Here is a 50,732-nt window from a genome sequence, read left to right on the forward strand (position 1 = left end):
CAATAAAAAAGGCCGCTGAGTGAGCGGCCTTTTTATTGTGCGCAGAAAGACTGGCTTACTCTTCCATGGCGCCCATGGCGGTGGTGTTGAAGCCGCCGTCGACGTACATGATTTCACCGCTGATGCCCGAGGCCAGGTCGGAGCAGAGGAAGGCGCCGGCATTGCCGACTTCGTCGATGGTGACGTTGCGGCGCAGCGGGGTTTGCTTCTCGTTGGCGGCGAGCATTTTGCGGAAGCTCTTGATGCCGGAGGCCGCCAGGGTGCGGATCGGGCCGGCCGATACGGCGTTGACGCGGGTGCCTTCTGGGCCGAGGCTGCCGGCCAGGTAACGCACGCCAGCTTCCAGGCTGGCTTTGGCCATGCCCATGACGTTGTAGTTAGGCATGGTGCGCTCGGCGCCCAGGTAGGACAGGGTCAGGAGGCTGCCATTGCGGCCTTTCATCATCTCGCGACCAGCTTTGGCCAGGGCGACGAAGCTGTAGGCGCTGATGTCATGGGCGATGCGGAAGCCTTCGCGGGTGGTGACGTCAGTGAAGTCGCCGTCCAGTTGGTCGCCAGGGGCGAAGCCAACGGAGTGCACGATGCAGTCCAGGCCGTCCCATTTTTTGCTCAGGGCGTCGAATACCGCGGCGATTTCTGCGTCATTGGCGACGTCGCATGGGAAGCACAGGTCGGCGCTAGAACCCCAGCCAGCAGCGAATTCTTCCACGCGGCCTTTGAGCTTTTCGTTCTGGTAGGTGAAGGCCAGTTCGGCACCTTCACGGTGCATAGCTGCCGCAATGCCGGAGGCGATGGACAGTTTGCTGGCGACGCCAACGATCAGTACGCGCTTGCCGCTTAGAAAACCCATGGGTGTGATTCCTCTTCCTGTTTACAAGGATTAACGTGCTGGGGCCATAAAGGCCGCTTCCAGCAATTGCTGTGTATAGATGTTCTGTGGCGCGGCAAAGACACGTTCTGCTGGGCCTTGTTCCACAACCTTACCCTGTTTCATCACCATCACCTGGTGGGCGAGGGCTTTTACCACGGCCAAATCGTGGCTGATAAACAGATAGGTCAGGTTGTATTTAGCTTGCAGATCCCGCAGCAGTTCGACCACTTGCCGCTGCACGGTACGGTCCAGCGCCGAGGTGGGTTCATCCAGCAGGATCAGGGCCGGCTTGAGCACTAAGGCGCGGGCGATAGCGATGCGCTGCCGCTGACCACCGGAGAATTCGTGGGGGTAGCGGTGGCGGGTGTCGGGGTCCAGACCTACCTCTTTAAGCGCAGCGATAATGGCCTGCTCACGTTCCTCTAAAGTGCCCATATTGTGCACTTCAAGGCCCTCGCCAATGATCTGGCTCACCGACATCCGTGGGCTGAGGCTGCCGAAGGGGTCTTGGAAGACCACCTGCATTTGCCGCCGCAGCGGGCGAATCTGATCCTGGTTGAGCTTCTCAATCGCTTGGCCTTGCAGATTGATGCCGCCCTGGCTGGCCTGCAAACGCAGGATGGCCAGACCTAAGGTGGACTTACCCGAGCCGCTTTCGCCGACGATGCCCAAAGTCTGACCTTGGGGCAGGCTGAAGTTAATCCCATCCACCGCTTTGATATGGTCGACGGTGCGCCGCAGCAGGCCTTTTTTGATCGGGAACCACACGCGCAGGTCGTCGATGCTCAGCATCGGCTGGCCAGCGGGCAGATCCACCGGCGCGCCACTGGGCTCGGCGCCGAGCAGTTCGCGGGTGTAGGGGTGCTGCGGGTCGTTGAACAGCGTTTCACATTCGGCCTGCTCAACGATGCGCCCTTGCTGCATCACGCACACGCGATGGGCGATGCGCCGCACCAGATTGAGGTCGTGGCTGATCAGCAGGATGGCCATGCCCAGACGTGCCTGCAGTTCTTTGAGCAGTTCAAGGATCTTCAACTGCACGGTGACGTCCAGCGCCGTGGTCGGCTCGTCGGCAATCAGCAGCTCTGGCTCGTTGGCCAGGGCCATGGCGATCATCACGCGCTGGCGTTGGCCGCCAGACAGCTCATGGGGATAGGCCTTGAGGCGCTTATGCGGCTCAGGGATGCCGACCAGCTCCAGCAGCTCCAGAGTGCGCGCTGTGGCGGCTTTGCCGCGCAGGCCCTTGTGCAGGGTCAGCACTTCGTTAATTTGCTTCTCGATGCTGTGCAGCGGGTTGAGCGAGGTCATCGGTTCCTGGAAGACCATGGCAATTCGGTTGCCGCGAATGCCGCGCAGCTTGGTTTCGCTGATATTCAGCAGATCCTGCCCGGCGTAATGGATGCCCCCGCTGGGGTGCCGAGCCATAGGGTAGGGCAGCAGGCGCAGGATGGAGTGAGCGGTGACGGACTTACCCGAGCCGCTCTCACCGACCAGCGCGAGAGTTTCGCCGCGCTGGATGGTGAAGTTGATATCGTGCACCACGGTTTGCTGGCGTTCGCCACTGACAAACTGCACTGCCAGGTCACGCACTTCGAGCAAGGTATTGGCCTGGGTCATGTTATTTCCTCGGGTCAAAGGCATCGCGTGCCGCTTCGCCGATAAACACCAGCAGGCTGAGCATTATGCCAAGCACGGCGAAGGCGCTGATGCCCAGCCAAGGTGCTTGTAAGTTGGATTTACTTTGCGCTACCAGCTCACCTAGCGATGGCGCCCCGGCTGGCAAGCCAAAGCCTAAGAAGTCCAGAGCCGTAAGGGTGCCGATGGCGCCTGTGAGGATAAAGGGCAGGAAGGTCAGGGTGGAGATCATCGCGTTGGGCAGGATATGCCGGAACATGATCGCGCCGTTGCGCATACCCAGGGCCCGGGCAGAACGCACATATTCTAGGTTGCGGCCACGGAGGAACTCGGCGCGCACCACATCGACCAGGCTCATCCAGCTAAACAGCAGCATGATGCCCAGCAGCCACCAGAAGTTGGGCTGGACAAAACTGGCCAAAATAATCAGCAGATACAGCACCGGCAGGCCCGACCAGATCTCCAAAAAGCGTTGTCCGAGCAGGTCGACCCAGCCGCCATAGAAGCCCTGCAAGGCGCCGGCAAACACGCCAATAATCGAGCTGAACAGGGTCAGGGTCAGGGCGAACAGCACGGAGATACGGAAACCGTAAATCACCCGCGCCAGCACATCGCGGCCCTGGTCATCGGTGCCCAGCCAGTTTTCTGCGCTGGGTGGCGCCGGCGCCGGTACTTGCAGGTCGTAATTGATGGTGCCGTAGCTGTAGCGAATCGGCGGCCACAGCATCCAGCCATTTTTCTGGGTGATCAGCTCCTGGATATAGGGGCTTTTGTAGTTGGCTTGCAGCGGAAATTCGCCGCCAAAGGTGGTCTCCGGGTAGCGTTTAAGCACTGGGAAATACAGCTCGCCGTCGTAGCTGACGACCAAGGGCTTGTCGTTGGCGATCAGCTCGGCGCCTAAGGTGAGCACAAACAGCGCAAGGAAGATCCATAGCGACCACCAGCCGCGCTTATGAGCCTTAAAGATTTGCAGGCGACGTTGGTTTATCGGGGACAGCTTCATCTCAATCCTCCCGACTTTCAAAGTCGATCCGTGGGTCGACCAAGGTGTAAGTAATATCGCCGATCAAACGCACCACCAAACCGAGCAGGGTGAAGATAAACAGGGTGCCGAACACCACCGGATAGTCGCGGTTGATGGCCGCTTCAAAGCCCATCAGGCCGAGGCCGTCGAGGGAGAAAATCACCTCGATGAGCAGTGAGCCGGTGAAGAAAATCCCCATAAAGGCCGCAGGGAAGCCGGCGATCACAATCAGCATGGCATTGCGAAACACATGACCATAGAGCACGCGGTTACTGCTCAAGCCTTTGGCCCGGGCGGTGACCACGTATTGCTTGTTGATCTCATCCAGAAAGCTGTTTTTGCTGAGGATGGTGAGCGTGGCGAAGTTACCAATCACCAGCGCGGTGATGGGCAGCGCCAGGTGCCAGAAGTAGTCCAATAGCTTGCCGGTAAAGCTCAGCTCGGCGAAGTTACTGGAGGTCAGGCCGCGTAGCGGGAACCAATCCCAGTAACTGCCGCCAGCGAACAGCACAATCAGCATGATGGCGAACAGAAACGCCGGAATCGCATAGCCGATGATGATGGCGGAACTGGTCCACACATCAAAGGCGCTGCCGTTGCGGGTGGCCTTGGCGATGCCGAGGGGGATCGACACCAAGTACATGATCAGGGTGCTCCACAACCCCAGAGAGATCGAGACCGGCATCTTCTCGATGATCAGATCAATCACGCTGGCGTCACGGAAAAAGCTGCTACCAAAATCCAGCTGCGCATAGCTTTTGATCATCAACCAAAAACGCTCTGGCGCGCTTTTGTCGAAGCCATACATCTTTTCGATTTCGGCGATCAGCTCCGGGTCCAGCCCTTGCGCGCCACGATAGTTGGAGCCCGCCACGCTGACTTCGGCACCGCCACCGGCGACGCGGCTGGTGGCGCCATCAAAGCCTTCGAGCTTGGCGATCATCTGATCCACCGGGCCACCCGGGGCGGCCTGGATGATGATGAAGTTGATCAGCAAGATGCCGAACAGGGTTGGAATAATCAGCAGCAGGCGGCGAAAGATATAGGCCAGCATCTTATTGCTCCGCGCGCGCAGGGGCGCCTGCGTCAGCTGCTGGGCTCTGCGCGCTACTGGCCGGGCGCATCCACCAGGTGTACAGACCCAGGTCATATTTAGGGCTGACGGCCGGGTGCTCGAAGTGATTCCAATAGGCTACGCGCCAGGTCTTGATATGCCAGTTAGGGATCACGTAATGGCCCCACAGCAGCACGCGATCGAGGGCGCGGGCGTGGTCGATCAGGCTTTGGCGCGAGTCGGAGCTGATCAACTGCTCCACCAGGGTATCGATGGCTGGGCTTTTCAAGCCGATCAGGTTGCGGCTGCCGGGGTTGTCGGCGCTTTGGCTCTGCCAGTATTCGCGTTGCTCATTACCGGGGGAGGAGGATTGACCGAAGCCGCCGACCACCATGTCGTAGTCGCGCGAATGCAGACGGTTGATGTACTGCGAAACGTCTACGCGGCGGATCTGCATGTCGATGCCAAGGTCGGCCAGGTTGCGCTTAAACGGCAGCAGCACGCGCTCAAATTCGGTTTGGGCGAGAAGAAATTCAAAACTGACGGGCTTGCCTTGGCTGTCGAGCATCTGGTCGCCCTCGACCTTCCAGCCAGCCTCTTGCAGCAGTTGGTAAGCACGGCGCTGCTGATCGCGGATGATGCCGCTGCCATCGCACACCGGGGCCTGATAAGCCTCGGTAAACACCTGCTCAGGGATTTGTCCGCGCAGCGGCTCAAGGATGGCCAGTTCTGCAGGGGACGGCAGGCCTTTGGCGGCCATTTCAGAGTTTTCGAAGTAGCTGTTGGTGCGGGTATAGGCGCCATTAAACAGTTGGCGGTTGGCCCACTCAAAGTCAAACAGCAAGCTAAAGGCTTCGCGCACGCGCACATCGGCAAACAACGGGCGGCGGGTGTTGAAGATAAAGCCTTGCATGCCCACCGGGTTTTGGTTGAGGATCTCTTCTTTGACCAACTGGCCGTTGGTAACTGCCGGGGTGTTGTAAGCGCTGGCCCAATTCTTCGCGCTCATCTCCTGCCAAAAGTCGAACTGCCCGGCCTTTAGGGCTTCCAGGGCCACGGTGTTATCGCGGTAGTAGTCGAATTGCAGGTTGTCGAAATTGTAGAAGCCGCGGGCCACAGGTAAGTCTTTGGCCCACCAGTCTTTGACTCGCTCATAGCGAATACTGCGTCCGGCCTGCACTTGGCCAATCTTATAAGGGCCGCTGCCCAGTGGCAGTTCTAGGTTGCCTTTTTGAAAGTTGCGCCCCTCCCACCAATGCTTCGGCAGCACCACCAACTGGCCGATAATCATCGGCAGCTCACGATTACCTGCGTGTTTGAAGATAAAGCGCACTTGCCGCGGCCCTTCAACCTCGACCCGATCGACATCGGCGTAGTAGCCGCGGAATAACGGCGCCCCCTGTTTTATCAGGGTTTCGAAGGTGAACTTGACGTCTTCAGCGGTGATCGGCTGGCCGTCATGGAAGCGCGCTTGTGGGCGCAGGTAAAAGCGCACCCAGGAGTTGTCCTCGGCCTTCTCGATTTTTTCCGCGACCAAGCCGTATTCGGTGAAGGGCTCATCCATGCTTTGCACGGTCAGGGTGTCGTAAATCATCTGCAAGCTGTCGGCCGACACGCCCTTGGTGATAAAGGGATTAAGGCTGTCAAAACTGCCAAAGCCGGCTTGGCGCAAGGTGCCGCCTTTGGGCGCGTCAGGGTTGACGTAATCGAAGTGTTGGAAGTCGGCCGGGTATTTAGGCGGCTCGTCATACAGGGTAATGGCGTGTTTAGGGCTGGCCATGGCTAGGCTGGCCACGCTGAGGAGGGCAGCGCTTAACAGGCTGCCGCTGGCGCGGATGAACAGTGCGCGCAGTGCATGGTTCATTGAGCTTTCTCCGGGGATTTCAGCCACCAACTACGCAGCCCTAGGGTGTAAGGCGGAGTGGTGACGAAGGCAAATCGGTTGCGGTAAGCCAATCGGTGGTAATCGATGTACCAGTTGGGAATGCTGTAATGCTGCCACAACAATACCCGGTCAAGGGCACGAGCGGCGGCCACTTGCTCATCTTGGCTAGAAGCTGAGAGCAGTTTCTCAATCATCGCATCGACCACCGGGTGGCTGACGCCTGCGTAATTCTTGCCGCCTTTAACCTGGGCTTGGCTGGAGTGAAAGTACAGCGACTGTTCAAGGCCAGGGCTTAAGGACTGCGGCAAGGTCATGAGGATCATGTCGAAGTCGTATTGGTCCAGGCGCTGCTTGTACTGGGCACGGTCGACCGTGCGCAGCTTGGCTTGGATGCCGATGCTGGCCAGGTTCTCGGTATAGGGCTGGAGGATGCGCTCTAAGTTGGGGTTAACCAAGAGGATTTCAAAACGCAGCGGCTGCTTTGCCGCGTTCACCAAGACGCCCTGCGGGGACGGCTGCCAGCCGGCTTCGGCGAGCAGGCCCAAGGCGCGGCGCAGGGTATCGCGCGGGATGCCATTACCTTGGGTGGTTGGCACCTTAAACGGCTCGTTAAACAGACGCGCCTGCAGTTGTTTGCGATAGGGCGACAGCAGCAACCACTCAGCCCCTTCAGGTTTGCCGGTCGCGGCAAACTCACTGTTGGGGTAGTAACTTTTGGAGCGCACATAGGAGCTGTTGAACAGCGCGCGGTTGGCCCATTCGAAGTCGAACATCAAACCCATGGCCTCGCGCACCTTACGCTGGGCGAACACCTCGCGGCGGGTGTTCATAAACAGGCCTTGGGTTTGCGTGGGGATCTGGTGGGGGATTTGCGCGCGCAGCACCTCGCCACGCTTGAGCGCCGGGAAGTTATAAGCCGTGGCCCAGTTCTTCGCTTGCTGCTCGATATACAGATCGAATTCGCCGGCCTTGAAGGCTTCAAAGGCGACGTTGCTGTCGCGGTAGAACTCGACTTCAACCCGGTCAAAATTATATTTGCCACGGTTTACCGGCAGTTTCTCCCCCCACCAGTCCTTTACCCGCGTAAAGGTCAGGCTGCGCCCTGGATTGACCTCGGAGATCTTATACGGGCCGCTGCCCAGTGGCGGATCGAAGGTGGTGGCTTTGAAATCACGGGTTTTCCAGTAGTGCTGCGGCAGCACGGGCAACTCGCCCAAGCGCAGAATGAGCAGCGGATTACCGGCCCGCTTCAGCACAAAACGAATGCTCAGGCGGTTGAGAATGTCGACCCGCTGCACTTCCTGCAGGCTGGTGCGGTACTGCGGATGGCCTTGCTTGAGGAGCAACTGATAGGAGAACGCCACGTCGTAAGCGGTGATTGACTCGCCATCATGAAAGCGTGCCTCGGGGCGCAGGTTAAACACCACCCAGCTGCGATCATCACTGTATTCCACCGACTCGGCGACCAAACCGTAGCTGGCCGCCGTCTCATCCCCGGAGGGATCGTACTGGCCGGTGCCCACCATCAGCGGCGCGTTCAGCTCATTGACGCCGTACTGCAAAAAGTTCGGCGTGCTGCTCGGGCTGCTGCCTTTAAAGGTGTAGGGGTTAAGGGTGTCGAACGTACCTGAGGCCATCAGGTGCAAGGTGCCGCCCTTGGGTGCGTTGGGGTTGACCCAGGCGAAGTGGGTGAAATTCGGCGGATATTTCAGCGCGGCAAATTGTGCATAGCCATGACTTTTATAGAGGGTGGCCCACGCCAGCGGACTTGCGGCTAAGCAGAGCAAAAGCGAGAGGAGGGGGCGTATCAAAGCAAATTCCGGTCCGTGGCATTGTTAAGGCCTGATGAACCGGCACATTAACAGCTTGCATGCAGCCGCAAAAGAGCGCCGCTGGCAGCGCCTGCAAGGGGTAGCGGCGCTCTGCTGAATGGCTGTGCGGTCTGACCGACCCTAGAGCTGACAGGCATGCCTGCGCCGCGCGGTTTTGACGCAGCGCGGCTTAGTTTTTGAATAAGGTCAGGGTCTGGCCTGGGCTCAGGTCTTTGCCAGCCCGCGGGTTCCAACTTTGCAGGCTTTTCATCGGCACGTTGAAGCGCTTGGCAATCAGGTACAGCGAGTCGCCGCTGCGTACCCGGTAGTACGTGGCGTTCAGCCGTTCTTTCTTGCCGTTGCCGGCGACCTGGATTTTTTGGCTGGCTGGGCGACTAGGGGCGGCCGGGCCTGGAGTCAGTTTCAGCACTTGGCCTGCGCGCAGGCGCTGGCCGGCAAGTTTGTTCCACGTTTGAATCTGTTTAACGGTGACATTGTTCTCATTGGCGATTTGCCACAGGTTGTCGCCGTTTTTCACGGTGTAATTGCGGCTGCTGGCCACCGCCCTGTTGACGCTGCGCTGTTGATACAGCGGCTCGCGCACGGCCACCCCAGGTTGGGTGGGAATGGTCAGTTGCTGGCCCACCCGCAGGTGATTGCTTTGCAGCTTATTGATGTCTTTAAGGGTGCTGACCGTGACTTGGTTACGGTTGGCGATGCTGTTCAGGCTATCGCCGGGGCGCACTTGGTACTGCTGCCAGTCGACCAAGTCTTGCGGCTTCATCAGCGCCAGGTTGGCGGCAAACAGTTCAGCTTTGTCAGCCGGCACCAGCAGATGTTGCGGGCCATCCAGGGTCACGCCTTTTTTATAGGCCGGGTTGAGCAGGTACAGCTCGTCTTTATCCAGTTCAGCCATGGCCGCAACCCGGGCCAGATCCATACGCTGCTTGAACTCAACTTTCTCGAAGTAGGGCTCGTTGGCAATGGGTGCGAGGTTGACGCCATAGGCTTGCGGACTCATCACCACTTGCGACAGGGCCAGCAGGCGCGGCACGTAATTCTGGGTTTCTGCGGGGAGCGGCAGGTTCCAGTAATCAGTCGGCAGGCCGAGCTTTTCGTTGCGCTCAATAGCCCGGCTAACCCGGCCTTCACCGGCGTTATAGGCAGCCAGCGCCAAGAGCCAGTCGCCGTTAAACATTTCCTTGAGCCGCTCGAGGTAGTTCAGGGCGGCATCGGTGGACGCCATCACATCACGGCGACCGTCATAGAAACGGGTTTGGCGCAGATTGAAGTTACGTCCCGTGGCCGGCATAAACTGCCACAGGCCCACGGCGTCGGCGTGGGACAACGCCAAGGGGTTGTAGGCGCTCTCGATCATTGGCAGGAGCGCCAACTCGGTGGGCATATTGCGCTGCTCTAAACGCTCGACAATAAAGTGGATGTAAGGGCTGCTGCTTTGCCCGGCGTTCTCCACAAAAGACGGGTTGCTGACGAACCACAGGCGCTGCTGCTCAATCCGTGGATTGAGGGAGATGTGGTCTTGCAACTGGTAGCCGCTGCGCAGGCGCTCCCAAATGTCCTTGGGCGCTTGGTTGGCGGTCTTGGTTTTAGGGTCAAGCCATTGTGTCGGGGTTTCCAGTCCCACCACGATGTCGGTGGCACTGCCGTCGTCTGATGGCACAGGGCTGGTGCTGGAGCAGCCGGCCAGAATCACGCACAAAGTGACCGCAAGCAACTTGGCGTTTTGCGCCAATGCCTTGGGATTCAAGGGTTTGTGCTGATCTGACGACATTAAATGGGCTAATTTTGGCGGCAAAAAGTTCGGGCGATTCTAGGAATCAGCCCGTACAGGGTCAAGTTATAACCCGCTTTGCCGGGGCCCAAGGCGTTTCAGAATTTATCCTTCCAGGCGCGCAATGCGGCGAAAACCTCTACCGCAGAGCGCTCGCCACCGCCATCACGCTGGGCGATGGCGGCCACCACGCTGGGCTGCTCGCTACGCAGAAATGGGTTGGTGGCCAGCTCCAGGGCAATGTTTGATGGCAAACTGATCTTGCCCTCGCTGCGCCATTGGCTGACTTCATCGAAGCGCCTGATAAGTGCCGAGTTGTCTGGTTCCACAGCCATGGCAAAGCGCAGGTTGCTCAAGGTGTATTCGTGGGTGCAGTACACCAGCGTCTGCTGCGGCAGGGCGGCGAAGCGGCTTAGGGACTCGTGCATCTGTGCTGGCGTGCCTTCAAACAGGCGACCACAGCCACCGGCGAACAAGGTGTCGCCACAGAACAGCCACTGCTGTTCGGGCTGGATATAGGCGATATGGCCCAAGGTATGGCCGGGCACGGCATAGATCGTGAAATTCAGCCCGAGCACTGCGATCAGATCGCCGTCGTCCAGCGCCACGTCGCGGCCGGGGATCTTCTCATGGGCCGGGCCGAACACTTGGGCGCCGCTGGCGGCCTTGAGCTGTTCAACGCCGCCGACGTGATCGTGGTGGTGGTGGGTGATCAGAATATGGCTCAGCTGCCAGCCAGGGTGAGCCTCAAGCCAGGCCAGTACGGGGGCGGCATCACCGGGGTCAACCACTGCACAGCGTTGCTGCTGTTGGTCTTGCAGGAGCCAGATATAGTTGTCGTTAAAGGCAGGTAAGGCGTCGATTTTAATCATCATCAGGTGCCAAGCAGGTCGCAAAGGTGCATCTTAGGCTGCAATGACCGTACTGGCTACGCAGGTGAGTCGCGATGGAAAAGTCCGCTAAGTCACTTAACCTCCCCATCCAAGGCCCACCCTTGGCGTTGGCTGACAGTGCCTGGCTGGCGCTGATAGATGAAGCGCGGCGCTGGTTCGCTGGGCCTTTAGGGCAATTGCTGCTGAGCCAACAGAAGCAGATGTTGGAGGAGGAGTTGGCGCGCCTGTTCGGCGGCTATTTATTGCATTACGGCCCGGCCGCCGAGCGTATGCCCGAAGTGCCACATATCCAGCGCAGTGTGCGGGTTGGCGCGCCGTTTAACGGCGTGGACATCATCTGCGATGAGCAGCACTGGCCCTTTAGCGAGCACGCCGCCGATGTGGTGGTGGTGCAGCACGGTCTGGACTTCAGCCTGTCGCCCCACGGCCTGCTGCGTGAAGCTGCGCGCTCGGTGCGCCCGGGTGGCCATCTGCTGGTGTTGGGGATCAACCCCGTCAGCGCTTGGGGGGCACGCCATCTGCTCAGTCGCGATGCCTTGCACAAGGCCCAGTGCATCGCACCCAACCGAGTTGCCGACTGGCTGAGCCTGCTGGGCTTCGCGCTGGAGAAACGCCGCTTCGGGTGTTATCGTCCGCCGCTTTGTTCGCCGGCCTGGCAGGCGCGTTTAAGCTCGCTGGAGCGTTTAGGGGGTGACTGGCAAGTGCCCGGCGGCGGCTTTTATCTGTTGCTGGCGCGTAAGCTGGTGATGGGCATGCGCCCTGTGCGCCAACGCAACCGCCAGAGCGTCGGCCAACTGATACCCATGCCGGTGGCGAAAGTCAGTCGCCGGCAGCCCTCTGAAATACCTCCCAGCTAAGCCTGCGTGCTGCTGGGTGAGTCAAACCTTTAAGTGTGAGATAGCCGATAGATGAGTGATGTGGTCGAGATCTATACCGATGGCGCCTGCAAAGGAAACCCCGGCGTTGGTGGTTGGGGAGCACTGCTGATCTTTAAAGGGGTGGAAAAAGAACTCTGGGGCGGTGAGGCCGAGACCACCAATAACCGCATGGAAATGACCGCTGCCATTCGTGCTTTGGCTGAGCTGAAACGCCGCTGCGACGTGCGCCTGATCACCGACTCCCAGTATGTGATGCAGGGTATCAACGACTGGATGCCAAACTGGAAAAAGCGCGGTTGGAAAACCGCCGCCAAACAGCCGGTGAAAAACGCCGACCTGTGGCAGCAGTTGGATGAGCAGGTCAACCGCCACAACATCACTTGGCAATGGGTTCGCGGCCACACCGGCCACCCGGGTAACGAGCGCGCCGATATGCTGGCCAATCGTGGGGTTGATGACGTGCGAATGGGCAAGCTTGGTTAACGTGCGAGTGGCTGACACTCCGGCGCCTGCGGTCGCTGGGGCAGGGCGGCCATGGTAAGCTGGCCAGCGTTTTTACAGGTGAATAGCAGATGACGAGCAACACTCAAGCCACCAACAGATTCGTCGTACTGGATACCGAAACCACCGGTATGCCAGTGGCTGATGGGCATCGGATTATCGAGATCGGTTGTGTCGAGCTGATCGGCCGGCGTCTGACCGGACGTCACTTCCACGTGTACCTGCAGCCGGATCGTGAGATCGACGAAGGCGCCATCGCGGTGCACGGTATCACCAACGAGTTCGTACAAGACAAGCCCCGTTTTAAAGAAGTCGCCGATGAGTTCTTTGAGTTCATCAAAGGCGCGCAGCTGATCATCCATAACGCCGCGTTCGACGTTGGCTTTATCAATAACGAGTTCGCCCTGATCAAGCAGGACGAGCGCGCCGATATCAGCGAGCACTGCGGCATCCTCGACACCCTGTTGATGGCCCGTGAGCGCCATCCGGGGCAGCGCAATAACCTCGACGCCCTGTGCAAACGCTATGGCGTCGATAACTCCGGGCGTGAGCTGCACGGCGCCTTGCTCGACGCCGAGATTCTGGCTGACGTCTACCTCGCCATGACGGGTGGGCAGACCAATCTGTCCCTCGCCGGTGAAGGTGCCGACGACAATGGCAGTGGGCGCCAGCAAGCCAGCCCGATTCGCCGTTTAGACAGCAATCGCGGGGCTGGGCGGGTGATCGCCGCCAGCGCTGAAGAGTTAGCGGCTCATCAGGCGCGCCTGGCCATTATTGAAAAGTCCGCCGGCGCCCCCGCGCTGTGGGTGCAGATGGAGCAGGCGCCGGCTGAGGCCTGATCGCGTCCTGAGTTATTTGCGCGCGACCTTTTATTACAGCGCGACGTATTGGGGCTTCCCCCTGTGGGAGGGAGCCTCTACCCTGAACCGATAGGCAGGCCAACCTGCCATCGCTTGGGACGTCACAATGTATAAAGATCTTAAGTTCCCCGTTTTAATCGTCCATCGCGACATCAAGGCCGACACCGTGGCGGGTGATCGGGTGCGCAGCATTGCCCAAGAGCTCGAGCAAGATGGCTTCACCATTCTGTCCAGTGCCAGCTCGGCCGAAGGGCGCATCGTGGCCTCTACTCACCATGGCTTAGCCTGCGTACTGGTGGCTGCCGAGGGCGCCGGCGACAATCAGAATCTGCTGCAAGATATGGTCGAGCTGATCCGCATCGCAAGGCGGCGGGCGCCACAGTTGCCGATTTTCGCCTTGGGCGAGCAAGTCACCATCGAGAATGCGCCGGCCGAGGCCATGGCTGACTTGAACCAACTGCGCGGCATTCTTTATCTGTATGAAGACACCGTGCCGTTTCTCGCTCGCCAAGTGGCGCGGGCGGCGCGCAATTATCTCGATGGTCTGCTGCCACCGTTCTTCAAGGCGCTGGTGCAGCACACCTCGCAGTCCAACTATTCCTGGCACACACCGGGCCATGGCGGTGGCGTGGCTTACCGCAAGAGTCCGGTGGGGCAGGCGTTTCACCAGTTCTTCGGGGAGAACACCCTGCGTTCGGACTTATCCGTCTCGGTGCCGGAACTCGGTTCGCTGCTCGATCACACCGGCCCCTTGGCCGAGGCCGAAGCCCGCGCTGCGCGCAACTTTGGCGCGGACCACACGTTCTTCGTGATCAACGGCACCTCGACGGCCAACAAGATCGTGTGGCACAGCATGGTCGGTCGCGATGATCTGGTGCTGGTGGACCGCAACTGCCACAAGTCGATCCTGCATTCGATCATCATGACCGGCGCGATCCCGTTGTACCTGTGTCCGGAGCGTAACGAGCTGGGCATTATCGGGCCGATCCCACTGGCGGAGTTCAGCCGCGAGTCGATCCAGGCCAAGATCGACGCCAGCCCCTTGGCCCGTGGACGTAAGCCGAACAGCAGCGGGGCGCTGGTCAAACTGGTGGTGGTGACTAACTCCACCTACGACGGCCTGTGTTACAACGCCGAGCTGATCAAGCAGACCTTAGGCAACAGCGTTGAGGTGCTGCACTTCGATGAAGCCTGGTACGCCTACGCCGCTTTCCACGACTTCTACGCCGGTCGCTATGGCATGGGCACCAGCCGCAGTGAGGCGGCGCCCTTGGTGTTTACCACCCACTCCACGCACAAGCTGCTCGCCGCGTTTAGCCAGGCCTCAATGATTCACGTGCAGGACGGCGGCGTGCGCCAGTTGGACCGTGACCGCTTCAATGAAGCGTTCATGATGCACATCTCGACCTCACCGCAGTACGGCATCATCGCCTCGCTGGATGTGGCATCGGCGATGATGGAAGGCCCGGCCGGGCGCTCGCTGATTCAGGAAACCTTCGATGAAGCGCTGAGCTTCCGCCGTGCTCTGGCCAACTTGCAGCGTAACTTCAGCGTCGATGATTGGTGGTTCAGCATTTGGCAGCCGGAGCTGGCCGAGGGCGCCGAGGCGGTGCAGACCGAAGACTGGTTGCTGCAACCGCAAGCCGCGTGGCATGGCTTTGGTGAGGTGGCGGCCGACTACGTGCTGCTTGACCCGATCAAGGTCACCTTGGTGATGCCGGGCCTGACTGCCGATGGCCATCTGGCACCGGCAGGGATTCCCGCCGCGGTGGTCAGCAAGTTCCTCTGGGAGCGGGGGCTGGTGGTGGAGAAGACCGGCCTGTACTCCTTCCTCGTGTTGTTCTCCATGGGCATCACCAAGGGCAAGTGGAGCACTCTGATTACTGAGCTGTTGGAGTTCAAGCGCAGCTACGACGCCAACCTGCCGCTCAGCGATGTGCTGCCTTCGCTGTTGGCCGAGGGCCGCGAGTTCTATCAGGGCATGGGCCTGCGCGATCTGTGTGATGCCTTGCATGGTTGCTACCGCGACAACGCCACGGCCAAGGCGCTCAAGCATATGTACACCGAGCTGCCAGAGGTGGCGATCAAACCCGCCGATGCCTACAACCAACTGGTGCGCGGCGAAGTCGAGGCGGTGCCGATCGAGCAACTGTCGGGACGCATTGCGGCAGTGATGTTGGTGCCGTATCCACCGGGTATTCCGCTGATCATGCCGGGCGAGCGCTTTACCGAGCAGACTCGCTCGATCATCGATTATCTGGTGTTTGCGCGCACCTTCGATCACAGCTTCCCCGGCTTTGACGCCGACGTGCACGGCTTGCAGCGCGAGAACGGGGTGTACACCGTCGACTGCATCAAGGTCTAAGGACTGGCAATCGATGGTGGCTTTTGGCTGCTATCGGTTGCTAATTAGATCAAGTGTTTAGCAACACAAGTAAATCCTGTACTTAACTTCGATGGCGTGCCCTGAGTCACAGTGAGCAGGTTCGACATTTGCCTGCTGATTGTTATAGTTGGGCAGATTTACTGACCGGGAAATTTCCGGGTATTACTGTTCCAACTAAGGAGTACTGCCGTGGCCGACTATCAAGCGTTTACTGTCGAGGTGGCGGATAAGGTTGCCCATGTGGTGATCAATCGACCCGAGAAAGCCAACGCCATGAATGCCGACTTCTGGCGCGAACTGGTCGAGATCTTCCAGTGGATCGACGATAACGACGGCGTGCGCGCGGTGGTGATCTCCGGCGCCGGCAAGCATTTCTCCTCGGGCATCGACCTGATGATGCTGGCCTCCATCGGCACTCAGTTAGGTAAAGACGTCGGTCGCAACGCTGAAAAGCTGCGGCGCATGATCCTGCAACTGCAAGATTCGTTTAACGCCATCGACAATTGCCGCAAGCCGGTGCTGGCGGCCATCCACGGTTACTGCCTGGGCGGCGCCATCGACATGATTGCCGCCTGCGACATGCGCTACAGCACCGTCAGCGCGCAGTTCGCGATCAAAGAAATCGATATCGGCATGGCCGCCGATGTGGGCACCCTGCAGCGCCTGCCGCGCATTATCGGCGACGGCATCATGCGCGAGCTGGCCTACACCGGCCGCACCATCGACGGGGAAGAGGCGCGCAGCATTGGCTTGGTCAACCGCACCTTTGCCGATGCCGACAGCTTGCTCGACGGGGTAAAGGCCATTGCCCGGGAGATTGCCAGCAAGTCGCCGGTGGCGGTGCGTGGCACCAAGGAAATGATCCGCTATATGCGCGATCACCGCGTCGACGATGGTTTGGAATATGTCGCCACCTGGAACGCAGCGATGTTGCAGTCAGTGGATCTACGGGTGGCCATGACCGCCCAGATGAACAAGCAACCTGCTGAGTTCGCCGACTGATCGGCCCCCGTCCGTCCCCCTCATCAACCCCGCAGGAGGCGTAACCGCCCATGGTCGCAGGAGCCACGTCGCTTAATCTGGTGCGTGAAGAACTGTTCAGCACCATCGAAGAGGCTGAGCTTAGCCTTGAGCAGTTTATTGCTGACCGGCCCAATGGCAGCCTGCTGCAACAAGCGGTTGAGAACCTGAATCAGGTTCGCGGCACCCTTAATCTGGTGGAACTGACCGGCGCCGAGCTGCTGGCTCAGGAAATGCTGCAACAGGCGAACGACATTCCTGCTGGCGCCGGTGCCGAGCACGATGCGCAACTGGCAGCCCTGAGCAATGCGCTGTATGTGCTGCGCCGTTATTTGGAATCGGTCGACAACTACCGTGTGGAGATGCCCGAGCTGCTGTTGCCGGCCATTAATGATCTGCGCCAAGCCGGTGGTCAGCCGCCGTTGCCTGAGAGTTTCTTCTTCAATGTGCGCCTCGATCCGGCGCGGCCGCCTTTGCCTAAGCCGGCGCCGGTCAGTGAAGACTTGCCCCGCGAAACCCGGCGCTTGCGCCATATGTATCAGATCGGTTTGCTCGGCCTGCTGCGTGACGACAACCTCAGCTCCAGCCTCAATCTGATGCTGCGTGCGCTTAAGCGCCTCGATCATCTCTACAGCGCGCAACCCAGCGGACGTCTGAGCTGGGTTGCTGCCGCGGCGGTGGAAGCGCAGATCGACGGCCAGTTGTTGCCGCGTAAAGCCCGTAAGCAGCTGTTCGCCCGAGTCGATCGTGAGCTCAAGCAATTGACCGCTCCTGAACACAGCAGCGCCAAACCACTGCTTAAAGAGCTGTTGTATCTGGTGGCACTGGCTGACAGCAGCGGCCCTTACGCCAGTCAGGTACGCGAGGCGTTTGCCTTGAGCTCGCTGCCCTTTACCGATCATCTGCTTGAAGAGCAATACCAGCGTTTGGCCGGGCCGGGGCAGGCGGTGATGCGTTCGCTCAGTGCGGCGATTCGCGAAGAGCTGGCGAGCCTTAAAGACATGCTCGATTTGATGGAGCGTGGCAGCGTCAGTGGCGACAGTTTGAGCAATCTGCATACGCTGCTGGGCAAGCTGAGCAAAACCTTAGGCATGGTCGGCCTCACTTCGGCTGGCAATGCTCTGCACGGTCAATTAGCCCATGTGCTGCAGTGGAGTGATACACGCCCGCCGTCCGGTACTGAGCTGTCGCAACTGGCGGATGTGGTGTTGTATGTCGAAGGCATGGTTGCCAGCCTGGTCCCGGACTCGCGGCCCAAACCGCCGCAGCCGCAGGATGAGGCCGAATCCTTTGCCGCCCACCAGTTCAACGAAGCGCGGATCGTCGTGCTGGATGAAGCGCGCTCGGGTTTGGCCTTGGCCAAACGGGCGATCACCGCGTACTTGGAGTCAGGCGGCGAGCGCATGCATTTGGCCAACGTGCCCTTTAGCTTGCAAGCGGTGCGCGGCGGCCTGTGGTTCTTGGATCAAGCCCAGGCGGCGAGTTTAGTTGGCTCGTGCGCTCAATATATCCAGCAGCATATGTTTGAGGCCGCGCAGATGCCCTCGCAAACGCAGCTGGAAACCTTGGCCGATGCGCTCAGTAGCTTGGAATATTACCTAGAAGGCGGCGCCGTGAAGCGCACTGATCGCGCCAGTGTGCTGGATCTGGCCGCTGACAGCGTGCGTGCCCTGGGCATGCCCGTGGAGGCGTAAATGTCCCGTTGGCAATCAGCTTTAATCGATCCACAACTGCCTGGCGGCTGGGTGTTGGCGCACTGCAAACAGCAGTTTTTAGCCGACGACAATGGCGTCTTATTCCCCCGGGAATGGCTGAAGCGCCAAGGCCTGCCAGTGATAAGCGAGCAGGGTCTGGGGCATCTTGGTGATGATCCCATCTATCTGCTGGAGCTGGCGCAGCCGGCCACGGTGCTGGGCTGCAGCTGGCTGGGCTTGCGCCAGTTTATGCTGCAGGACGATGACGAGCGCTTCCATATGCTCAGCTACGCGACTCAGGTCGGTACCTGGGCCCGTGAGCATCGCTTTTGCGGCAGCTGCGGCGCGGCGAATGTGCAGATCCCCGGCGAGCGGGCGATGTATTGCCAAACGTGCGATCTGCGTAACTATCCGCGTTTGTCGCCGAGCATGATCGTGCTGCTCAGCCGGGGTGATGAAATCCTGTTAGCCCGCTCGCCACGCTTCGTGCCGGGCATGTACAGCACCTTGGCCGGGTTTGTTGAGCCGGGCGAAACCGTGGAGCACTGCGTGGCCCGCGAGGTGCGCGAAGAGGTGGGGCTGGAGGTGCACAATATCCGCTACATGGGCAGTCAGCCGTGGCCGTTCCCGCATTCGCTGATGTTCGGCTTCCATGCCGAATACGCTGGCGGCGAGCTGCGCTTGCAGGAGGATGAAATCGAGGATGCGCAGTGGTTTAACGTGCGCCAGTTGCCCCCATTGCCAGCCTCGCGTTCTATCGCGCGCTACCTGATCGACAGCTATGTGGCGCAGCGTTTGGGCTTAGCTCAGCCAGTGCTGCCAAGCTAGGCGGGCGGTCAGGGCCAGCACCATCAAGATAAACAGCGGGCGGATAAACTTGGCGCCACCTCTGATGGCGCTGCGGGCGCCCAGGTAGGAGCCGAGCATCAGCGCCAGGCCCATGGCGATGCCCAGTAGCCAGGCAATCTTGCCGCTGATGATAAAGATGCTCAGGGCACAGGCGTTGCTGACGAAGTTCATGCAGCGCGCCACACCGCTGGCGCGCAGCAAATCCAATGGATACAGAAGCAGGGTGGAGACCGTCCAAAAGGCCCCGGTGCCCGGGCCTACCACGCCGTCGTACATGCCTAAGCTCAAGCCCTGGGGCCATTGCCGGCGCTGTTTGATCGGCGCGTCGGCATCTGCGGCCACGTCAGGGGTTTTCGCCACCAGCATGTACAGGCCGCAAGCAAACACCACCACCGGCAACAACATATTCAGCCACTGCGAAGGCATCCAGTGCGCCACGACGGCGCCGATCAACGCGCCAATGGCCGTGGCCCATAAGGCATTGCGCCACTGCTTGGGGTTGAACAGCTGGCGCTTGTAAAAGGTGTAACCGGCGGTGGCCGAGCCAAAGGTGGCGCAGAGCTTGTTGGTGCCCAAAGCGATATGCGGCGGCAAGCCGGCGGTCAGAAGAGCCGGGATGGTGAGCAGGCCACCGCCACCGGCAATGGCATCAATAAATCCGGCAATAAATGCCACCAGCACTAACACTGCCAAGGTCGACAGCTCAAGTCCTAGGTCTAGGGGCAACCCCATAAGCTTTGTGTCCTGCGTCTAATTGCGCGCTGCACGGCTATTCGGCAGGCGGGAGGCTAAGCATAATGCCGGCTATTGATGGCACAAGGAATATTGGCCGATGCAATATGGCGCTCTAGCTTGGGCGTTTGCCCTGTTTAGCCTGTTGGCGATAGGGTTGGCGGCTCGCTTGTTGATCAACCGTAAGTGGTTTTTAGCTTGGCTGCGCGGCACTGTTGGCCTCCTGCTGTTAGTGGCGGCGGCAGGTATTGCTGGGGTGGCTTATGACCTGTACAGCTACCGCACGGTGGGGGCTAAACCCCTGGCGACCATTAGTTTTAAGGCCGTTGGTCCGTTATACCAAGTGATGGTTCTGGAGGGCGCCGAGGAGCGTCAATTCAGCCTCGAAGGCGAGCTGTGGCAGTTGCAGGGGCGCTTGTGGCAATGGCGTGGTCTGGCACAGATGTTGGGTCTGCGTGATGGATACCGTTTGCAGGCGCTGCAGGGCCGTTACTTAAGCATCGAACAGCAGAATCAGGCGCCTGCCCAGCCCGTGGCATTGGCCCGCAGCCCTTACGGCATCGACCTGTGGCAGTGGCTGCACGACGGCTCTCATAGCCTGTTCGTTTTCGAGACCAAGGCCTTGCAGGTGAATTTTTTGCCCATGGCTAATGATGCGGTCTACACCTTGAGCCTCACTCCCACAGGCCTGCTGGCTGAGCCATTGAATCAGGCGGCGCAGCAGGCGTTGCAGGAGTGGCATTAGCCGTCTGCTAGGGGCTTAGGAGAGGAAGCCGCCGTCGACGTTCAGCGCCACACCCGTGGTGTAGCTGGACGCATCGCTGGCCAGATACAGCACGGTGCCGGCCATCTCGCTAGGATCGGCCACGCGCTTAAGCGGAATACGCTGCAGGGCGATATTGAGGATGGAGTCGTTCTTGGTCAGGGCCGAGGCAAACTTAGTATCGGTCAGACCCGGCAGCAGGGCGTTGCAGCGGATGCCAAACTGCGCGCACTCCTTGGCGAAGACCTTGGTCATGCTGATCACCGCCGCCTTGGTCACCGAGTAGATGCCCTGGAACTCACCAGGCGACACGCCATTGATCGAGGCCACGTTGATGATGCTGCCGCCACCATTGGCCTTCATCAGCTTGCCGCCTTCGATGGACATAAAGTAGTAGCCGCGAATATTCACATCCACGGTCTTCTGAAATGCCGCCAGGTCGGTGTCCAGCACGTTGCAGAACTGCGGGTTGGTGGCAGCGTTGTTGACCAGAATATCCAGGCGGCCGAACTGCTCTTTGATCTGGGCGAAGATGCTTTGGATCTGCTCCATCTCACCGATATGGCAGGCAATCGCCGTGGCTTTGCCGCCGGCTGCGATGATCGCGTCAGCAACGGCCTGGCAGCCGTCGATTTTGCGGCTGGAGACGATGACGTGGGCGCCTTGTTGCGCCAGCAGTTTGGCGATGGCCTCACCGATGCCACGGCTGGCGCCGGAGACGAAAGCGATCTTGCCGTCGAGGTCGAATAGTTGAGTCTTGGACATGGGGCTATTCCTTTAAGTTAAGCGACCGCCAGGGCCGATTACAGCTGTGATTTGGCAATAACTTGCAAGCACATCTGCTCCAGCAGTTTGTTCATATGAATAAACTGGGCGAAGCGTTTGTCTTGGGTTTGCCCGTGGTAATAGCGGTAGTAGATCTGCTGCACGATGCCGGCCAGACGGAACAGGCCGTAGGTGTAGTAGAAGTCGATGCTGGCGATCTGGATGCCGGCGCGCTCGGCGTAGTAGTCGACGAACTCTTGGCGGGTCAGCATGCCCGCTGCATTGCTCGGCTGGCGGCGCATCATCTGCACAGGTGCCGGGTCGCTGGCCTCGATCCAATAGGCGAGGGTGTTGCCCAAGTCCATCAGCGGGTCGCCAATAGTGGTCAGCTCCCAGTCCAGCACGCCGATGATTTGGCTCGGATCTTTGGGGTCGAGGATCACGTTATCGAAGCGGTAGTCGTTGTGCACGATGGCGGACTTCGGATGATCCGCGGGCATCTTGTCTTTGAGCCAGGCTTTGACCGGCTCCCACAGCGGTGCGTCGGGAGTCAGGGCTTTTTCGTAGCGATCGATCCAACCACCGATCTGGCGCTGCACATAGCCTTCCGGCTTGCCTAAGTCACCGAGGCCACAGGCCTGATAATCGACGTTATGCAGCTCCACCAGCTTGTCGATAAAACTCTGGCACAGGGCGCGGGTTTGCGCCGGGCTGAAGTTCAACTCAGTCGGCATGTCCGAGCGCAGGATGATGCCGTTAACCCGCTGCATGACATAAAACTCAGCGCCAATGACCGACTCATCCGTGCAGTGCACATAGGCTTTGGGGCAATAAGGGAAACCAGCATTGAGCTGGTTCAGAATACGGTACTCACGGCCCATGTCGTGGGCGGATTTAGCCCGGTGGCCAAAGGGTGGCCGGCGCAACACGAACTCTTGCTCGGGGTATTCCAGCAGGTAAGTCAGGTTCGACGCACCGCCTGGGAACTGGCTGATCTTAGGCGTACCGCTGAGCGTGCTGATATGGGCTTTGAGGTACGGATCGATCACCGCAACGTCGAGTTCTTCACCTGCACGAATGCTGGTGGACTGGTCAGTAAGCGCCATAGTTATCCCTTCTATTGAGGTTAGGTGGCGAAGATAAATGTCTAATCTAATGTGCTGTCCGGGCCTCAACAACCGCTCTGGGCCTTTATCGATTAGCGTGTTGGCGCTTAATCAAACTGCCTGATTAAACCGCCTGGCACTTCTGCGCAGACGAAAAAAAACCGGAGCCAGGGACTCCGGTTTTACGACTCACGCTCAGCGCAAGCTTAAACTGGGAACAGTTCGCCCAGTTTCATTGCCAGCATCATGTCGCCTTCGGCGCGCAGTTTGCCAGCCATGAACGCTTGCATACCGTCGGTCTCACCGCTGGTGATGCCTTTGAGGGTTTCGCTGTCCAGGATCAGGGTCACGTTGGCGTTTGGGTTGTCGCCTTGCTCAACGGTGCAGGTGCCGTCTTTAACGATCAGGGCGTAGTTTTCAGCATCTTCGATGTTGAATTGGAAGACCAGATCCAGGCCGGCAGCAGCGCTGGCGTTGAACTTGGAGTGCATAGTTTGGACGATGTCTGCAACGCTCATGATGGTTTCCTTTTTCTTGGGTTGTACTAGCGCGGGTAAGGCGCAGTGGGCCGGACTTATCGGTAAGTGATGAGCTCCGGCGCCTTCAGCAGCTGCAGATGCGTATGGCTGTTGAAGGAAGCTAGGCTCACTTGCTGACCGCGAAACTTTAGGCAGCTTAGTGAGGTATTGACGATTTGCCAGTTCAGCTCAAAAGCCTGAGCTGGCGCGATACCGGTAATCAGGTGGAGCAGGGCGGTGATGGTGCCGCCGGAAGTAAATACGGCAATGTGCTGCTTGTCATGGGCTTGCTCCAGCAAGCGCCCGAGGCCGCCTTGTACTTGGCTGACGAACTCGCTCCAGCTTTGCAGGCCCGCTTTGGGGTGTTCACCGGACAACCAGCGCGTCATCACCTTGGCAAAAATCCGTTGAAACTCAGCGCGGTTTTGCTTGGCGTTGCGCAGTATTTCTAGCGCCTGGGGCTCCTCGCCGAGCATGTCGGGCAGCAGGGCGCGAATCACTGCGTCAGCATCAAACTCGTTAAACGCAGAGTCCAGTTCGTGTGTGGGTACTGGTAGTTGGGCCGCCTGCAATTGCTCGAGGGCACAGCTGGCAGTGTGCTGCTGTCGGCGCAGGTCGCCGCTGATGCTGCGATCCAGGCGGGCCCCCAATTGCGCTAGATGCGCACCTAATACTTCAGCCTGACGAATACCGATGGGCGAGAGCACATCGTAGTTGTCGGCGCCGAAGGAGGCTTGGCCATGTCGAATCAGGTAAATGCTGCCCACGTCGGCTGGATTCCGCTGCGGTAAAAGTCAGGCGAGGTTATGGCTAAGCACCGGGCCTGTCAACGAAAAAACATACGCTTGTTTGAATTTGCGCCGAGCGTACTGTCGCACAATGTCCTGCCCCCCTCGCTGGCCGCTTATCTTAGGCCTAGGTATGCTGGGGCACATTTATCCGCACAAGGTGACAGGCGTGGAGTTTTTTGCAGAGTACTTGGGCTTTTTAGCCAAGACGGCCACCGTGGTGGTGGCGATTGTGGTGGTGCTGTTGACCCTTGCTGTGCTGCGCAGCAAAGGCCGGCAAAGCGGCGGGCAGTTGCAGGTGAGCAAGCTCAATGAGTTCTTCAAGCAGTTGCAGGAGCGGGTCGAGCACGCCGTGCTGGATAAGGATCAGCTCAAGGCCGCCAGCAAAGCTGCGGCTAAGGCTGCCAAGGCGCAGAAAAAATCCGGGGTGGTTAAACCCAAGGTCTATGTGCTGGATTTTGCCGGCGATATCAAAGCTTCGGCAGCCGACAGCTTGCGTCACGAAATCACTGCTTTACTGAGTACGGCAACGCCCGCTGATGAGGTGGTGCTGCGTTTGGAAAGTGGTGGCGGCATGGTCCACAGTTACGGCCTGGCCTCGTCGCAATTGGCGCGTATCCGCCAAGCGGGCATTCCGTTGACGGTGTGCATCGATAAAGTCGCGGCCAGCGGCGGTTACATGATGGCCTGTATCGGTCAGAAGATTATCTCGGCGCCGTTTGCCATCCTGGGCTCCATCGGCGTGGTGGCGCAGTTGCCGAACGTCCATCGCCTGCTGAAGAAGCACGATATCGATTACGAAGTGCTCACCGCCGGCGAATACAAACGCACTCTGACCGTGTTTGGCGAGAACACCGATAAGGGCCGGGAGAAGTTCCAGGACGATCTGGAAACCACCCACGAGCTGTTTAAAAGCTTTGTGGGCCAGTACCGCCCGCAGTTGGACATGCAAGAAATTGCCACTGGCGAAGTGTGGCTGGGCATCGCGGCTCTGGAGAAAAAACTGGTCGATGAACTCAAGACCAGCGACGAATACCTGGCTGAGCGGGCCAAGCACGCTGAGCTGTTTCATCTGCACTATGCGCAAAAGAAAAGCCTGCCTGAGCGTGTGGGCTTGGCCGGCAGTCTGGCACTGGATCGTTTGCTGCTGAACTGGCTCAGCCGCCTGCAACAAGCACGCTTTTGGTAAGCCTGGGATCGCAAGGGGACGCACATGAGTCAATTTACTGCACTGCAAGTGAGCGAAAGCGCCTCGGGCGCCTTCCTGCATAACATCGTCACGCGTGATGTAGCGGCCTTGCCTGAAGGCGAGCTGCTGATCCGCGTGCGCTATTCCTCGCTCAACTACAAAGATGCCCTTTCGGCCTGCGGCAATCGCGGCATCACCCGCGAGTATCCGCACACCCCAGGCATCGATGCGGCCGGTGTGGTGGAGAGCTCCAGCGTCAGCGAGTTTGCCGTCGGCGATGAGGTGATCGTCACCGGCTATGACCTAGGGATGAACACTGCGGGCGGCTTTGGCCAATATATTCGTGTGCCCGCCAGCTGGGCGCTGAAGCGTCCACAAGGGTTAAGCCTGCGTGAGGCCATGGTGCTGGGGACAGCTGGCTTAACTGCCGCACTGTGCGTGGAGAAACTGGAACAGACCGGACTCACTCCAGAGGCGGGTCCCGTGCTGGTCACCGGCGCGACCGGTGGCGTCGGCAGTGTGGCGGTGGCGCTGCTGAGCCGCTTGGGCTATCAGGTGGCTGCGGCCACGGGCAAAGCGCAGCAGGCTGACTTCCTCAAAACCCTAGGTGCGCAGCAGGTGATCAGCCGTGAGGAGCTACAGGCGGGTACTTCACGTCCGCTGCTCAAAGAACAGTGGGCCGGGGCGGTGGACTGCGTGGGCGGCGATATTCTGTTTAACGTGGTCAAGTCGCTCGGCTACGGGGCTAGCGTGGCCTGCTGCGGCCTGACGGCTGGGGTGGAATTTAAGGCTTCGGTGCTGCCGTTTATTCTGCGGGGCGTGAACTTGCTGGGCGTCGACTCGGTGGAGTTGCCGCTGGTGGTTAAAGCCTCCATGTGGGACAAGCTGTCGCTGCAGTGGAAGCTGGATCTTGAACCCCTGGTTACTGAAATCAGCCTGGCGCAATTGCCTGAGGCCATTCAGCACATCTTAGCGGGGCAGCAAGTTGGTCGAGTGTTGGTGACGCTCGACTAATCCATCGCACTTAGCAAAACGCCCTGGCCGATCAGCTCTGCCAGGGCGTTTTGCTAAGTGCGATTAGCTACTGCGTCACCTGTCGATCCATTTCATCGATGCACGCTTGCATCTGTTCGCGGCAGTCTTTCATCAATTGCGGGATGTCTTGATGGTTCAGCCCGGCAGTGGGGATCGGCGCCAGTGAGCGCATGCGGATTTCACTGCCACGCCAGCGATTGACATCGATATGCCGTGGGTAGCTGCTGACGCACACCGGCAGGATTGGCACTCCGGCAGCTAAGGCCATCTGGAAGGCGCCTTTCTTAAACGGCAGCAAACCTTTGCCGTGGTTGCGCGTGCCCTCCGGGAAAATCCAAATCGAGGTGTCGCGATTCTTCAGCGCATCGGTGGTGGCATGCAGTGCTTTGCGCGAGCGCATGGGGTTGCTGCGATCAAGCAACATATTGCCCGCGAGCCAATATTGCTGGCCGAAAAACGGCACCCACTTCAGGCTCTTTTTACCCACGCTGACGGTGCGCGGCGGCACGATGCGTCCCAGCACATAGAGGTCATAGTTGGATTGGTGGTTGCAGATGATGATGCACGAGCGCTGGTGGTGGGTCAGCGAATCGATGTTGGTATTCAGGCGCCAGCGCAATATCCATAGAGTGGGGATGCTATAGAGGCGGGCGCACAAGCGGCTGTTATCTGGATTAAATGGGCGACACAGACAAATCACTAAGCCCACGATGCCGGCGAACACAAAGTTCACCCCAATGGCCAGCATGCGTAAAAGAAATAGCATCGGCATTGCCCTTGAATACAAAGCGCCAAAGTTTAAGCAAGCATTCCCCTTAGGGCAAATGATCTAGACTGCTTAGTCAGCTCTTCTCTGGCACAAACAAAAACGCCGCCACAACTTAGCATTGGGGCGGCGTTATCGATTGCGTGGGGCGAGCTTACAGCGCGTGCTGTTTATCCAGCTCAACAGCCTCGGCTAATTCATCCAGCAACGCTTTGCGCACTTTGAGCTTGGTGTTTTTGTGCGCACTCATATTGATCTTCTTCATCTGCTGGGCCACGGCTAAGGCCGTAGCTTGCAGTTCTTCTGGGGCGACCAGTTTGTCGAGGAAGCCCGCTTGCAGCGCACCTTGCGGATCAAACATCTCGCCATTGATCACTGAGCGCTGGAACACCGCTTTGCCCAAACGATCCTTAGCCAGAGCAATGCCGGCGTGGTGCATGGTCATGCCGATCAGCACTTCGTTAAGGCCGATGCTGAAAGGGCCTTCAACGCCAATGCGGTAATCCGCCGACAGCAGCAGGAAGGCACCTTTGGCCACCGCATGACCCGGGCAGGCGACGATCACGGGATAGGGGTGAGCCAGCAGACGGCGCGCTAAAGTTGAGCCCGAGGCCACTAAGTTGATCGCATTCAGCGGGCTGGAGGTCATCACCTTAAGGTCGTAGCCACCCGAGAGAATTCCCGGTTGGCCGGTGATGATGACGATGGCTTTGTCCTGCTCGGCACGGTCTAGGGCCGCGTTAAAGGCGCTGACCACATCCGGTGAAATGGCGTTTACCTTGCCGTTGGCCAAGGTCAGGGTGGCAATGCCATCGTCCAATTGGTAGCTGATCAGATCGCTCATTATTAGGTTCCTTGTACAGAGGTGGGGGCAGACGTTACGCATCCCGGCCCATCAGGTAAAGCGCCGCGACTGACTGATTAGTCAGCGTGCAGTCGCTGCTTTCAGTGAGCGCTGGGATGTTTAAGTGCGTTGCCTGCGCTAAGCAGTCGCCTACTGACTGGGTTGGTTTGGCCGTGCTAGACCGACGCCTCACCATCGGCAGTCGGCCCAAGCAGTGATCCGCCTAGAGCCAATGGCTAGTCTAGCTAATGCTTTGCCTTAGGCTGAGGCGGCTGTCCAGTTAAAGGGGCGCGCGTGTTTACCTCGCAGGCGGCTGCGAGCCGCCCGGCGCAAACTGCACAATTTTCATAAGCGCATGAATCTTTTGAAAAAAAAGTTTGTCATTCGGCAAGTGTTCGGATAGATTAGCGCACCTCGAAACGGCAAACGCCTAACGAGATCCGGTGAAGTGTCCGAGTGGTTGAAGGAGCACGCCTGGAAAGTGTGTATACGGGAAACCGTATCAAGAGTTCGAATCTCTTCTTCACCGCCACTTTCAAAAATCTTAAAGCCCTGAAAGCTAACAAGTTTTCAGGGCTTTTTGTTTTGCGCTTGTCGCCCGTGTCGAAAACGCCTTTAAGCTCCGCTGCTCAATAGCGGGTTTAACCGCAACGCCTCCTGTAAATAATCCGGTGTCATGTGCCCCCAGCGACTAGTCATGGCCAATAAGCCGTGGCCGAGGATTTTTGCAGGGGCAGGATATTACCGCCGCGTATTGCCGCGTGACTGGCGAAAGTATGGCGCACTACTTGGCTGGCCTGGCGTTTGGATCGGTGGATCGAGGTTTCCCAACGTCACGATTAAATCCATCCAGTTCATGACGGTAGGGTGGATGACGCTCTTCTCATCCACCGCTTCGCGGTACATAACAACGCCTGAAGAAATCCTGATTTAAGCGTCTAGTCTGAGCGCCAGGCTAGCCACGCAACTTGCGTCAGGTCTTCTGAGTGGTGGACAAGCTTCGCGTGTCCATCCTACTGGCTGGTTATTCTTCAGCGGGGCTTTGCCGATCCGCCTCGACCGCTGCGGTAAAGCTCTTCAGGGCAGCGGTGTTTTGCGGATGTTTTTGTTCGAACTTTTGCCGCGCATCTAGCATCAGTGAGCGATTTTTTACTGCCCATTCAAACAAGGCTTTAAGCGGTATGAGCAAGTCGCAGCCGAGTTCTGTCAGTTCATAGTCGACCCGCGGCGGGATGGTGGGGTACATGGTGCGTTCGACGATGCCGTCCTGTTCCAGCCCTTTCAGCGTTAGGGTCAGCATCCTCTGCGAGATACCCGCCACCTCGCGGCGCAGCTCGCTATAGCGCAGCGGTCCATTCTGCAGGGCACCTACCACCAGTACGGTCCATTTATCGCCAATCCGGGCTAGGGTTTCGGCGATGGCTTTACAGCTGTTATGGCCGTTGAGGGGCGCCTCATTACGAACATCTGTGTGCGTATCGGTCAAAAAAGTGCCTTCTTGTTTAAAGATTTACTGATACCTAGTATAGCCCTACGAACAAAATGTTCGCGACTCGCTGGGCTGTCGCGCTATCCCCAAACAGCACTCTGCATGGTGTTTATAGGCGGGGCATAGGTCATGCCGGCCCGCTGATTGACTGCCACTCCCTCATAAGGGGAACACAGTCATCTCGTGGCAACGAGCATCCGGGGCAATGAGTTTTTGCGGATAAGCCCGCCATCAGGCTGCTTGGTCATAAATGCCAAGGCCTGTTTCGCGTCAGATAAGGAGGGCTACGCCATTGTGCCGCTGCATCTTTACCCCGCGCAGCCGGTTGTCCAAACATTGGTATGCCAGTTCGGTGCAATCCACCGCACTGCATCAGGAGAGACGCTATGAGCAATGTGATTATTCATGTAAGTCCACTGACTGCGCCTTGGTCCGGTAGTGATCCGTTCCTTTTTTGCGCTCATCACCTTGACCATTACCCGGCCAGCGATGGTGATATGGGTGTACCCGCCGCAGCACTGAACGGACGTCCGCTGGGCAACGACTTCAGCCGCCAGGCGGGTTTCAATATGTACTACGGGGAGCGCGTGCCGGGTTTTCCTGCCCATCCGCATCGTGGCTTTGAGACCGTCACCTTTGTGCGCCGGGGTTATGTCGATCACAGCGACTCATTGGGCGCCACGGCGCGCTATGGTGCCGGCGATGTGCAGTGGTTAACGGCGGGCAAAGGTATTCAGCATGCGGAGATGTTCCCGCTGCTGGATCAAGACGCCGACAACACCCTCGAGCTGTTTCAGATCTGGCTCAACTTGCCAGCCAGCGATAAGTTCGCAGACCCTGAGTTCAAGATCTTCTGGCGTGAAGACATTCCTGTGTGGCGCCAGCCTGACCCGCATGTGGCCAACGCGGTAAATGAGGTCACGGTGATCGCTGGCACTTTTGCTTCAGAGACCGGCGCGGCGCTGACGCCACCGAGCCCGCCAGCGCATTCTTGGGGCGCTCGGGAGGACGCCGAGTTGGCCATCTGGGCGATTAGATTGTCGCCTGGGCAAAAGCTGACACTGCCTGCTGCCCAGCGTGATGGGTTGCAACGTGTGCTGTATGTGTACGGTGGTGAAAGCCTGACTGTGGCTGGCCAGGCATTAGAAGCGAGGAGCCAGATCCAGCTTGAGCCACAGGCTGCGTGCGAGATCAGCAACACAGGTACCAGCCTGCTGGAAATCATGCTGATGCAAGCCCGGCCGATTAATGAGCCGGTGGCAGCGCGTGGCCCCTTTGTGATGAACACTGAGGCTGAGTTGCACCAAGCCCGACTCGACTACGGCCGCACTCAGTTTGGCGGCTGGCCTTGGGATCAAGCCGGGCCGCTGCATCGCGCCGATGTGGGGCGCTTCGCGACTAACCCCAATCGTAAGTAGTCCGTTGCCTGTGGGTGGCAGGTGTCTTCGCCACCCACTGTGTTATCGGCTGCTTGAGCCTGGGCCGCAGAGCTAGCGCCCCTAGTCTGCAACGACTGTGATGCTTAGCCGGCGATGCGTTGTTTGGCGATGCGCAGGGTTTTGTAAGTCGTGCGCTGGGCTTGGCTCTGCTCCAGCGCGTCGAGGAAGGCTTCCGGTTGATTGAGCGGCAGGCTTCTAAGCAGGGCTAAATCAAACTCCCACCAATGACTGCGCAACAGGCGCTCAATCAGCGCTTCGCTATGGCGGTAGCGGATGATTTTTGCTGGATTGCCGCCGACGATGGCGTAGGGCGGTACATCGCGCGTCACCATCGCTTGGGTTCCGATGATCGCCCCGGTGCCGACGTTAACGCCGCTTAACACTGTGGCACCGTGACCAATCCATACATCGTGGCCAATCTGGCAGTAGCTGTGCGTCGGCGCATAAACCAAGGAATTCCCCTCGTATTGAAAGGGGTGGCTACTAACCCAGTCGGTAGGGTGGTTATTGCGATCTTGACCGAGCATGCAGCCTTGGCCAATCGAGCAGAAGCGGCCAATGCTCTGCACGAGCTGCAGGTGGCTCTCACTACGAATATAGGTGTGTGCGCCAATACTCAGCGCCGGCGACTCAATCCGTACCTGCCCCAAAAACACCTGCTGCTCTAGGCTGACCTGCGCTTTTTTGCTAAACGCCAGCGGGCCATTAGCCACTTTGCCGCCAAATTTACGGATGGCTTTTTTAAAGCGCGAATGGCGAATTAACTCAATAAAATTAAGCATGAGTTTGCTTAGAGACTCCTTGATTGGATCTTGCAAATTTGTACCGCCGGGAAGCTAAAGCTAAGACATATCATTATTTCTATATGCTGACAAAGAGGGCAATGATTAGTTCAGGAATAGATGAGTGTAGATTTATGTGGGATTAGTGTTATGCGAAAAAAATATAAGTGTTTCAGGTTTTTCTGAATGGATCTTTATTTAAATGGTGTTGCGTATTTTATAGGGGACTGTTTGTGGGCTGCAGGCTGGATAGTCTTGGATTTTTAATTTTTAGTGGGCTTGCTGTGAGTTTAGCTGTCGCTTTGCTAAATTAGGGAGTACAAGATTAGATGCTGATTAGGTGATTTCAAGAGCGAATTTTAATTTATTTAATTTTGCGCATGCTTTTCGGTTAAAGATTAGTTCGAGGTTGTGGCTGTCTGCTAAATTAGCAGGGCTAGCTATTATTTTTTGGCTTGGTCTTGGTGAGTTTGAGAGAAGCACTCCTGGTGATTATTTAATAATACGGTGGATAGCGTGGCGAAAAATGTTTTGGATACCGAGGCGCAAAGGGCGTTTGATAATCGAGCCAATGAAATTTATGAGAGGATTTTGACAGCGGGTAGTGATTTAAATTTAAAGTTTGAAAGTGCTATGCGTGAGGTCACAGAATCCTATGTCCTTGCGCATAGTTACTATCTCGAAGAGTTAAAGCCGGAAGTCAGAAAAAGTTTGACTCCATCCATAAATGAGTTGCTATTTAGTTGTATCCAGAAGGCCGTGAATGGTGCCCCGTTAAGTCCTGATGTGTACTGGGTTAATAATGCCAAGGCCCGCCAGGATTTTTCAGGTGAGTTTATCCTGCCAGGTGGTAGGTACTCGTACGATAACCCAGATGTAATTTATCGATTGATTCCTATTAGCGTGGATGCCCGATACGTTGTTCGTGGTGCACAGAACACGGTGGGCGGTAACAGCGATTACACCTATTCATTGATAATCAATCCAAACTCACAGAATACGGTTGGTTATCTTGATAAAAAGACCTTGCAGGTCGGAGTTGATGGCAGTTATGAAATCTATATAGATACGGATCCGCAAGGTGAGCGTTTGAATCATATCGCCTCGGTGCCAGCGGCTAGATTTTTATTTGTCAGGCATACAATTGGAGATTGGACTAAAGAGGTTCCAGACACTCTTTCGGTGGAAATATTAAGTTCGCCAGATAAGAAAACTAGAACGCTTGAAGAAGTGATTGATGAGTCATTGATTAATCTGCAGGAGAGTGTAGTGACCTATGGGGTTGGTGCGATGGGGCTAAAAACCTATAAAAATAATGAGGTTAACACGTTGCCGGCGCCAACACAGTCAGAAATTCTAGGTACGTTAGTCACTCAAGCTAGTTCGTTTGGGCATATTGATATCGCGGGCGATGAGGCCTTTGTGATTACCTTGGTAAAGTCTGATGCAGATTATTTTGTTGTGCCGATGTCCAATGCTTGGATCATTTCTGTGGATCCCGCTACGCATCAATCGAGCCTGAATATCAAGCAGTCATTCGTTAACAATGATGGCAGCTACACCTTTGTTGTGAGTCTATATGACCCTGGTGTGGCTAACTGGCTCGATCCAGCCGGGCTCCACGAAAGTACGATTATGATTAGATGGCAGAATGTCACAAAAGAGTCGACCCCAAGTGTAACTTGCCAAGTTGTACCCGTTACTGAGCTGAAAAATATCCTACCCGCTGAAACGCAGTACCTCACAGTCAGTGAGCGAGCAGAGGTATTACGACTGCGCAAGGAAGGCTATGAGCGACTGACCAGTTAGTAGGTGGTGGAAATACTTGACCCAGTCACCATGGATGACTTGAGACCTGGGTAATGTGCAAGTAAATTTCTACTGGTATGTAACTGTTTTCCTCAAAACTGCTTATCTTAATTAAAGCTACGAAACACTAAGCTTTCGTGGCTTTAATTCAGTTCTACATTTTTTGTGCATTCAGCTTTAGCGAATGAGCACCTACTAATCAATTCCCAGCCTTGGCCTTACTCACCCGATCCAGCAAATACACCAAGCCGTGATAGTTGATACCGCTATGGCTACTTAGGCCTATTTCGCAGGTGCGGCTGGTGCTGATGCCTTCGTGGCAGTGTTGTACTGCTGGTTTTAAGCTGCGCAGGGCGTGCTGGTTCAGCTCTGGCGTGGTGAAGCCTTTATCGCCGGCGAAGGCGCAGCAGTGGATACCTTCGGGGATGACCACTTCCGTGGTACAGCGTTTAGCGATATCAATCAGGCCCTGGGCTTCGCCTAGGTGTTGGGTACTGCAGGTGATATGCACGGCTACCGGCTCGCGTTGCGGCTCAATGTCCAGGCGATCGAGCAGATGCTCGCGGATAAATTTCACCGGGTCGTACAGCTTGAGCCCGCTGCCTGCTTGGCCTTCGCTCAAGCGCAGGGTGCAGGGGCTGGTGTCGCAGTAGATCGGGTCGAGGCCGCCACGGCTGGCCTGGTGTAGGGCGTCGAACAGTTGCTGGCGCTTGGCGTCGGCTTGTTCGGGGTAGCCTTTGGAGGCGAAAGGTTGGCCGCAGCAGAGGTTGTCTAGCCCTGTTGGGAAGATCACAGCGTAGCCGGCTTTTTCCAGCAGCGCGCGGGTTTTATCCAGCAGTGAGGCTTGCTCCTGGTCGCCCATGGCTGGGCCCATGACCCGTGATACGCAAGCCGGCAAATACACGACGCGGGGCCGGCCATCATTAGCCGGTGGGCTGATGATCTTCAGGGTCTGCACTGCTTGTGGCATGGCCGGCGTCCACTGTGGCAGGTGGCCTTGGCTCAGTTTGCTTAACGCTGCTGAGGCACGGCCTAGGTTGGCATCACCCAATAAACGCTGCGCACTGTTGGCGGCTTTAAGCACAAAACGTGTGCCTTGCAGGCTGCGCTTAAAGTGCTCGGCAAGCCAGGTGGCCCGGCGCGGATGTTGGGCGGTGCGGGCGCGTAGCTTACGCACCAGGTTGCCGGTGTTAATGCCCACCGGGCAGCGTTGGGCGCACAGACCGGTGGCGGCGCAGGTATCGATGCCTTGGTATTGGTAAGCCGCTTGCAGCTCGCTGGTATCAAGGCCAGCTCGTTGTTTGGCCTGGATATCGCGCCACATGACGATGCGCTGGCGCGGGCTTAAGGTCAGGCCTTTAGAGGGGCAGACAGGCTCGCAAAACCCGCACTCGATGCACTTGTCGACGATCTCATCGGCTGCCGGCAGCGGCTTCAGGTTTTTCAGATGCAGGCTGCTGTCGGTGGACAGAATTACATCCGGGTTAAGGATGCCCTGAGGGTCGAGCAGACGCTTGATTTGCCACATCAGCTGATAGGCATCGTGCCCCCATTCCAGCTCCACATAGGGCGCCATATTGCGTCCGGTGCCGTGCTCGGCTTTCAGCGCGCCGCCAAACTCCACGGCCACTAGCTGCGCCACGTCATCCATAAAGGCCGCGTAGCGCGCCACTTGCGCAGGAGTGTCGAAACCTTGGGTGAACACAAAGTGCAGGTTGCCTTCCAGCGCGTGGCCGAAAATGATCGCCTCGCTATAGCCGTGGCGGTCAAACAGCTCCAGCAAACGCTTAACCCCGGCGGCCAGTTGCTCAACGGGGAAGGTGACGTCTTCGATAATCACCGTGGTGCCGGTCTCGCGCACCGCGCCAACGGCGGGGAAGGTGTCTTTACGGATCTTCCACAGTTGGTTGTACACGGCAGGATCGGTACTGAACGCCACCTGCTTTTCCAAGGGGAAAGCGCTGATGGAGTCCATCACTTGGCTAAGTTGCTCGCTGAGCAAGCTGTCGCTGGCGGCGCGCGATTCAATCAACAGCGCGCAGGCACCGGCAGACAGTTCGCGCACCCAGTCCGGCATCCCGGCCATGTTCTCCACCGAGCGCAGGCTGCGCCGATCCAGCAGCTCCACGGCGGACACCGGCTGTTGTTTGAGGATGGGCACGGCGCGGCAGCAGCTTTCCACATCGGCGAACACCAGCAAGGCGCTGGCCTTGTGTGGATGATCCGGCACGGTGTGGTAAGTCACCGAGCTGATAAAACCCAAGGTGCCTTCGCTGCCCACCAGCAAATGACTGAGGATATCCAGCGGTTGATCAAAGTCGACCAAGGCATTGAGGGATAACCCGGTGGTGTTTTTGAGCCGGTATTTATGTCGGATCTTATGGCTTAGCTCTGTGTTGGCGCGGGTCTGCCGCGCCAGTTCGGCAAGCTGCGCGAGTAGATCACGGTGGCTATTTGCAAAGTGCGCCACACTGGCGGCGTCTTCCGTATCCACTGCCGTACCGTCGGCCAGCACCAAGCGCATGCCGGCCAGGGTGTGGTAGCTGTTTTGCGCGGTGCCGCAGCACATGCCGCTGGAGTTATTGGCGACCATGCCGCCGATTTTGCAGGCGTTGATCGAGGCCGGGTCCGGGCCGATTTTACGGCCAAAGGGCGCCAGCCAAGCGTTGGCCTGGGCGCCGATCACCCCCGGTTGCAGGCGGATTTTTTCGCCGTCTGCCTGAATCTCGCGCCCATTCCAGTCATCTCCCAGCACCAGCAGCACCGAGTCGCTCACAGCTTGGCCGGAGAGGCTGGTGCCGGCGGCGCGGAAGGTCACCGGCACCTGATGTTGCCCGGCGAGCTGAAGCAGGGCGATCACCTCCGGCTCGCTTTCCACGCGGATCACCAGTTTGGGGATCAGCCGGTAAAAGCTGGCGTCGGTGCCGAAGGCCAGGGTCGATAGGGCGTCGCTAAAACGCCGTTCGCTGGGGATCAAGGCCTCGACGGCACGGCTAAAGGCGCTGGGCAAACTCATGCAAACTCCGCTATCAGGCTGTGGCGTGGTGCAGCTCGCGGACCAACGACTCGACGCTGATCTCGCTGATGGATTTAGCCCCGGTGAGCACCATGGCCACGCGCATTTCTTTTTCGATCAAGTCCAGCAAGTTACTGACGCCAGCACCACCAGCAGCGGCCAGAGCGTAGATAAAGGCGCGGCCGAGCAGCACGCTGTCGGCGCCTAGGGCCAACATGCGCACCACATCGAGGCCGGTGCGAATGCCCGAGTCGGCGAGAATCGTCAGCTCACCTTTGACTGCATCGGCAATCGCCGGCAGGGCGCGGGCGCTGGACAGCACGCCATCGAGCTGGCGGCCACCATGGTTAGACACCACAATCCCGTCGGCGCCGAAGCTGACGGCGTCTTTGGCGTCCTGCGGATCGAGGATGCCCTTGATCACCATCGGCCCGTCCCAGAACTCGCGGATCCACTCCAGATCCTTCCAGCTAATCGACGGATCGAAGTTATTGCCCAGCCAGCCGATGTAGTCGGCCAGCCCGGTCGGGTTGCCCCGATAAGTAGAAATATTGCCCAAGTCATGGGGCCGCCCCAGCAGGCCCACATCCCAGGACCAGCGCGGGTGGGTGACGGCTTGCAGCATACGGCGCAGCGGTGCGTTGGGGCCGCTCATGCCGGAGTGAGCATCGCGGTAACGGGCGCCAGGCACCGGCATGTCCACGGTAAACACCAAGGTGGTGACGCCTGCGGCTTTGGCCCGCTCCAGGGCGTTTTTCATAAAGCCGCGATCCTTCAGCACATACAGCTGGAACCACATGGGCCGGTTGATGGCCGGGGCGACTTCTTCAATCGGGCAGACCGAGACGGTGGACAGGGTAAAGGGGATGCCTTTGGCTGCTGCGGCCTTGGCTGCTTGGACTTCGCCCCGGCGTGCGAACATGCCGGTCAGGCCCACCGGCGCTAGGGCCACGGGCATGCTCAGGGTTTCCTTGAACAGCTTAGTCTCCAGACTCAGCTCACTCATATTGCGCAGCACCCGTTGCCGCAGGGCGATGTCGGCCAAGTCGCTGACATTACGCCGCAGGGTGTGCTCGGCGTAGGCGCCACCGTCGATGTAGTGGAACAAGAACGGCGGCAGGCGTCGTTCGGCGGCGGCGCGGTAGTCGGTAGAGGCGGAGATGATCATGGCGTCTGAGTCCAGTGGTAAGGGTAGAGGCGCTACGAAAAAGCGCTGTGGGCAGTGGGTTTTCGTAGCGCAACTGCGGCTGAGTTAAAGGGCCTGCGCTCACGCAGGCCCGCTTGAGGTTAGTGCACCAGCATGCCGGTCAGCCAATAGGCTTGCACCAGAGTGATCAGGCCGACAAACGCGGCGAAGATCAGGCTGTGCTTGAGGGTAAAGCGGAACAGGTCCGACTCCTTGCCGACCATGCCGGTCGCCGCGCAGGCCACGGCGATGGACTGCGGCGAAATCATCTTGCCGGTCACGCCACCACTGGTATTGGCTGCCACCATCAGGGTCGGGTCAACCCCGATCTGCTGCGCGGTAGTGGCTTGCAGCGAGCTAAACAGGGCGTTGGACGAAGTGTCCGAGCCAGTCAAAAACACCCCCAGCCAACCGAGGAACGGCGAGAAGAAGGGGAACAGCACGCCGGTGCCGGCCAGCACCAGGGCCAGGGTGCTGGACATGCCCGAGTAGTTGGTGACGAAGGCGAAGGCCAGCACCATGCCAATCGACAGGATCGGCCACTTCAGCTCCACCACCGTGTGTTTGAAGGTGCTGAGGCCGGTCTTCAGGTCAATGCGCAGCACCAGCATGGAGATCAGCGCGGCGAGGAAGATCGAGGTGCCGGTGGCGGAGATAGGGTCCAGCTTAAACACCGCAGGCATGGCGGTAGGAACGGCGACAATCGGTGCGGTTTTGATCACCAGTTGATCCAGATACGGAATCGCCAGATTGAATACCGTGCTGTACATAGCGCCGCCCGCAGAGAACAGCGCTTTGAAGGGTTTCAGCGTCCAGATGGTGACCAAGACGGTGAGGATCAAGAACGGCGACCAGGCCTTGAGGATCTGCCAGAAGCTGTAGTTCAGCTCGTGCTTCACCGCGGCTGGCTGATCGGCCCGGCGCCGTGGCCGCCAGACTTTAAGGAACAGGGTCAGGCACACCAGGCTCACCAGCGCCGAGGTGATGTCCGGCAGCTCTGGGCCAATAAAGTTGGAGGTGAAGTACTGCGTCAGCGAGAAGCTCAGACCCACGACCAATGCCGCGGGCCAGGTTTCTTTAATGCCGCGCCAGCCATCCATCATCGCCACCAGCCAGAACGGCACGATGATCGACAGCAGCGGCAGTTGCCGGCCAGCCATGGCGCCGATATCGAAGGCGTCGATGCCAGTCACTTGGCCGGCGACGATGATCGGGATGCCCAGCGCGCCAAAGGCTACTGGGGCGGTGTTGGCGATTAGGCACAGGCCGGCGGCGTATAGCGGGTTAAAGCCCAGGCCGACCAGCAAGGCGGCGGTGATTGCGACCGGCGCGCCAAAGCCTGCGGCACCTTCCAAGAAGGCACCAAACGAGAAGCCAATCAGCAGCACCTGCAAGCGTTGGTCGTCGGTGATCGACAGCACGGAGCTGCGGATAATCTCGAACTGGCCGCTCTTGACTGTCAATTTATAGAGAAACACCGCCGCGACGATGATCCAGGCAATCGGCCACAGACCATACAAAAAGCCATAGCCGGCTGCGGCAAAGGCCATGCTGGCCGGCATATCAAAGGCGGCGATGGCCACCAGCAAGGACAGGGCAAGGGTGATGCCGCCGGCCACGTGGCCCTTGAGGCGCATCACGGCCAGGGCCAGGAAGAAGAACACGATCGGCACTAAGGCGGCGATGGCGGAAACGCCTAGGCTTCCGAGCGGAGCGTAGATTTGTTGCCAGGTTTGCATGCTGGGGGACTCTTAATTGTTGTAGGCGTGGCAGAGAGTCGACGCGCTGAAGAACTGACGTCAGACCAGTTTGGATAATTGGTAAGACCAATTTACAAATAGCCGGATCAGAATAAGATTTATGCTGAGCGTGCGTCAAATTGTCGGACTACGACTTTCGGCGTATAGCCGCGCGTGTCGCGTCACTTGTGAGTGCTGGCGACTGTGGTTAGGCTGCCGCCATTTAGAATCTGCCAGTGACTTTGCACGGCGAAGGGGAGTAAGGGATTTATGGGGTTTGCCCAAGTACAGCAGCGGCGTTTGTCCGATGACATCGTCGAGCGCTTAGAGGCGATGATCCTCGAAGGCAGCCTTAAACGCGGCCAACGCCTGCCGGCTGAGCGGGTGCTGGCCGAGCAATTTGGTGTGTCGCGGCCATCGCTGCGCGAAGCGGTGCAGAAGATGGTGGCCAAGGGGCTGTTGGTGAGCCGGCAAGGCGGTGGTAACTATGTGGCCGAGAGCTTGGGTTCGACCTTTAGCGATCCCTTATTGGCGCTGTTGGAAAACAACCCTGAAGCCCAGCGCGATTTGCTCGAATTCCGCCATACCCTCGAAGGCTCCTGCGCGTATTACGCCGCGCTGCGCGCCACCGAGCTGGATCGTCAGCGTTTAGCTGAAGCCTTTGCGGCGCTGCAGGATTGCTACCTGCGCGCCGGTAAAGCCGATCGGGACGAGGAGGGCGCGGCTGACGCTAACTTTCATCTGGCCATTGCCGAGGCCAGCCATAATGCGGTGTTGTTGCACACCATTCGCGGTCTGTTTGATCTGCTCAAACACAACGTAGTGACCAACATCGGCGGCATGTATGCCCAGCGCGACGAAACCCGCGACATGCTGATCGAGCAGCACCGTAGCCTTTACCAGGCGATCATCGAAGGCCGCAGCGAAGACGCGCGTAAGCTGTCCAACCGCCATATCGACTATGTGCGTGAGGTGCTGACCGAGGTGCAGCAGCAGGCTTTGCGCGAACAGCGGGCACGGCGTCGCGGCAATAATCGCTAAGCTTTTCAACGGCCCGCTAAAGTGCGCGGTAAAGCAATTTACCGGCTGTCTATTAGCGCTATCTATTGAGGGGTAGAGGGCTAATGTGGGGGCTCAATCAAAGAGAGAAGGAATAGCGAGATGAGCGTCTCACCCCCTGTCACCCCAGTAAAAGCCACCGACCCGGTTCCTAGCCATGGTACCGATAAAGCCAAGCCTATCGACGGCAACAAACCCGACGCGGCCAAGCCCGAGTCAACCCCGAAAAAATAACCGGTCATTGCTCTAGCGATTCACCCTAGAGCCCTGATCAAAGAGCCCCGCCTAGTGCGGGGTTTTTGCTGTGAAGCAGGTTATTTGGGCTGATCCAAGCGCCGTCTAACATCGACTTTGCAGCGCGTTTGTTGTGAGCCGGACCAAGGATTAACACGGGTGTAGCGGTCGTGTTGGTAACCTGTAATCGATAACGCAGGTCTAGCAGATAGGGATATTTAAGGGCTGAGGTCGTTGTTATGAGCCGAGTTTTTCGCCGAGCAGGCGTAGCCGATATCGAGTCACTGTTCGAGATCAGAACGAGCGTTACTGAAAATCATTTGTCTCGCGCGCAACTGACGGATTTAGGCATCACCCACAGCAGCTTGGCCCAGGCGCTCGAACACAGCCACTGCGCTTGGCTGGTTGAGGACTATGCCCTGGCGGTCGGCTTCACCATGGTCGACTATGAGACCGGCGAGCTGTTTGCCCTGTTCGTTAGGCCTGAGTTTGCCGGCCAAGGTATAGGGGCTAGGCTGCTGGCTGAAGCCGAAAATAACCTCTTTAAACAACACACGAAAATTCATTTGATTACGGATGGCAATCCGCACATCCGCGCCAATGGGTTCTATCTACGTCATGGCTGGTATTTGGCCGCAGCCGTTGACCTGCGTGATGTGCGCTATGAAAAGCGGCGACCTGGTGGGTAGTCGCGGAGCGTTTGAGTCGTGTGATTGGCACAATCTGCAGCAGTGAATTGATTATCGGAGCGTACCGGCACTGCGCATTGGCTTTAGCGTGAGCTGGGTTGGGCGCGTGTTTGTCATGATTTTTGGCTAGAACGGCGTTGATTGCACGATTGTTCTATTTTGTTTAATCCGTTTACATGGCTGTTAACTTAAATCGAGTTAGCCTTAAGTCATGCCCCATCCCACTGCGCTCAAACGCCCTCGCGGCCGGCCCGGGCAAAGTCACGAGCACCTCGACGCCATGCGCCGGCAGATTCTGGCGGCCACCCGCGCGGTGTTTATCTTGCGTGGCTACCACGGCTTAAGTGTCGAGTTGATCGTCACCCAGGCCGGTATCTCGCGGCCGACTTTCTATAAGTACTTCACCAACTGCGATGCGGCTATCGATCAACTGCTCGGCGAACTCAATGCTGAGCTGCTGAGCGGTCTTACCCAAGTGACCGATCAGGCCCAGGGCGTGGCGGATAAGGTCGAGGCCGCTTTGGATTATTGTCGGCACTGGGGCCATGCCCAAGGCGCCATGCTCAGGCCCCTGTTTGCCGAACTGCATGATCCTCATTCACCCGCTTCCAAGCATCGGCAGCACACCCTGCAACAGCTGGCCACACGGCTTAACCAGCTGATCGAGACGCTGGGCCGCGCCCGGCCGCCTGGGTTGTTGGTTGAGGTGCTGATCAATGCGGTGGAGTTTTTGCTCTATCGCTTTCACTTGCAGACGCCGGATGACGACGCCGCCTGGCAGATCACCCGCAGCGCCATGCTGCGCTTAGTCCTGGGCCTGCTCGGCAATCAACAGGACTGGGCCCACGCTTTACCCATCGCCCAAGCCCTGAATATCGACCTTAATGCTGTGGAGTTGCCTGATGCACCCTGATCAATTGGTTGGCGCCTCTCTAGGCAGCATTAAGGCCTTGTTTGCCCAACTGCAGCCGGCGCCCGTTGCGGTGCGGCAAGGTTTTTTTCGCGCAGGTTTTGTCGGCCCTTGGTGGCTGCGCGCCAGTGCCGGGCCGAGCATTTACTTAAGCGGCTTGCCGGGTTGGCAGGGCAAGCGCTTTCTCGACAGTCACACCGCCACCAATATCCTCCTGCGTAATGGCCAGCAGGTGGAGAAGCTGCGCATGACCTGCCAAGAGGGCATCAGTGCGGTGGACGGGCGCTTGGGCGTGGCCTTGGTGTATCCCGCCGATGCGCCCATTGGCTTGCGCTGGGTACGCGATGAATTACGTCAGCTGGATGAGCAGACGCTATTGGGCATGACCGTGATTGATCTGCCGCTGCTGCGCCGCTTTGCCTTCCCCTTTGTGCTGAGGCGCAGCCCATGAGTGCGGATTTTGACTATGACGTGCTGATTATCGGCTCAGGCTTTGGCGGCAGTGTCAGCGCTTTGCGCTTGGCCGAAGCGGGTTTGCGCGTGGCCGTGTTGGAGCAGGGCCGGCATATCAGCGCGGCGGACATGGCGGCGGCGGGGCGCAGCGCCAATGCATTGGCTTGGCTGCCGAGTCTGGGCCGTTATGGCTTCCTCGCCCAAGATGTTTATCAGCACTTGGGCGTGGTGCGCGGCATTGGCGTGGGCGGCGGCAGTTTGGTCTATGCCGCGGTGTTGCTGGAGCCCACTGCGCGTTTTTATCGTGACCCCAGTTGGGCGCATTTAAGTGCTGATTGGGCGGTGGAGTTGGCGCCTTTTTACCAGCGCGCGCGGCATATGCTCGGCGTGACGGACAACCCTTATCACGGTATTCAGGACGACTGGCTTAGGCAAACCGCCGCAGGTTTTGCGGCCGCAGACAGTTACGCCACGGTGCCGCAGGGCATCTACTTTGGCGATCCGCATACTCTGGCAGATGATCCGCTGTTAGGCGGCCAGGGCCCGGCCCGGCGCGGTTGTAATCAGTGCGGGCAGTGCATTACCGGTTGTGCCCAGGGCGCGAAAAACAGCCTGGATCATAACTATCTGTACCTGGCGCAACAGCTGGGTGCGCAGGTGATCGCCGAGTCGAAAGTCAGTCATATCCAGCCGTTGGCCCAGGGCTATCAAGTGCATCGCCACCATCCGTGGCGCCGAGACGCGCAAGCGCCACTGCGTGCCCGCCAGGTGATTCTGGCCGCCGGAGTTACCGGCACCCTGGAGATTTTGTTTGCCTCCCGTGATCACTATCGCAGCCTGCCGCAGGTGTCTTCGGCGTTGGGCGAGCATGTGCGCACCAACAGTGAGGCGGTAGTCAGCATCCTGGCGGATGATCCTGCGCTCGACGTGACCCACGGCACCACCATCTCCAGTCACTTCCATGCCGACCAGCAAACCCATATCACCCAGAATCGCTTCCCGCAAAGCTACGGCTTTATGCGCTGGTATATGGGGCCGCTGGTGGATGGTGCACAGCCATGGCGGCGCGCCTGGCAGGTGCTGAAAACCTTTGTGTGCCAGCCGCTGCAGGCGACTCGCTCCTGGCGCGCGAAGAATTGGCACAAGCGCGTGACGGTATTGACGGTGATGCAGCAGGCCGACAACCAACTGCGTTTCAGGTATGGCCGCAGTCTGTTGCGTGGTGGTCGGCGCGGGTTGAAGTCGCAAGTGGCGGCGGGGCAGCGGGCCCCCTCGTATATTCCTCAGGCTAACCAAGCGGCGCGGCTATTTGCTGAGGTGAGTGGCGGCCAGGCACAAAACGTCTTGCTTGAAAGCGTGGCGAATCTGTCCGTCACTGCCCATTTGCTCGGCGGCGCGGTGATGGCGCAATCCCCGGCTGATGGGGTGATTGATGGCCAGCATCAGGTGTTTGGCTACCCTGGCTTGTATGTGGTGGATGGCAGCGCAATTCCGGCCAATGTAGGGGTCAACCCCAGCCTGACCATCACTGCGCTAGCAGAGCGCTTTGCCGCGCAGTTTGTCACCCGCTGGGGCGCACAGTAGTGCCAGCAAAGTGCTGGTTCGCTAAGCAATGGCCAGCACGCAAGTGGTCGGCGCAGTTTTGAGAAAAGTCTAATTCATGTGCTAATGAGCCCGTCTGCGTAGGCGGCGGGCTTTTGCCTGTGCCATGGGACGCCGTTGCAGGACTGTACGGCAAGGCAATAAGCGCTATGGAGTAGTACTGAGTCATCATGAATAAACTGTCCGAAATGGAATGTTTCGTCACTGTGGTCGAGGCCGGCAGCATCTCTGAAGCCGGCCGCCGCTTGGGTAGCGCCAAGTCGGTGATCAGCCAGCGTGTGCAGCAACTAGAGCAGCGTTTGGGCACTACCTTATTTGAACGCGGCCGCAGCATCCGCCTCACCGAATCTGGCGAGGACTTCTACCTCAACTGTATCCGCATCCTGGCTGAAGTCAGCGATGCCGAAGATGCCGTGCAGGAAGTACAGTCGCGCTTAAGTGGCAATTTGCGTATCGCCATCCCCACGGCATTTGGTATGGGCTACCTCACACCGATCATGGCGGCGTTTGCGGCGCATTATCCGGACTTGCGTTTAGATCTGGAGTTTGATGATCGACATGTCAACCTGTTTGAAGAAAATTTCGACGCCATCATCCGTATTGGCGAGGCCGGCAACCCATCGTTGGTCAATAAAGTGCTGGCGCAGAACCGGTACGTGATTTGCGCAAGTCCAGCCTATTTGGCCCAGCACGGTAGGCCGCAATCGCCGGCTGATTTGCCTCAGCACTTTGCGTTGTTTTGTGTGCATGGCGATGTGCATGGCAGTTGGGCGCTGACGGTCAATGATCGAGTGGAAACCTTCCGTGTGCGCAGTCGTATGCGGGTCAACTGTGGTTTGCAATTGCTTGAGGCCACCAAGGCCGGTTTGGGCCTGGCGGTCATGCCGGTATTTTTAGCCGCCGATGCGATCGCCACTGGTCAGCTTGTTCAGGTGCTCAGCCAGTATGTACCTCGTGGTGGCAACATCTCTTTGCTTTATAGGCGCTCACAACGCGTCCCCCTCAAACTCGAAGCGCTCAGCGATTTTTTGACGGAGCAAATAGGTAATCCGCCTAGTTGGGAACTAAAGCTGGCCTCGGTGTGCTCAAGCCTACATCACTAGGTTCGTAAAAGCCGAAGGGGTGATTCTGCTTTAGCTGTCTTATGACAGCTAAGGCGCTGCGTTAGCCTCGCCCCTAACAGTTACTAAACCCAATGCTTGTAGGGAGCTGATTATGGCGAGTGATAAAAGTGGTCTCGATAACCCTGGGCGGCGTGTCGTGCTGGCCGGCGGGGTGGTCGCCGTGGCCGCGTTAGCCGCCGGCAGCCGCATGAGCCAAGCAGCACAAACTGGCGGTAAAGCCTCTTCTGCGGCCATTGATGTGCTGATCGTCGGGGGCGGTTCCGCGGGCGCGGTGCTGGCACGGCGTTTAAGTGATAACAGCAAACGTCAGGTGCTGCTGCTGGAGGCTGGCCACAGCTACAAACCTACGGGTTACCCGCACGTACTGGCCAGTAGCGATGTGGTCGGCGCCAACGGCAATCCAGAGTTTGAGTGGGGCTATAAAACCCAGCCCGGTTATATCGATCATCCGATCGGCGCCTTGCGCGGCAAAGTCCTTGGAGGCAGCTCGGCCATCAATGGTGCCGTGGCAATTCGGGCGCGGCCTAGCGACTTCAAACGTTGGGATCTGCCTGGCTGGAGCTATGAAGAGTTGCTGCCATCGTTCAAGAAACTAGAAAGCCACAGCGGTGGTGAGAGTGCTCTGCACGGTCACAACGGTCCGTTGCCGGTGCATCAGTTGCAGGCTAAAGATGTCACGCCTATGCAGCGGGCCTTTATCGATGCCACGGTCAAAAATGGCTTTAATAAGGTAGCGGATTTTGACGGCGCTGATGCCCATGGCGTCAGCCCGTACCCCATGAATATCGTCGACGGCGTGCGGGTTAATACCGGTATGGCGTACTTGAGCGAGGAAATTCGTGCGCGGCCTAACTTGCAGATACGCCCTAACAGCCTGGTCGATAAGGTGCTATTTGAAGGTAAGCGAGCGGTGGGGGTGCAATTGGCCAATGGCGATAAAATTCTCGCCGGCGAAGTGATCCTTTCTGCGGGCACCTATGGCAGTGCAGCGATTTTACTGCGCTCAGGCGTCGGCCCTAAAACTGATTTGGCCGCCCTGGATATACCGCTGGTTGCCGAGCTGCCAGTAGGGCAGAACCTACAAGATCACCCGTTCTACTACAACGCCTACGCCGCCAAGCCGGATTTGATAGGTGCCCAGTCGCCAGTTATTGGCGCCAAATTGTGGACCCACAGCAGCAGTGCGAAAGAGGGTGATTTGGATATTCATATCACCGCGACCCACCTGTTTCCCCACGATCAGAGCCCAACCAAGGTCGGCTTCGTGTTGGCGGTAGCGCTGACCCGTCCGCTGTCGCGCGGTAGCTTAAAGCTGGCCAGCCGTGATCCTTACACGGCACCGAAAATTGATCTTAACTTCCTGGCCGAGGAACAAGATCGCCAGCGCCTGCTGGATGGCATCCGCCTGGCGCGCAAAATCGGCAGCACGGCGCCGCTTAATCAGCTTATCGACTCTGAGCTTAATCCAGGCAAGGGCAAAGATTCTGATGAGGCCCTGCTGGCCAGTGTCAGAGCCAGCCTTGACACCTACCACCATCCCACATCGACGGCGCCTAGTGGCCGCCCAGGCGATAGTAAGGCGGTTGTCGATCTACAGGCTAAGGTTATAGGGGTGCAAAATTTGAGCGTCGTGGATGCTTCGATCTTCCCGGATGTGACATCGGTGGCCACGAATATTACGGTGATCGCTGTCGCTGAAAAGATCGCCAGCCGCTACGTCTAACTACAGGGAGTGTTGTAATGAGTGATAAACCTGCACTGAATTGGATTGACGGCCAATGGGTTGACTCTGGCAACTACAGGGACTCGATTGACCCGGCTACTTATAAGGTCATTGGCCGTTACGCCGAGGGTGGGCTGAAAGAGGCTGAGTTGGGCATTGCCGCGGCTAAGCGCGCGTTCACCCAAACGTCGTGGAAAGACGACCGCATTCTGCGCGCCCAGGTGTTGCTTGAATTGGCCGACGCCTTCGAGCGCAACAGTGCGCAACTGATCGACACACTGTCGTTGGAAAACGGCAAGATCAAGCCTGAGGCCACCTTTGAAGTCACCATGGTGCCGGCCAAGCTGCGCTATTACGCCTCCTTAGCCCGGGCTGAATATGGCCGTGCGGGAGAGCCTCAACCCGGCAAGATCTCCTTGGTGCTGCGTCAGGCCGTGGGTGTGGCCGGCATTATCGTGCCGTGGAACTCGCCGGTGGTGCTGCTGGTTCGCTCCCTGGCACCGGCTTTGGCCGCTGGCTGCACCACTGTCATCAAGGTGCCCGGGCAAACCGCACAAACCAACAGTCTGGTCGCGCGGATTATCTCCGAAGCACCTTCGCTGCCCCAGGGTGTGATCAACCTGTTTAGCGAGTTTGGCGCTGAAGGCTCCAAGCTGCTGGTGGACTCGCCATCGGTTCCGGTAATCAGCTTCACCGGTAGCACCGGCACTGGCCGGGCGATCTCTGCCGCTGGCGCTAAGCACCTGAAACGCTTTGGCCTTGAGCTGGGTGGTAAAACCCCGAATCTGGTGTTTGCGGATGCCAACCTCGATGAAGTGGTGCCGCGCCTGGAAAAAGCCCTGACCGTGTTTGCCGGCCAGTTCTGCATGACCGGCTCGCGTCTGCTGGTGCAGCGTGAAGTCGCCGCGACCTTAGCCGAGCGGCTCAGTGCCCGCCTGCAAGCCGTGCGCGTCGGGCCTGCGGCCGATCCAGCCAGCGATATGGGGCCCTTGATTGACAAGCCCAATGTCGAGCGGGTTAACCGTGTGGTTGAACAGGCCATCGCTGCTGGCGCCCGTGTGCTGGTGCGTGGCGGCCCGGTGACAGAAGGGCCGTTGGCCCAAGGCGCGTTCTATCGGCCGACGTTGCTGCAAGTCGATGACCCAGAGTTGCCCATCGTGCAGTTCGAGACCTTTGGCCCAGTGCTGACCCTGCAAGTTTTTGATACCGAGCAAGAGGCCATTGAGCTGGCCAACAACAGTGAGTTTGGCTTAGCCGCTGGGGTGTGGACCCGTGATGTCGATCGAGCTCTGCGCGTGGCGCGGGAAATCGAGGCCGGCACTGTGTGGGTCAACGATTGGGCTGTGGTGTACGACGAGTTCGAGGAGGGCGGCTTCAAACAGTCCGGTCAGGGGCGCCTGAATGGCGTAGCGGCCATCGATGATTTTGTCGAATACAAGCACATCGCGCTGAACCCAGGTCTGCGCCTGAACTAATTATTCCTTTCACCCCATCTGAATTGGATGGGGGATTTTCACTGCTTCAAGGAGATTTACCAGTGAGTCATAATCAAACCCTGCTACAGCCGTTCAAACTTGGCGAATTAACCCTCAACAATCGCGTGATAATGGCCCCCATGACCCGTTCGCGGTCAGAGCAGCCCGGCGATATTCCCACTGCATTAAATGCCGAGTATTACGGGCAGCGCGCCAGTGCAGGTTTAATTATCACTGAAGGGGTACCTGTCTCGGCGGGTGCCAAAGGCTATGCGTTCACCCCCGGTATCTTCACTGACGCGCAGCAAGCTGGTTGGAAACTGGTGACCGACGCAGTGCATGCCAAAGGCGGGCGTATTGCTGCCCAGCTATGGCACGTGGGCCGCATCTCGCATCACTCAGTGCTGCCTAAAGGTGTGGCGCCTGTAGCGCCCTCAGCTATTCAAGCGCAGTCCAAAACCTTCGCATTTGACGATCAGGGCGTTCCAGGCATGGTCGATTGTGATCCGCCTCAGGCCTTGACCGAACAAGGCTTAGCACAGGTGTTAAACGAGTTTGCACAGGCGGCAAAACGTGCCGTTGCGGCTGGCTTCGACTTAGTTGAAGTGCATGGTGCTAATGGTTATTTGCTTGAGCAGTTTCTGGCGACCAAAACTAACAAGCGTGACGACCAATATGGTGGCTCGTTGATTAACCGTGCGCGGTTTGTTTTGGAAGTAGTGGATGCTGTAATCGCCAGCGTCGGTGCACAAAAAGTCGGCCTGCGCGTTTCACCGTGGTGCCCAGCCTTCATTAACGACATCGACTTCAGCGAAGAGACTGAGGAAATCACCCTCTATCTGGCTGAGGAGCTGGCTAAGCGCAAGATCGCCTTCATCCATCTGGCAGAGTGGCCTGGGGTGACTTACTCAGCGAACTTCCGTCAGCAACTGCGTAGCAAGTTCAATGGCAGCCTGATCGTCTGTGGTAGCTACCAGCAAAGCAGCGCGCAACAAATTATCGACCAGGGCTTAGCGGATGCAGTGGCTTTTGGCCGGCCGTTTATTGCCAACCCTGATTTGCCGGAGCGTTTTGCTCAGGGTGCCGCTTTGGCAGAGCCAGACCAAGCAACTTTCTATGGTGGGGCCGCGCAGGGCTATACCGACTACCCATTCCTTAACCAACCAGGCTAATAACTGAAGATGCACACGTCCTGTCGACTGCTGAAGTTAATGCTGATGGGTGTGTGTATGGTCGCTATTGCCGGTCCATCGTTGGCAGGTAACGAGTCTGAGTCCCTTGGGAAAACGGTGATACAGCAGGATCAGTTATACGACGCGTTGCTCGATGCGCTGTACGCGACTTTCGGTCAGCATCCCGGCTTTCGCGTTGCCCATGCTAAAGGGCTGCTAGTGGCGGGGACCTTTACGGCCTCCGCTGCGGCTCGCGGTTTAACCACCGCAGCCCATTTGCAGGGTGACACTGTACCGGTAGTGCTGCGCTTCTCTAACTTCAGTGGTCTACCCAGTACGGTCGATGGTGATCCAATGGCCAGCCCTCACGGCTTGGCCATTCGTTTCACCCTGCCGGATGGTGGTGCTACAGATATCGTCAGCCATTCTTTTAATGGTTTTCCGGTGGCGACCCCGCAGGATTTTCTGACTTTCCTGCAGGGGATTGCCGCCAGTTCTGTAGAGCCCGCTAACCCGGCGCCGCTGCAGGCCTTTTTAGCGACCCATCCGCGGGCGCAGGCGTTTCTCGATACACCCAAGCCTGCTCCTCGCAGTTACGTGGGGGCTGAGTACTTCGGGGTGAATGCCCTGTTGTTCACTAATCAGCAAGGTCAGCAGCAGGCGGGGCGTTATCGCATTGAGCCACTGCGCGCAGAGCCGGCACTAAGTGATAAGCAGGCGGCGCAAATGCCAGATGATTATCTGCAAACGGAGTTAGCTGAGCGATTGGCTAAAGGACCGCTGCAGTTGCGTTTGGTCTTGCAGCTTGCGGTGCCGGGCGACAACTTAGCGGATGGCTCAATTGCGTGGTCGCGCAGTCACCCAGAAGTGGAGTTGGGTTTGTTCACCCTGAAGAGCCTGATCCCTGCTGAGCAGCAGCAAGCGCAGCAACAGGGGCTGGACTTTAACCCGGGGCGTTTGGTCGAGGGCATCAGCCCCAGCAGTGACCCAATGATCCTGGCGCGGCAACGTATCTATGAGCGCGCTCTGCAAAGACGCAATCCACAGCACTAACGGCAGTGGCCCACGCCCTACCTTGTATCTATATAGGGTAGGGCGTGGGCCTTGTTGTCTGTGCTTAAACGTGCTGCTCTGGCAGGGTGTTCAAAGATGCGCTGCTGGTGCTTAGATCG

The 50,732-nt window shown here is 58.3% G+C and carries 43 protein-coding genes and 1 tRNA gene; 24 read left to right on the forward strand and 20 right to left on the reverse strand.

Annotated features, from left to right (window positions below; translation table 11 throughout):
* Positions 1-55 precede the first annotated feature (55 nt).
* The 8 genes from fabI to gloB form a co-directional block, all read right to left on the reverse strand.
* The gene (gene fabI / locus NTD81_RS09980) at positions 56-850 is read right to left on the reverse strand and encodes an enoyl-ACP reductase FabI (protein ID WP_262182095.1); all 795 of its coding nucleotides are present in this window, start codon (positions 848-850) and stop codon (positions 56-58) included.
* A 30-nt stretch (positions 851-880) separates the two neighbouring features.
* Positions 881-2,488, reverse strand: a complete 1,608-nt coding sequence (locus NTD81_RS09985) for an ABC transporter ATP-binding protein (protein ID WP_262182096.1) — start codon at positions 2,486-2,488, stop codon at positions 881-883.
* A 1-nt stretch (position 2,489) separates the two neighbouring features.
* The gene (locus NTD81_RS09990; protein WP_262182097.1) at positions 2,490-3,509 is read right to left on the reverse strand and encodes an ABC transporter permease; all 1,020 of its coding nucleotides are present in this window, start codon (positions 3,507-3,509) and stop codon (positions 2,490-2,492) included.
* Between the two features lies 1 nt (position 3,510).
* Entirely contained in the window at positions 3,511-4,584 is a 1,074-nt protein-coding gene (locus tag NTD81_RS09995; RefSeq protein ID WP_262182098.1) for a microcin C ABC transporter permease YejB, read from the reverse strand.
* Position 4,585: 1 nt separating this feature from the next.
* Complete coding sequence (locus tag NTD81_RS10000) at positions 4,586-6,448, reverse strand: extracellular solute-binding protein (protein WP_262182099.1); 1,863 nt, start codon at positions 6,446-6,448, stop codon at positions 4,586-4,588.
* Positions 6,445-8,277 (reverse strand): extracellular solute-binding protein, encoded by a 1,833-nt coding sequence (locus NTD81_RS10005; protein ID WP_262182150.1) that lies wholly within the window; start codon positions 8,275-8,277, stop codon positions 6,445-6,447. Before NTD81_RS10005 ends, NTD81_RS10000 begins: the two co-directional genes overlap by 4 nt.
* A 193-nt stretch (positions 8,278-8,470) precedes the next feature.
* Positions 8,471-10,072 (reverse strand): LysM peptidoglycan-binding domain-containing protein, encoded by a 1,602-nt coding sequence (locus NTD81_RS10010; RefSeq protein ID WP_262182101.1) that lies wholly within the window; start codon positions 10,070-10,072, stop codon positions 8,471-8,473.
* Between the two features lie 98 nt (positions 10,073-10,170).
* Positions 10,171-10,944, reverse strand: a complete 774-nt coding sequence (gene gloB, locus NTD81_RS10015) for a hydroxyacylglutathione hydrolase (RefSeq protein WP_262182153.1) — start codon at positions 10,942-10,944, stop codon at positions 10,171-10,173.
* Positions 10,945-11,018: 74 nt separating this feature from the next.
* Between gloB and NTD81_RS10020 the strand changes: the two genes are divergently transcribed.
* The 7 genes from NTD81_RS10020 to nudC all read left to right on the forward strand — a co-directional run bounded on the left by NTD81_RS10020 (position 11,019) and on the right by nudC (position 19,132).
* Positions 11,019-11,822, forward strand: a complete 804-nt coding sequence (locus NTD81_RS10020) for a class I SAM-dependent methyltransferase (protein WP_262182102.1) — start codon at positions 11,019-11,021, stop codon at positions 11,820-11,822.
* A 51-nt stretch (positions 11,823-11,873) separates the two neighbouring features.
* The gene (gene rnhA, locus NTD81_RS10025) at positions 11,874-12,326 is read left to right on the forward strand and encodes a ribonuclease HI (RefSeq protein WP_262182104.1); all 453 of its coding nucleotides are present in this window, start codon (positions 11,874-11,876) and stop codon (positions 12,324-12,326) included.
* An 89-nt stretch (positions 12,327-12,415) separates the two neighbouring features.
* Positions 12,416-13,183: a DNA polymerase III subunit epsilon gene (dnaQ, locus tag NTD81_RS10030; RefSeq protein ID WP_262182105.1), complete on the forward strand. Its 768-nt coding sequence runs from the start codon at positions 12,416-12,418 to the stop codon at positions 13,181-13,183.
* 127 nt (positions 13,184-13,310) lie between these two features.
* Positions 13,311-15,569, forward strand: a complete 2,259-nt coding sequence (locus NTD81_RS10035; protein ID WP_262182106.1) for an Orn/Lys/Arg decarboxylase N-terminal domain-containing protein — start codon at positions 13,311-13,313, stop codon at positions 15,567-15,569.
* Between the two features lie 210 nt (positions 15,570-15,779).
* On the forward strand, positions 15,780-16,592 hold the full coding sequence (locus tag NTD81_RS10040; protein ID WP_262182108.1) for a crotonase/enoyl-CoA hydratase family protein: 813 nt from the start codon (positions 15,780-15,782) through the stop codon (positions 16,590-16,592).
* A gap of 50 nt (positions 16,593-16,642) precedes the next feature.
* Complete coding sequence (locus tag NTD81_RS10045; RefSeq protein WP_262182109.1) at positions 16,643-18,304, forward strand: ferrous iron transporter B; 1,662 nt, start codon at positions 16,643-16,645, stop codon at positions 18,302-18,304.
* On the forward strand, positions 18,305-19,132 hold the full coding sequence (nudC, locus tag NTD81_RS10050; protein ID WP_262182110.1) for an NAD(+) diphosphatase: 828 nt from the start codon (positions 18,305-18,307) through the stop codon (positions 19,130-19,132). It begins immediately after the preceding gene.
* Here nudC and NTD81_RS10055 read toward each other — a convergent pair.
* Complete coding sequence (locus NTD81_RS10055; protein ID WP_262182111.1) at positions 19,106-19,885, reverse strand: TSUP family transporter; 780 nt, start codon at positions 19,883-19,885, stop codon at positions 19,106-19,108. The genes nudC and NTD81_RS10055 overlap by 27 nt on opposite strands.
* A gap of 100 nt (positions 19,886-19,985) precedes the next feature.
* Between NTD81_RS10055 and NTD81_RS10060 the strand changes: the two genes are divergently transcribed.
* Positions 19,986-20,630: a hypothetical protein gene (locus tag NTD81_RS10060; protein WP_262182112.1), complete on the forward strand. Its 645-nt coding sequence runs from the start codon at positions 19,986-19,988 to the stop codon at positions 20,628-20,630.
* A gap of 15 nt (positions 20,631-20,645) precedes the next feature.
* On the opposite strand, the gene NTD81_RS10065 is transcribed toward NTD81_RS10060, so the two are convergent.
* The 4 genes from NTD81_RS10065 to NTD81_RS10080 form a co-directional block, all read right to left on the reverse strand.
* A complete protein-coding gene (locus tag NTD81_RS10065; protein ID WP_262182114.1) occupies positions 20,646-21,413 on the reverse strand; it encodes an SDR family oxidoreductase in 768 nt (255 codons plus the stop codon).
* Positions 21,414-21,451: 38 nt separating this feature from the next.
* Positions 21,452-22,519, reverse strand: a complete 1,068-nt coding sequence (locus NTD81_RS10070) for a phosphotransferase family protein (protein ID WP_262182116.1) — start codon at positions 22,517-22,519, stop codon at positions 21,452-21,454.
* 206 nt (positions 22,520-22,725) lie between these two features.
* The gene (locus NTD81_RS10075; protein WP_262182155.1) at positions 22,726-23,040 is read right to left on the reverse strand and encodes an SCP2 sterol-binding domain-containing protein; all 315 of its coding nucleotides are present in this window, start codon (positions 23,038-23,040) and stop codon (positions 22,726-22,728) included.
* A 53-nt stretch (positions 23,041-23,093) separates the two neighbouring features.
* Positions 23,094-23,804, reverse strand: a complete 711-nt coding sequence (locus NTD81_RS10080; RefSeq protein ID WP_262182117.1) for a histidine phosphatase family protein — start codon at positions 23,802-23,804, stop codon at positions 23,094-23,096.
* A 190-nt stretch (positions 23,805-23,994) separates the two neighbouring features.
* Between NTD81_RS10080 and sohB the strand changes: the two genes are divergently transcribed.
* Together sohB and NTD81_RS10090 are read left to right on the forward strand one after the other, a co-directional pair.
* Complete coding sequence (sohB, locus tag NTD81_RS10085) at positions 23,995-25,014, forward strand: protease SohB (protein ID WP_262182118.1); 1,020 nt, start codon at positions 23,995-23,997, stop codon at positions 25,012-25,014.
* 24 nt (positions 25,015-25,038) lie between these two features.
* Positions 25,039-26,028 carry a YhdH/YhfP family quinone oxidoreductase gene (locus tag NTD81_RS10090; protein WP_262182120.1) on the forward strand — a complete coding sequence of 330 codons (990 nt, stop codon included), beginning with the start codon at positions 25,039-25,041 and terminating at the stop codon, positions 26,026-26,028.
* Between the two features lie 67 nt (positions 26,029-26,095).
* Here NTD81_RS10090 and NTD81_RS10095 read toward each other — a convergent pair whose 3' ends face one another.
* Together NTD81_RS10095 and NTD81_RS10100 are read right to left on the reverse strand one after the other, a co-directional pair.
* On the reverse strand, positions 26,096-26,815 hold the full coding sequence (locus NTD81_RS10095) for a 1-acylglycerol-3-phosphate O-acyltransferase (RefSeq protein ID WP_262182121.1): 720 nt from the start codon (positions 26,813-26,815) through the stop codon (positions 26,096-26,098).
* Positions 26,816-26,969: 154 nt separating this feature from the next.
* Complete coding sequence (locus NTD81_RS10100; RefSeq protein ID WP_262182122.1) at positions 26,970-27,659, reverse strand: crotonase/enoyl-CoA hydratase family protein; 690 nt, start codon at positions 27,657-27,659, stop codon at positions 26,970-26,972.
* Positions 27,660-28,101: 442 nt separating this feature from the next.
* Here NTD81_RS10100 and NTD81_RS10105 point away from each other — a divergent pair.
* Positions 28,102-28,191, forward strand: a tRNA-Ser gene (locus tag NTD81_RS10105).
* A gap of 492 nt (positions 28,192-28,683) precedes the next feature.
* Here NTD81_RS10105 and NTD81_RS10110 read toward each other — a convergent pair.
* On the reverse strand, positions 28,684-29,145 hold the full coding sequence (locus NTD81_RS10110; RefSeq protein WP_262182123.1) for a winged helix-turn-helix transcriptional regulator: 462 nt from the start codon (positions 29,143-29,145) through the stop codon (positions 28,684-28,686).
* Positions 29,146-29,534: 389 nt separating this feature from the next.
* Between NTD81_RS10110 and NTD81_RS10115 the strand changes: the two genes are divergently transcribed.
* Positions 29,535-30,566: a pirin family protein gene (locus tag NTD81_RS10115; protein WP_262182124.1), complete on the forward strand. Its 1,032-nt coding sequence runs from the start codon at positions 29,535-29,537 to the stop codon at positions 30,564-30,566.
* Between the two features lie 104 nt (positions 30,567-30,670).
* Here the strand turns inward: NTD81_RS10115 and NTD81_RS10120 are convergent, their stop codons facing one another.
* Positions 30,671-31,369 carry a CatB-related O-acetyltransferase gene (locus tag NTD81_RS10120; protein ID WP_262182126.1) on the reverse strand — a complete coding sequence of 233 codons (699 nt, stop codon included), beginning with the start codon at positions 31,367-31,369 and terminating at the stop codon, positions 30,671-30,673.
* 516 nt (positions 31,370-31,885) lie between these two features.
* On the opposite strand from NTD81_RS10120, the gene NTD81_RS10125 reads away from it, so the two are divergent.
* Positions 31,886-33,178 carry a hypothetical protein gene (locus NTD81_RS10125; RefSeq protein WP_262182127.1) on the forward strand — a complete coding sequence of 431 codons (1,293 nt, stop codon included), beginning with the start codon at positions 31,886-31,888 and terminating at the stop codon, positions 33,176-33,178.
* A gap of 199 nt (positions 33,179-33,377) precedes the next feature.
* Here the strand turns inward: NTD81_RS10125 and NTD81_RS10130 are convergent, their stop codons facing one another.
* The 3 genes from NTD81_RS10130 to NTD81_RS10140 form a co-directional block, all read right to left on the reverse strand.
* Positions 33,378-36,194: an FAD-binding and (Fe-S)-binding domain-containing protein gene (locus NTD81_RS10130; protein ID WP_262182128.1), complete on the reverse strand. Its 2,817-nt coding sequence runs from the start codon at positions 36,192-36,194 to the stop codon at positions 33,378-33,380.
* A 13-nt stretch (positions 36,195-36,207) separates the two neighbouring features.
* Entirely contained in the window at positions 36,208-37,362 is a 1,155-nt protein-coding gene (lldD, locus tag NTD81_RS10135) for an FMN-dependent L-lactate dehydrogenase LldD (protein ID WP_262182129.1), read from the reverse strand.
* 119 nt (positions 37,363-37,481) lie between these two features.
* Entirely contained in the window at positions 37,482-39,119 is a 1,638-nt protein-coding gene (locus tag NTD81_RS10140) for a lactate permease LctP family transporter (protein ID WP_262182130.1), read from the reverse strand.
* A 270-nt stretch (positions 39,120-39,389) separates the two neighbouring features.
* Between NTD81_RS10140 and NTD81_RS10145 the strand changes: the two genes are divergently transcribed.
* The 11 genes from NTD81_RS10145 to NTD81_RS10195 all read left to right on the forward strand — a co-directional run bounded on the left by NTD81_RS10145 (position 39,390) and on the right by NTD81_RS10195 (position 50,613).
* Positions 39,390-40,160, forward strand: a complete 771-nt coding sequence (locus NTD81_RS10145; RefSeq protein ID WP_262182131.1) for an FCD domain-containing protein — start codon at positions 39,390-39,392, stop codon at positions 40,158-40,160.
* Positions 40,161-40,280: 120 nt separating this feature from the next.
* Positions 40,281-40,412 (forward strand): hypothetical protein, encoded by a 132-nt coding sequence (locus tag NTD81_RS10150; RefSeq protein ID WP_262182132.1) that lies wholly within the window; start codon positions 40,281-40,283, stop codon positions 40,410-40,412.
* A 239-nt stretch (positions 40,413-40,651) separates the two neighbouring features.
* Complete coding sequence (locus NTD81_RS10155) at positions 40,652-41,101, forward strand: GNAT family N-acetyltransferase (protein WP_262182133.1); 450 nt, start codon at positions 40,652-40,654, stop codon at positions 41,099-41,101.
* A 211-nt stretch (positions 41,102-41,312) separates the two neighbouring features.
* The gene (locus NTD81_RS10160; protein ID WP_262182134.1) at positions 41,313-42,014 is read left to right on the forward strand and encodes a TetR/AcrR family transcriptional regulator; all 702 of its coding nucleotides are present in this window, start codon (positions 41,313-41,315) and stop codon (positions 42,012-42,014) included.
* Positions 42,004-42,462 carry a hypothetical protein gene (locus tag NTD81_RS10165; RefSeq protein ID WP_262182135.1) on the forward strand — a complete coding sequence of 153 codons (459 nt, stop codon included), beginning with the start codon at positions 42,004-42,006 and terminating at the stop codon, positions 42,460-42,462. The genes NTD81_RS10160 and NTD81_RS10165 overlap by 11 nt, the downstream gene beginning before the upstream one ends.
* Positions 42,459-44,048: an FAD-dependent oxidoreductase gene (locus NTD81_RS10170; RefSeq protein ID WP_262182136.1), complete on the forward strand. Its 1,590-nt coding sequence runs from the start codon at positions 42,459-42,461 to the stop codon at positions 44,046-44,048. The genes NTD81_RS10165 and NTD81_RS10170 overlap by 4 nt, the downstream gene beginning before the upstream one ends.
* Before the next feature lie 188 nt (positions 44,049-44,236).
* Entirely contained in the window at positions 44,237-45,169 is a 933-nt protein-coding gene (locus NTD81_RS10175) for a LysR family transcriptional regulator (protein ID WP_262182139.1), read from the forward strand.
* 112 nt (positions 45,170-45,281) lie between these two features.
* Positions 45,282-46,913 (forward strand): GMC family oxidoreductase, encoded by a 1,632-nt coding sequence (locus NTD81_RS10180; protein WP_262182141.1) that lies wholly within the window; start codon positions 45,282-45,284, stop codon positions 46,911-46,913.
* Between the two features lie 17 nt (positions 46,914-46,930).
* On the forward strand, positions 46,931-48,388 hold the full coding sequence (locus NTD81_RS10185) for an aldehyde dehydrogenase family protein (RefSeq protein ID WP_262182143.1): 1,458 nt from the start codon (positions 46,931-46,933) through the stop codon (positions 48,386-48,388).
* A gap of 62 nt (positions 48,389-48,450) precedes the next feature.
* Positions 48,451-49,560, forward strand: a complete 1,110-nt coding sequence (locus NTD81_RS10190; protein WP_262182144.1) for an alkene reductase — start codon at positions 48,451-48,453, stop codon at positions 49,558-49,560.
* 57 nt (positions 49,561-49,617) lie between these two features.
* Positions 49,618-50,613 (forward strand): catalase family peroxidase, encoded by a 996-nt coding sequence (locus NTD81_RS10195; RefSeq protein ID WP_262182147.1) that lies wholly within the window; start codon positions 49,618-49,620, stop codon positions 50,611-50,613.
* Positions 50,614-50,732 lie beyond the last annotated feature (119 nt).

The sequence above is a fragment of the Pseudomonas sp. 5P_3.1_Bac2 genome (genome assembly GCF_025465995.1).
Classification (GTDB): Bacteria; Pseudomonadota; Gammaproteobacteria; order Pseudomonadales; family Pseudomonadaceae; genus Aquipseudomonas.

Excerpts from the sequence above, each read along its gene's own strand:
- NTD81_RS10180 (WP_262182141.1), top strand. The coding sequence starts at position 45,282 with ATGGCGAGTGATAAAAGTGGTCTCGATAACCCTGGGCGGCGTGTCGTG.
- NTD81_RS10055 (WP_262182111.1), bottom strand. The coding sequence starts at position 19,885 with ATGGGGTTGCCCCTAGACCTAGGACTTGAGCTGTCGACCTTGGCAGTG.
- dnaQ (WP_262182105.1), top strand. The coding sequence starts at position 12,416 with ATGACGAGCAACACTCAAGCCACCAACAGATTCGTCGTACTGGATACC.
- NTD81_RS09990 (WP_262182097.1), bottom strand. The coding sequence starts at position 3,509 with ATGAAGCTGTCCCCGATAAACCAACGTCGCCTGCAAATCTTTAAGGCT.
- gloB (WP_262182153.1), bottom strand. The coding sequence starts at position 10,944 with ATGATTAAAATCGACGCCTTACCTGCCTTTAACGACAACTATATCTGG.
- NTD81_RS10000 (WP_262182099.1), bottom strand. The coding sequence starts at position 6,448 with ATGAACCATGCACTGCGCGCACTGTTCATCCGCGCCAGCGGCAGCCTG.
- NTD81_RS10170 (WP_262182136.1), top strand. The coding sequence starts at position 42,459 with ATGAGTGCGGATTTTGACTATGACGTGCTGATTATCGGCTCAGGCTTT.
- NTD81_RS10115 (WP_262182124.1), top strand. The coding sequence starts at position 29,535 with ATGAGCAATGTGATTATTCATGTAAGTCCACTGACTGCGCCTTGGTCC.
- NTD81_RS10175 (WP_262182139.1), top strand. The coding sequence starts at position 44,237 with ATGAATAAACTGTCCGAAATGGAATGTTTCGTCACTGTGGTCGAGGCC.
- NTD81_RS10070 (WP_262182116.1), bottom strand. The coding sequence starts at position 22,519 with ATGGCGCTTACTGACCAGTCCACCAGCATTCGTGCAGGTGAAGAACTC.
- NTD81_RS10185 (WP_262182143.1), top strand. The coding sequence starts at position 46,931 with ATGAGTGATAAACCTGCACTGAATTGGATTGACGGCCAATGGGTTGAC.
- rnhA (WP_262182104.1), top strand. The coding sequence starts at position 11,874 with ATGAGTGATGTGGTCGAGATCTATACCGATGGCGCCTGCAAAGGAAAC.
- NTD81_RS10090 (WP_262182120.1), top strand. The coding sequence starts at position 25,039 with ATGAGTCAATTTACTGCACTGCAAGTGAGCGAAAGCGCCTCGGGCGCC.
- NTD81_RS10100 (WP_262182122.1), bottom strand. The coding sequence starts at position 27,659 with ATGAGCGATCTGATCAGCTACCAATTGGACGATGGCATTGCCACCCTG.
- NTD81_RS10145 (WP_262182131.1), top strand. The coding sequence starts at position 39,390 with ATGGGGTTTGCCCAAGTACAGCAGCGGCGTTTGTCCGATGACATCGTC.
- fabI (WP_262182095.1), bottom strand. The coding sequence starts at position 850 with ATGGGTTTTCTAAGCGGCAAGCGCGTACTGATCGTTGGCGTCGCCAGC.
- NTD81_RS10165 (WP_262182135.1), top strand. The coding sequence starts at position 42,004 with ATGCACCCTGATCAATTGGTTGGCGCCTCTCTAGGCAGCATTAAGGCC.
- NTD81_RS10160 (WP_262182134.1), top strand. The coding sequence starts at position 41,313 with ATGCCCCATCCCACTGCGCTCAAACGCCCTCGCGGCCGGCCCGGGCAA.
- NTD81_RS10130 (WP_262182128.1), bottom strand. The coding sequence starts at position 36,194 with ATGAGTTTGCCCAGCGCCTTTAGCCGTGCCGTCGAGGCCTTGATCCCC.
- NTD81_RS10095 (WP_262182121.1), bottom strand. The coding sequence starts at position 26,815 with ATGCTATTTCTTTTACGCATGCTGGCCATTGGGGTGAACTTTGTGTTC.
- NTD81_RS10120 (WP_262182126.1), bottom strand. The coding sequence starts at position 31,369 with ATGCTTAATTTTATTGAGTTAATTCGCCATTCGCGCTTTAAAAAAGCC.
- NTD81_RS10035 (WP_262182106.1), top strand. The coding sequence starts at position 13,311 with ATGTATAAAGATCTTAAGTTCCCCGTTTTAATCGTCCATCGCGACATC.
- NTD81_RS10150 (WP_262182132.1), top strand. The coding sequence starts at position 40,281 with ATGAGCGTCTCACCCCCTGTCACCCCAGTAAAAGCCACCGACCCGGTT.
- NTD81_RS10020 (WP_262182102.1), top strand. The coding sequence starts at position 11,019 with ATGGAAAAGTCCGCTAAGTCACTTAACCTCCCCATCCAAGGCCCACCC.
- NTD81_RS10060 (WP_262182112.1), top strand. The coding sequence starts at position 19,986 with ATGCAATATGGCGCTCTAGCTTGGGCGTTTGCCCTGTTTAGCCTGTTG.
- NTD81_RS10065 (WP_262182114.1), bottom strand. The coding sequence starts at position 21,413 with ATGTCCAAGACTCAACTATTCGACCTCGACGGCAAGATCGCTTTCGTC.
- NTD81_RS10155 (WP_262182133.1), top strand. The coding sequence starts at position 40,652 with ATGAGCCGAGTTTTTCGCCGAGCAGGCGTAGCCGATATCGAGTCACTG.
- NTD81_RS09985 (WP_262182096.1), bottom strand. The coding sequence starts at position 2,488 with ATGACCCAGGCCAATACCTTGCTCGAAGTGCGTGACCTGGCAGTGCAG.
- NTD81_RS10195 (WP_262182147.1), top strand. The coding sequence starts at position 49,618 with ATGGTCGCTATTGCCGGTCCATCGTTGGCAGGTAACGAGTCTGAGTCC.
- nudC (WP_262182110.1), top strand. The coding sequence starts at position 18,305 with ATGTCCCGTTGGCAATCAGCTTTAATCGATCCACAACTGCCTGGCGGC.
- NTD81_RS09995 (WP_262182098.1), bottom strand. The coding sequence starts at position 4,584 with ATGCTGGCCTATATCTTTCGCCGCCTGCTGCTGATTATTCCAACCCTG.
- NTD81_RS10045 (WP_262182109.1), top strand. The coding sequence starts at position 16,643 with ATGGTCGCAGGAGCCACGTCGCTTAATCTGGTGCGTGAAGAACTGTTC.
- NTD81_RS10140 (WP_262182130.1), bottom strand. The coding sequence starts at position 39,119 with ATGCAAACCTGGCAACAAATCTACGCTCCGCTCGGAAGCCTAGGCGTT.
- lldD (WP_262182129.1), bottom strand. The coding sequence starts at position 37,362 with ATGATCATCTCCGCCTCTACCGACTACCGCGCCGCCGCCGAACGACGC.
- NTD81_RS10010 (WP_262182101.1), bottom strand. The coding sequence starts at position 10,072 with ATGTCGTCAGATCAGCACAAACCCTTGAATCCCAAGGCATTGGCGCAA.